The sequence below is a fragment of the Actinacidiphila sp. bgisy145 genome, from assembly GCF_057708125.1.
The window spans coordinates 115,344-171,396 of sequence record NZ_JBYIRL010000014.1; the positions used below are offsets into that span (position 1 = coordinate 115,344).

The window sequence follows — 56,053 nt, forward strand, 5'->3', positions numbered from 1 at the left end:
GTACAAAGGGACCAACCCCGCACGCGCGGGGATCACCCTTCGCGACCTGGCCCTTTACGCAGCCAGGACCGGCTTTCCCATCACTTCCAAAGTTTCGGACATTTCAGACCTCCTATGCAAGGGCTCTGCCGAACGCCCAGCAACGAGTGAACCATGTGGGCCGCTACCAACCGCTCGGAAACAAGAGCCGGTCACTGCATCTGCTGGCCAAGGCATCTTGGCACGGTACGGGCCCACCGCTACCGGCTTTCGCGAGCCACGCACCGCACCCCCAACGTCCGGTCCTGACAACCGGTGCCGCCGCGCAGGCCAGCCCCTATCGGCTGACGTCCCAAGCCCCGCGAATGGCATACCCCTACTTCCAACCCGAGTGCCCCCGCACAGCCCTCCGCACGAACGAGTCGCCATCGACCCACACCCCCACCCCAACAGAACTGGCTCCCCCACAACGCCCGCGAAGCCGCCGCCCCGCCCCAGCGGCCCCTCAATCCGCCGCTTCCGAGCAGCCCGATCGCCTCGCCGTCGGTCCACCCCGCCTCACTGGCACCCGATATCAGGTCTTCCCTGCTGACGGCGGCGCACCTATGCCACCTCAACCCGCCCCACCCAAACCCCTCCATCCACCCGACCGCCGCAACGCCTGCACGATGAAGCCGAACTCCCCCATTCCCCCGGCGGGCCTCCCCGCATGCGCGGGGAGCACGCCATAACCGCCTTCGCTGTCTCCAGGCCGTGGGGGCCAACCCCGCGTGCGCGGGGAACACGGCGCGAGGGCGCGGTCCAGGGATGTCACGGGGGGACCAGCCCCGCGTGCGCGGGGAGCACCCGAGGCCGGGAGGGCGGGTCACCGTGGCGTTCGGACCAACCCCGCGTGCGCGGGGAGCACACGCGGTAACGGTCGTGGTGGTCCTGCACTGAAGGACCAGCCCCGCGTGCGCGGGGAGCACCGGTCCCGATCGCTGCCGCCATTCCGAAGGCCGGGACCAGCCCCGCGTGCGCGGGGAGCACACTTTGTGACCTGGGCCTTTACGACGCCAGGACCGGGTTTTCCGTCACTTCCGCACATTCCGGCATTCCGGACACCCACGCGCGGCGGCTCCGCCGAATGTACCGGAGACGGGTGCACCACGGTGGCCCGGCATCAGACCGCCCGAGACCGAGAACACGCGGACCCACCCACCGGCCGGGGGCCGTGGAGACGTACGAGCAAGCGTTGTCGGTGCCCGAGCAGCCCGCACCGCACGCCACACGTACGACCCTGACGGCCGACGCGCCGTCGTACAGGCCCAGCCACCGTCACGCACCGCCGACCGCTGTCGAAGCCCCCACCGAAGCGCCCCCACTCCCACCCGGCCACGACCGCGCCCGCACTCAACTCCCGTACGGTCCGCCCCGCCCCATACGAAATGCGCGTCAGTCGTGGTCCTGCCAGGTCCCGGTGAGAGCCGAGGCGAAGAAGCCCGGGCCGAACGCGGCCACCAGACCGCGGGCGCCGTGCGGGGGCGGGGCTTCGTGGATACGGCGCAGGACATCCAGGACGGCCGGCCCGCCGGTGTTGCCGTGTTCGCGCAGGCTGTCCCAGGAGTACCGCAGGTCTACCGGGACCGGCAGGCCGTAGGCCACGGAATCGATGATCTTCGGCCCTCCGGGGTGGGCCGCGACCCACTGGGGCACCCCGGACTCCTTGAGCCAGTCGACCAGGGGCGGCATGCACTCGGCGACCGCGGTCACAGCCGCGGACGTGGAGTCGAAATGCTGGCCCACGCGGTCCCGCACCGTCATCCAGTAGTACCGGGCGCTGTCGGGCAACAGGTGCGACCAGGTGCGCTCTACCCGCAGTCCCGGCCCGCGCCATTCTGCGGTGACGACGGCCGCGGCCCCGCTGTCGCCGAACAGCGCGCGGTACATCGCCGCGACCGTGCCGGGCTCGGCGGGCCGGTACGAGGTGGTGAGCGACTCCGCGACGACGACCAGGACGCGCCGGTCGGGCTGCGCGGCGACGAGGTCCGCGGCCAGCGCCAGGCTCCACGCGCCGCCGGTGCATCCCACCTGCGTGACGGGGATGTGCAGCGCGTCCGGCCGCAGGCCCAGGGTGGCGGCGAGGTGCACCCCGAGGCCGGGCATGGCGATGCCGCTGGAGTGGACGGCGATCACGGCGTCGATCTCGTCGGCGTCCAGGCGCGCGGCGTGGAGCGCGGCGGCCGCGGCCTGCGCGCCGAGGTGGTTGACGGCGGTCACCGTCGCGGCGTTCCGGGCCTCGACGCCCTCGGGCTCGGCGAGTTCGGCGAGGGTACGACTCGTGTACCGGTGCTCGACGCCGAGGTTCCGCACGATGCGGAGTACGGCGCCGCTCGCCCCGTACCGCTCCAGATCCGCGATCACGGCGGATGTGGGGACCCGGTGCTCGGGCAGGGCCACCGCTGGGCGGCTCACATGTACAGCCATATCGGCTCCTCGGGCGCCATTCCGGGCGTTCCGTACGACGGCAGCCTCCCACCTCGAGCCGATCGATGTACGTCGGGTGCCCCCGTTTCCTCCGAAGGAGGGGCGCCCGGGTGTCCGCCTCTTTTCCCTGAGCACGTCGTGGGCGAGGCGCCACGTGTTCGCGGTGCCGTGGGGAAAGTTCGGGTGGAGGCCGGCCATCAGCACGTCCTCCACCCGGGAGGCGCCCCCACTCGTCGCCATGCCCCGAACTCGCGCACGTACCGCTGGATGCGGCAATCGCGGAGCCCGCATCGGCACGCGGGACCGGCCCGGCACACGCGGGGGTCACCGGATCTACGGGTCCGGCCAGATCGAGGCACTCGGAACAGCCCCGCACGCGCGGGGAGCACATGCCGAAGGTGAAGACCTTGTTCATGGCGTCGGGCCCAACCCCGCACACGCGGGGAGCACACCACACCCGACGTGGTGGTCCGTCGCGACCCGGGACCATCCCCGCACGCGCGGGGAGCACGTGACCAGATGGAGAGCGGGCACCACGATGTCGGGACCAACCCCGCACGCGCGGGGAGCGCTTGAGCGCGGCCGTCGAGGCGAAGTTCGCGACGGGACCAACCCCGCACACGCGGGGAGCACGTCCGCAGCGCCCACACGTCCTCGTACGGGTCGGGACCAACCCCGCACGCGCGGGGAGCACGTGCGGTAGCGCGCCTCCCAGGAGCCGAGGCAGGGACCAACCCCGCACGCGCGGGGAGCACAACTCGTGGCAGTGCTGCGAGTGCGGCTCGTGGGGACCATCCCCGCACGCGCGGGGAGCACCCGAAGTTCGGCGCGCACTCCAGAGTCTGGGAGGGACCAGCCCCGCACGCGCGGGGAGCGCTCTTCGTGGCCTGCGACTTTACGGCGGCGGGGCCTGGTTTTCCGTCACTTCTACACATTCCGGCATTCAGGAAAAACTTGGCGATACGGATCAACCGGAGCTATTTCCAGGCCAGTTAATCATGCGGACCGTTGACCGGGGCTTGCTTCGGGCGCGAGACCGGCGCAGAGGCTGGTCACCGAGCTGGTGCAGCAGAGCGAGTGGCCGGCCCGGCAGGCGGCGACGGTGAGGGCGACCGCGATATGGGTTGCGGCAGGCCCGACTTGGCGGCGGCGGTGGTGCGGATCGAGGGGACGGATGCCGGTCAGTTCGTCCGAGGAGCGGCGCGGCCTCCCCCAACCCGTGGCCGCTGAACACCCGGTTCTCTCGTAACTTGTCTTGCGGTTTCTGATCACACGGAAGAGGAGAACTGTCCGCGCACCCATGCGGGGTCGGGGTTGGTGTGCGGCTGGCCGGCCACCATGACGGTCGGCACGGTCTCGTTGCCGTCGTTGACTGCTTTCACCGCCGCGGCTCCTGCCGGGTCGCGCCAGATGTTGACCCAGTGCAACTGGCGGGCGCTGCGGCCCAGCCGGATGCGCAGCCATATGCAGTACATGCAGCCCGGCCGCCAGAAGACGATCGGTCGGCCGTCGGCCGCGCTGCGGCGTTGTGCTTCCTGCGCAGCGATCGACTTCGGGAAGATCAAGGGAGAGGTCACGCCGGCCAGCGCCAGGAACGCCAGCAGGAGTGCTGCGGCTGTGGCGGGGCTCCCTTGGAAGAGCTCCCCGGCCGCGACGGCTGAGCCGCTCAGCGCAAGCAGCATCGGCGGGACCCAGGCACGCATCATGGTGATGCAGGTTATCGGTTCACGGAGGACGGCACGTACGGTGTGCTCCACCGGGAACGGCACGTACGGCGTGCCCACGGAGACGCCGTGCCGGCGGCCTTCACCGGCAAAACCCCGCCGTCCTCGGCGAACTGCACCGCGCGCTACGGACTGCCGGCGCGGAACAAGGACCCGGGCGGAGGGCTCGTCAGTCGGGAGCCGGGCCGAGCATGCGCCGCGAGATCTCGGAGAACCGCTGGAGTTCGGGCATCGTGCGGTGCTCCATATAGGCAAGGGCGACCATGCGCGGGGCCACGCCGTCGAGCGTCAGGTACTTGACATCCGGCCGGCGGTAGAAGTCGGCCATTCCGGCCGGCATGACGTGGAAACCGGCGCCGGACGCGACCGCCTCCAGGCACTCCTCGATCGTCACCGGGAGGCTGCTGAGGTCTCTCCCCGGCGCGGCCGGGCTGGAGAAAGCACTTCCCCGCCACTCGGGAACGTCCTCGGGGGCCTGGAGCAGCGGTACGTCCCGCAGGTCGTCGATACTCACCGCCTTGCGCCGCGCAAGGGGGTGCTCGCGCGACAGGGCAGCGACGCGGGGCTCGGGAAAGAGCGGAACCACCTTGAACGTTCCCGGAGGCAGCGGCAGCCGGACGAAGCACACGTCGACCCGCCCGTCGAGCAGGTAGTCGACCTGATCGGTGATCGAGGTGTGGACGACGTCGACCCGCAGATCCGGCGCCATCCGGGAGAACTCCCGCACGATGGGCGTGACCACGACACCGGGCATGAACCCGACGGTGAACTGGTTCTCCGCACGGGCCGCGGTGCGCACCCGCTGTTCCAGCGCCACCGACGCGGCAAGCATCGGCCGGGCGTCCTCCAGCAGTTGGCGTCCCGCACGGGTCAGGACCGTCCCCTGCCGGTCACGGACGAAGAGCGCGACGTCGAGGTCGTCCTCCAGCGCTCGGATCTGACGGCTCAGGGCCGGCTGCGTCATGTACAGCCGCGCCGCAGCCCGCACGAAGCTGCTCTCTTCGGCCACGGCGACGAAGTAGCGCAGCCGCCGGATGTCGAGATCCATGGCAGGCATGGTAGCCACCCCGTCCCGCGGGCCTGCCCCCATGCCGGATCGGCATGACGCGGGCGCGGATCGGCATTGGCCGGCGGTCCGGGCGCGGGCCCACGATGTGGAACAGCGGACGGAACGCCCTGACGCAGGGTCGAACTTGAGGTGATGATGTCGAAGAACCAGTTGCCGACGTGGCTCGCGGACTACGTCGACGCGGTCAACAAGCACGCCCCGGCCGATGTCGTCGCGATGATGAGCGAGGACGTCGTCGTGGTCGACACGGCCTTCGGCGGCTCGTACACCGGCCGGGCGGCCGTGGAACAGCTGCTGTCGGGCATGGACGCCGGCCTCTCCAGCGACTACCGGTTCACGGTGCGGAAGTACCTCGTCTCCGGCAGCTCCTACGCGTTCGAGTGGGACCTCTCCGGAACGAACGACCGGGCGAACCCGGCCATGGGCCTGCCCGGAACCGGACAGGCGTTCACCGTTCCGGGTCTGACCATCGGCGAGCGACGCGACGGCCTGATCTCGGAGAACCGGGACTACTGGAACGTGGCGGCGCTCCTGACGCAGCTCGGCGTGGTGCCCGCGCCGGCCGGTGCCCCGAAGTGACCTGTCCGACGTCCCCATGCCGATCCGGGCCGTACCCCCACGGCGGGGCACGGAGAGTCAGCGCGGGCCCTCGGCGTGGGCGGCGGCCGCGTCGATCTGGGCCATGTGGCACTCGGCCCATGCGCGGAGCGCCGCGAGGGGGACCTCGAGGGACAAGCCGAGGTCGGTGAGGCGGTAGTGGACGCGGGGCGGGACGGTGGGTTCCACGCGGCGGGAGACGAGGCCGTCCTGGAGGAGGTTGCGGAGCGTGACGGAGAGCATCTTCTGCGAGACCCCCGGCATGCGGCGCTGGAGTTCGGCGAAGCGCACCTCGCCGGGGTGGGCCTCGGCGAGCACCTTGACGGCCATGGAGGTCCACTTGGTGCCGATCCGGTCGAGCAGGCGCCGGGTCGGGCAGAGCGGGTCGAACAGGTCGCCGCGGCGCGGGGGCGCCGGGGAAGCGGGGGAGGCGGTCACCTCGAGCTCACCACCTGTGGCAGAAGTACGGTCTTGGCCGGTCCAGCATAGTTTCCTACGGTGGGGTTGTCACCATTGGTAACCACCCTGGGAGGACCCCCACCATGCCCACCGACATCGCCCTGCACAGCGTCGAAGCCAACGGCGTCACCCTGAACGTGGCCACCGCCGGCGAAGGCCCCGCCGTACTGCTCCTGCACGGCTTCCCCCACACCTGGCGGCTGTGGACCGACGTGATCGGCGACCTCGCCCGCGACCACCGGGTGATCGCCCCCGACCTGCGGTGGCTGGGCGCGCGGAGCCCCGAGGGCGGACCCGGGGAAAGCCCTGAGAGCGGATACGACGTCGGCACGCTCGCCACCGACGCCGAAGCACTGCTCGCCGCCCTCGGCGAGACCTCCGCCGCCGTGGTCGGCATCGACGCGGGCACCCCGCCCGCCTTCCTGCTGGCGATGCGCCGCCCCGACCTGGTGCGCCGCCTGGTGGTGATGGAATCGCTGCTGGGTACGCTCCCGGGCGCCGAGGACTTCCTCGCCGGCGGCCCGCCGTGGTGGTTCGGCTTCCACGCCGTGCCGGGCCTCGCGGAGGAGGTGCTGACCGGCCACGAGGCGCGCTACATCGGCTGGTTCCTCGACGCGGGCACCCTCGGCCAGGGGCTGCGGGCCGAGGTGCGGGACGCGTTCACGGCCGCGTACACCGGCGGGCCGGCCCTGCGCCGCGCGTTCGGCTTCTACCGGGCGCTGCCGGACACCGCCCGGCAGATCCGGCAGGCCACCGCGCGGACCCGGCTGACCGTACCGACGCTGGCGATCGGCGCGCACCCCGTCGGCGCGGCGCTGGAACGGCAGTTGCGGCCGATCGCCGACGACCTCGCCGGCCACGTGATCGAGGACTGCGGCCACATCATCCCGCTGCACCGGCCGCAGGCGCTGCTCGCGCTGCTGCGGCCGTTCCTCGGCTGAACGCGGGCCCCGCCGCGGGGAGTTCGACGCCGCGGGGAGTTCGACGCCGCGGCGCGAGGGCGCCGCACCCCTCCCGGACGCCGCTACGCCGGTTGCGGTGTGTGGCTGTCGAGCAGTTTCGCGAGCAGGAAGTGGAGTTGCTCGCGTTCCGCGGGGTCGAGCCCGGCGAGGAGTTCGTCCTGGACCGCGTCGGCGTGCCGCTGGAGTTCCTCGAGGCGCTGCCGGCCGGCGGCGGTCAGGGTGACGACGTTGCGGCGCCGGTTGCCGGGGTCAGGGTGGCGGTCGGCCTGGTGCTGGCTTTCGAGGCGGTCGAGGACGCCGCTGACGTCATTGCGGTCGAGGCCGAGGCGGCGGCCGATATCGGCCTGGCTGAGCGGCCCGTACTCCTCCAGAGCCGCCAGTACGGCGAAGTCCGAGCGGGCCCTCAGCGGCATGCGTTGGGCGGTCAGCCGCGCGCCGAGCGTGGACGCCTTGTTCGCCTGCCAGCTGGCGAGCCCGCGGAGCCGGGCCGGGGGCCGCGGTGCGGTGTCCGTGTCCGTCATCCGGCCATCCTAACCGTTGGACTTCCCAACGCTCCCGAGCTATGTTGGCTGAACCAACGTTGGCCAGGCCAACATATCCGTACGTCGGCGCAGGGAGCAGCGGCAGGCTGTCCCGCGCCGCTCCAAGGAGCGATCTCATGAACAGCAGCACCCCAGCCGACCTCTCCGGCCGCAAGGTGGCCGTTCCAGGCGGCACCGGCGCCGTGGGGGAAGGCATCGTCCGCCGCTACCTCACCGCCGGTGCGGACGTCGTCGTCCCCACCCGCACCCAGGAGCGGGCCGAGGAGTTCCGGCGCCTGCTCGGCGACGCCGCGACCGACCGCCTGCACCTCTTCGTCCACGACTACACGACGTTCGCCGGCGCCGAGCAGCTCGCCGACGAGATGGTGAGCAGGCTCGGCGGCGTGGACGACGTGGTGGCCCCGATCGGCGGCTGGTGGGCCGGCAGGTCCCTCTGGGAGATCGACGAAGCCGACTGGCAGAGCGCCTTCGTGGGTCTCGCGACCGCGCACATGGCCGTCGCGCGGGCCTTCCTGCCCCGGCTGAGCCCCCGCGGCGCCTACACGCTGATCGTCGGGGAGTCCGCGGTCACGCCGATTCCGGGCAGCGGCCTGGTCAGCATGGAACAGGCCGCCCTGCGGATGATGCAGCAGGTCCTCACCGCCGAACTCGACGGCCGGCAGCGGGTCTTCGCCCTACAGCTCGGGCCGGTGGCGACGCGCCTGACCGGCGCCGGCGACCCGGACCAGGTGACCGCCGACCAGGTCGGTGAGGTCGCGGTCGCCGCCTCGGCGTCGAAGGAGGCGGGGCGAGAGATCCGGATGCGCAGCCGTGCCGAGGCCGAGGAGGCCCTGGACCTGCTTCGCGGCACCCGGTCCGCGGCGCCCGGCACGGTGCTCGCCGTGTCCACGATGGAGCCCAAGGATGGACGACGCGCCGACCTGCTCGAGGTCCTGGCGGAGCTCGCCGAGCAGATCCGCGCCGAACCGGGGTGCCTGCACTACTCCGTACACCGCACGCGCGGCGAGGACAGCGGTCCCCTGCTGGTGGTCCAGATGTTCGCCTCGATCCAGGCGTTCACCGAGCACAGTGCGAAGGTGGCCGGCCAGATACCGAGGCTCGGCGCACTCCTCGCCACACCCCCCAAGCCTCCCACCCTGTTCGAGCCGGTCCCGCTCGGCGACGGCACGGCCGTCGATCCCCTGCCGGCCTGACGAACCGTCATGTCAGGACGCTCCCGGCGGGCCGACCGCGGCGGTAGCCTCGATGTACGGTGCGACGCCCGCGGGCCGGCCCGCGCCGACCCGCGAGCAAGGAGGACCGCGCATGACGCCCCCGCTCCCCCACCGCGTCGCCCTCACCCCCGCCGCCGAGCAGCTGCTCGCCCGCCTCACCGCCCGCCACGGCCCGCTGATGTTCCACCAGTCCGGCGGCTGCTGCGACGGCAGCTCCCCCATGTGCTACCCGCGCGGCGAGTTCCGGGTGGGCGCCGCGGACGTGCTGCTCGGGCGGGTCGGGGACGGCGTGCCGTTCTGGATGAGCGCGAGCCAGTTCGCGTACTGGCGCCACACCCACCTCACCGTCGACGTGGTCAAGGGGCGCGGCAGCGGCTTCTCCGTGGAGGCGCCCGAGGGCGTACGGTTCCTGCTGCGCTCCCGCCTGCTCACCGACGAGGAGTCCGACCTCCTCGCGGCCGCCCCGGCCCCGCTCACCGGGGCCGAGGTGGCGGAGTAGCCCGCCGGGCGGGCGAGCCGGCGCGTCAGACGGCGGGCGTGCTCCAGGCGCGCACCTGCTCGACCACGGCGCTGACGTGCGCGATGGGCGTGGTCTTCGCGATGCCGTGTCCCAGGTTGAACACGAACGGCCCCCCGCTCAGGCCGCGCAGGATGCGCTCGGTCCCGGCGGCCAGCGCGGGGCCGCCGGCGATCAGGAGCTGGGGATCTAGGTTGCCCTGCACACAGCGGCCCAGCCCGCGTTGGAGCTTGTCCGCCGCCCATGCCAGCGGGACCGTGGAGTCCAGGCCGATACAGTCCGCGCCGGTCGCCTCGGCGAAGCCGTCGTAGGACAGGCCGGCGCCCCGGGGGAAGGCGATGACGGGCACCTCCGGGTACCGGGCCTTCAGCGCGCTGACGACGGCGGCGACCGGCTTGACGCACCAGCGGTCGAAGAGGGCGTCCGGGAGCACCCCGGCCCAGGTGTCGAACAACTGGACCGCCTCCGCGCCCGCCTCGATCTGGCGGCTGAGGAACTGGATGACGGCCGTCGTCAGCAGGTCGATCAGCGGCTGGAACCCGTCGGGGTCGCCCAGCGCCCACTGCTTGACGACGGAGTGCTCCGACGCGGCGCCGCCGCGCCCTTCGACCATGTAGGTCGCGATGGTCCACGGCGCGCCGGCGTAGCCGATCAGGGCCACGTCGGCGGGCAGGGCGCGGGTCAGCCGGCGCACCGTCTCGTAGACCGGGGCCAGTTCCTCGTGCAGGCGGGAGGCACTGAGGAACTCGGCGATGTCCGCCGACGAGCGGACCGGCGGCGTCAGGACCGGCCCCTCGCCGGCCCGGTAGTCCAGGGTCTGGCCCAGCGCGGCGGCGACCTGCGGAAGGTCCGCGAACACGATGGCGGCGTCGAGCGGGAAGCGGCGCAGAGGTTGCAGGGTGACCTCGACGGCGTGCTCCGGCGTGGTGCAGAGCCCCACCATGCCGCCCGCCGCGTCACGGACCTTGTGGTACTCCGGCAGGTAGCGCCCGGCCTGCCGCATCAGCCAGACCGGCGGCCGTTCGGTCCGCTCGCCCGCGAGTGCGCGCAGAAGCAGCTTCTTGGCGGGGGCGGTGCCGGACACCGGCTTCGGATCGACTGCGTCCTGAGTACCGATGTCCACGCCCGTCCGTCCTGTTGACTTGGCCCCGGCCGGTATCCACGGGACACGAGGAGCGGACTCCTGATCCCCTTCCGGGGGCTGTCATCGTAGCAGCGCCCGGTCCGTCCGCCCGCTGCCACGGCGGGCGGACGCTGGGCCGGGCGTCGCACCCCCGTGCGTCAGCGGCGGGGCTCGATCCTCAGGTCGCCCGAGGTCACCCGGCGGATGTGCTCGCCGGCCAACATCGTGTGCGGGTAGCCGGGTTCGACGGCGCTCGCGGCCTCCAGCCGGGCCAGCTGGCCGGCGGTGAAGTCCACGTCGAGGGCGCCGAGGTTGTCCGCCAGCTGCGCGGGGGTGCGGGCCCCGACGGTCGACGCCGTCACGCCCGGGTTCTGCAACGTCCAGGCCAGTCCGACCTGCGCGGGCGTACGGCCCAGCTCGGCGGCGACCTCCCGCACGGCGTCGGCGACGGACAGGTTCCGCTCGGTGACGGTGCCCAGGGCCCGGTTGAACTCCTTGCGGTTGCTGTCCTCGCCGTCGGCAGCCGGGGAGGGGGCAGCCGCCCCCTCCTCCAGGTCCTCCCGCCCGTACTTGCCCGTGAGCACCCCGCCCGCCAGCGGCGAGTACGGCACCACGCCGAGCCCCATCTCCCGTGCCATCGGGATCAGGTCGCGCTCACCGGTCCGCTCGATCAGGTTGTACTCGATCTGGAGCGCGACCAGCGGCGCCCACCCGCGCAGGTCGGCGACCGCCTGCATCCACGAGACCTGCCACGCGGGGGCGTTGCTGATCCCGACATAGAGGACCTTGCCCTGCTGGACCAGGTCGGTGAGGCCGCGCAGCACCTCGTCCGCGGAGGTCGTGGAGTCCCAGACGTGCAGGTAGAGCAGGTCGAGGTAGTCCGTGCCGAGCCGGCGCAGGCTCTCCTCCACCGACGCGAACAGGTTCTTGCGGTGGCTGCCGCCGGAGTTCGGGTCGCCCGGGCGGCGCAGCGTGGAGTACTTCGTCGCCAGCACCAGGCTGTCGCGGCGGCCGCGGGCGAACTCGCCGAGCAGCCGCTCGGAGCTGCCTTCGGTGTAGGTGCCGGCGGTGTCGAGGAAGTTGCCGCCGTGGTCCACGTAGTGGTCGAACAGCGCGCGGGACTGGTCCGGCCCGGCGCCCCAGCCCCACTCGGTGCCGAAGGTGGCCGTGCCCAGTGCCAGCGGTGAGACCCGAAGCCCCGAGCGGCCCAGCAGCCGGTAGGTGTCGAGGGTGAGCGGCATGGTGTCCTCCGTAAGGTGTCAGGTGGCCCGGAAGACCGGGACCCTCCAAGGCTGCGACGGCCGCTCACCGGGAGTAAGGGAAGCCGCTTCCTGGGAAGGTCCGTCCCACCCTCGGTGTTGCACCGGCATGACGACCCACACCGTGGACACCGCGCAGGAGCTGGCCGCCTTCCTGCGCGCCCGGCGCGAGCGGCTGGACCCGCGCGACTTCGGCCTGGCCGCGCGCCGCCAGGCCCGGCGCACCCCGGGGCTGCGCCGGGAGGAGGTCGCCGAGCTGGCCGGGGTCAGCGTCGACTACGTCGTACGGCTGGAGCAGGGCCGGGGGCTGCGGCCGTCGTCGGAGGTGGTGGAGGCGCTGGCCCGGGCGCTGCGGCTGCCGGCGGCCGAGCGCGCCTACCTCTTCGACCTGACCCGGCAGCGCCCGCGCGACCCCGGTCCGCCCGCCACCGCCGCGCCGGCCCCGCTGGCGGGCCTGGTCACCGACCTGTCACCGCTCCCGGCGCTGCTGCTGAACCACCGCTTCGACATCCTCGCCTGGAACCGCGAGGCGACCCGGCTGCTGCTGGACTTCGCCACCCTGCCCCCGGCCCGGCGCAACGCGATGTGGCTGTGCCTGCGCCATCCGCGGGTCCGCGAGCTGTACGTGGACCGGGACCGGGTACTGCGGGAGGGCGTCGCCCACCTGCGCACCGCGTGGGCGGCGCACCCGCAGGACCGGGCGCTGACCGGCCTGGTCGACGAACTGCTCGCCGCCGACCCGGAGTTCGCGCGGCTGTGGGCCGAGCGGGACGTGAAGGTGACCGGCCGCGGCAGCAAGGTGGTCCGGCACCCGGACGCGGGGCGGATCGCGCTGGACTTCGAGGTCCTCGTGCCGCTCCAGGACCCCGACCAGCGGCTGCTGCTCTTCCGCCCGGCGGACGCCGACAGCCGCGCGGGCCTGGAGCGGCTGTGCGGGGGGTGACCCGCGTCATGCCGTCGCGTACGGCGGGGGTGGGTGCGGCGCGGCGAGGTGCGGCGCCATAGTCCGTCGCCCGCGGAACGCGCCCTTCCCCCCGGGGGCGTCGGGTAGGTTGGCGCGCCATGACGTCTGTGCACCCTGCCGCCTGGCCGCCCGCCCCGCTCCGTACCGACCGCCTCGTGCTGCGCGCGGCCGAGGCCCGGGACCGTCCGGCGTTCGTGGAGTTGTTCTCCTCCGAGGAGGTGGGCACCTACGTCGGCGGGGCCCAACCGCGCGCGGAGCTGGAGCGGGCGATGCCCGAGGTGCCCGGGCAGCGGCCGGGGGTCTTCGTGGTGGAGCTGGACGGCGCGATGATCGGCCTGGTCACGCTCGACCCGCGCGACGCCGAACGGCCCGGCCACGTACGGCCGGAGGGCGGCGAGCCCGAACTCGGCTACATGTTCCTGCCGCGGGCGTGGGGGCACGGTTACGCACCCGAGGCGTGCCGGGCCGCGCTCGGCTGGTGCGCCGCCGCGCATCCGGGCGAGCAGGTGGTCCTCACCACCCAGACCGCCAACTCCCGTGCGGTGCGCGTCGCGACGAAGCTGGGGTTCACCGCGGCGGGGCGGTTCGAGGAGTACGGCGCCGAGCAGTGGTTCGGCATCTGGTCCCCGCCCGCGCCGGGGCCGGTCACCGCCGACGACGTGGCGCTGGCCGTACGCCTGTCGGTGCACACCCTGGGCAAGGTGCCGGCCGACGGCTGGGAGCGGCCGGCGGGCGAGCTGACCTGGTCCTGCTGGGAGACCGTGGAGCACCTGGCCGACGACCTGTTCGCGTACGCCCTCCAACTCGGCCCGGTGACACCGCCGTTGACGACACATGTGCCGGTCTCCTGGCGGCAGGAGCGGCCGGACGGGCCGACCAGCACCGTCTTCGTGGCGCGCACGGAGGGCCCGGCCGGGCTGCTCCAGGCGCTGGAGGCGTGCGGCGCGCTGCTGGTGGCGATGGTGCGGGTGACCGCGCCGGAGGTGCGCGCGCACCACGTGTTCGGCGCCGCGGACCCCGAGGGGTTCGGGGCGATGGGTGTCGTGGAGGCGCTGGTCCACACCCATGACGTGGCGGCCGCGTTCGGGCTGCCGTGGCAGCCGCCGGCCGACCTGTGCGCGCGGACGCTGCACCGGCTGTTCCCTGACGCCCCCGCGGACGCCGAGCCGTGGGCGGCGCTGCTGTGGTCGACCGGCCGCATCGAACTGCCCGGCCGGGCGCGGCTGGAGAAGTGGCGCTGGCAGGGGGAGCCGCGCGGCTGACCCGCCCCACCAGGACGTACCGACAATTCGGACATAGGGTTCCTCACGTCGTGCACGCCACGCCCCGAGGAGGCTCCGATGTCCGAACTCATCGTGATCGGTTACGACGACCACGCCACCGCCGAGCGCGCCTACGAGCAGGTCCAGCAGCTCCAGCAGGACTACGTGGTGAACCTCAACGGGCTCGCCGTGGTCTCGGTGGACGCGGAGGGCCGGACCCATGTCGACACCCCCAGCAAGATCGTCGGGGTGTCGGCGGCCTCGGGCGCCGTGTGGGGCATGGTCTTCGGCCTGCTCTTCCTGGTGCCCGGCCTCGGCCTGCTGGCGGGGGCGGCCATGGGCGGGCTGCTCGGCAAGCTGGGCAAGTCCGGGATCGACGACCAGTTCCGCGGCCAGGTGCAGGAGATGCTCAAGCCGGGCACGTCGGCGGTGGTGGTGATGGCGTCGAAGATCACCGAGGACAAGTTCGCGGACGCGATGGGCTCCTACGGCGGGACCGTGCTGAAGACGTCGCTCAACGACGAGGACGAGAAGGAGCTGGCGGAGCACCTGGCGGGCGCCCAGCAGTAGGCGGGCCGGCCCCCGGCCCTCACCCCGGCAGCTCGCCCGCGCCGCCCCCCTCGCCCTCGTCGAGCAGCGCGGCGAGCGCGTCGCCGACCTCCGCCAGCCGGTCGGGCATGTCGCCGATCGTGAGGGCGAGGCGGTCGGGCGCGGAGGCGTCGGCGACCGCTTCGGCCACTTCGTCCCAGGTCAGCGGCGCGGAGACGGTCGGCCGGTCGCGGGCGCGGACCGTGTACGGCACGGCGGTGGTCTTGCTCGCCGAGTTCTGGGACCAGTCGATGAAGACCCGCCCGGCGCGGTCCGCCTTCGCCATCCGCGACACCACCCGGCGCGGGTCCGCCGCCTCCAGCTCGCGGGCGACCGTCCTGGCGTAGGCCCGCGCCCGGTCGGGCGTGGCGCCGCGCAGCGCGGCCAGCAGGTGCAGCCCCTTGGCGCCGCTGGTCTTGGCCCAGGCGGCGATGCCGTCGGCGGCCAGCCGCTCGCGCAGGTCCAGAGCGACCCGGCAGCAGTCGGCGACGGTGCAGCCCGGGCCCGGGTCGAGGTCGAGCACCAGCCGGTCGGCGGTGTCCGGGTCGGCGGCGCGCCACTGCGGGGTGTGGATCTCCACGCAGGAGAGGTTGCCGGACCAGACGAGGGTGGCGAGGTCGTTCACCTCGACCTGGTCCATCAGCTCGCCGCTGCTGCGGACGCGCGCGGTGGTCGTCACCCACTCGGGCGTACCCGCGGGCGGGCGTTTCTGGAAGAAGCGCTGGCCGTCGACGCCGTCGGGGGTGCGCACGAAACTGGCCAGCCGCCCGCTGGTGTGCGGCAGCAGGAGGTCGGCGACGGCGGCGTAGTACGCAAGCAGCTCCGCCTTGGTGGTGCCGGTCGCCGGCCACAGCACGCGGTCGAGGTGGGTGAGCCTGATCCGGTGGCCCTCGACCTCGGTGATCGGCATACCATAAACATCCCACAACCTGACATAAAGGACACGCCATGCGCAGCGTCTGGTCGGGCAACCTCGCCTTCGGTCTGGTCTCGATACCGGTGAAGCTCGGCTCCGCCGTCTCCAGCCACAAGGTCAGCTTCCGGCAGATCCACCTGGCCGACCAGGGCCGGGTCCGCTACCAGAAGACCTGCGAGCTGGACGAGGAGGTGCTGACCGCCTCGGACATCGGGCGCGCCTACGAGACGCCCGACGACCAGCTCGTCCAGGTCACCGACTCCGACCTCCAGGCGCTGCCGCTGCCGACCGCGAAGACCATCGAGGTCAGCGGCTTCGTGGACCTGGCGTCGGTGGACTCGATGCAGCTCGACACGCCGTACTTCCTGGCGCCCGCCTCGGCCGGGGCGAACAAGCCCTACGTCCTGATGCGCGAGGCGCTGGAGCGTTCCGGGAAGGCGGCGGTGGGCAAGTTCGCGATGCGCAACTCCGAGCACCTGGCGCTCGTCACCCCGCGCGACGACGTGCTGCTGCTCCAGACGCTGCGCTGGCCGGACGAGCTGAACAACCCCGCGGAGGCGGCGCCCAAGGGCAGCGTCAAGATCAGCGACTCCGAGCTGAAGCTCGCCGACACCCTGATCGAAGCGCTCGGCGAGGCCGACCTGACCGCCTACCACGACGAGTACGCGCAGGCCGTGGAGGCCATGGTGACCGCCAAGTTGGAGGGCGCGGAGCCGCCGACCGTGTCCGAGGAGGGCGGCGGCGGCAAGGTCGTGGACCTGATGGCGGCGCTGCGCGCCTCCGTGGAGCAGGCCAAGCCGTCCGGCGAGCAGGCCGGGGGGCCTCCCCGCGGGCCTGCCCGCGGCGCGAAGAAGGCGGCGTCGTCCAAGCGCGCGGGCGCGAAGAAGACCGCGGCCAAGAAGAGCGCCGCCAAGTCCGGCGCCGGCAAGAAGACCGCCGCGAAGAAGACCGCGTCCTCCGGGCGCAAGGCGAGTTGACGGTCCGTTCGACCCGAAGGCCCTCGTCAAAATGAGAGACGACAACTTTTTGGGAGTGTACTGTCTTTTTATAGACGACTCCCAGGAGGCTGCCCCATGTCGACTCACGAGACCGTCACCACACCCCCTCTCGCCGACTCGCCACGCCGCTGGCTGGCCCTGGCCGCCCTGACGCTGAGCGTGCTGGTCATCGGGCTCGACGGCACCGTCATCAACGTCGCCCTGCCCACGCTCGCCGGTGAACTCGGCGCCGACAGAGCCCAGTTGCAGTGGATAGGCGGCGGCTACCTGCTGGCTCTGTCCGTGGTGATGCTGCCGGTCGGGCTGCTCGGCGACCGCTACGGCCACAAGCGCCTGCTCGTCGGCGGGATCACGCTCTTCGGCCTTGCCTCGCTCGCCGGGACGAGGGCCGCGACGCCGGGCGAACTGATCGCGGTGCGCACCGTACTCGGCGCGGGCGCCGCGATGATCATGCCGCTGTCGATGGCGATCCTGCCGCGGATCTTCTCCCGCCAGGAGCTGCCGAAGGCGATCGCCATCTGGACCGCCGCCACCGCGCTGGGCATGCCGGCCGGCCCGCTGGTCGGCGGCTGGCTGCTCAACCACTACTGGTGGGGTGCGGTGTTCGTCTTCAACGTGCCGGTCGCCGCGGTCGCGCTGGTGGCCGCGGTGTGGCTGCTCCCCGGCGACCGCGACCGGGCGCCCGCGGCCGGTGCTGCCCCGTTCGACGCCGCTGGCACCGTACTGAGCACCGTCGGCATCACCGCCCTGGTCTACGGCACGATCCTGGTGCCGGACGACGGCTGGGGCAGCCCGCGGGTGCTCGCCGGGATCGTCGGCGGCGCCGCGGTGCTGGCCGGCTTCCTCGTACGGCAGCGGCGGACCGCGCACCCGCTGGTCGACCTGGGCCTGTTCGCCGACCGCGCTTTCCGCTGGGGAACCCTGCTCGCGGTGTTCGTCAACTTCGCGGTGATGGGCATCCTGTTCGTCGTGCCGCAGTACCTCCAGTCGGTGCTCGGACACGACGCGTTCGGCACCGGTCTCCGCATCCTTCCGCTGATCGCCGGGCTGATGGTCGCCGCCGCCGCGAGCGAGCCGGTCGCGAACCGCTTCGGGCCGCGCCTGGTGATCCCCGCCGGGCTGCTGCTGCTCGCCACCGGCACCCTGCTCGGCGCGACCACCACGGCGGGTGACGGCTACGGCACCGCCGCACTGTGGCTGGCCCTGATCGGCGTCGGCTTCGGCACCGCGATGGTGCCCGCGACCGGGCTGGTCATGGGATCGCTGCCCGCCGAGCGCTCGGGGCAGGGCACCAGCCTCCTGGAGACCGTCCAGCAGGTCGGCGGCGTCCTCGGGGTGGCCGCCCTGGGCAGCGTGCTCAGTTCCGGCTACCTCGGCCGGCTCGACACCGACCGGCTGGACCCCGCCGCCGCGCGTGCCGCCCGCGACTCGGTCACCGGCGCGGACGCGGTCGCCGCCCGGCTGCACGACGGCCGCCTGCTCGGCTCCGCGCACGCCGCGTTCACGCACGGCATGGACCTGGTGCTGCTGACCTGCGGCGCCTGCGCGGCACTCGCGGCCGTACTCGGGCTGCTGCTGCTCCCCCGGAAGGCGCCGGCCGCGCCCGCCGCCGACCTCGCCGGCTCCCCCGCCCGGCCCGTCCTCCCGGCGCCCGCCGCGGCCGACACGGCGGACGGGGTGGCCGCGGGCGGCGCCTGACCCGGACAATCGACGGCATGAGCAGCGCAGAGGAGACCCCGGCCGTGGCGGCGCCGAGCCTGCGGGAGCGCAAGAAACAGCGCACCCGCGAGGCGATCCGGCGGGAGGCGTACCGGCTCTTCGCCGAGCAGGGGTACGAAGCCACCACCGTCGACCAGATCGCCGAGGCGGCCGAGGTCTCCCCGAGCACCTTCTTCCGGTACTACCCGACCAAGGAGGACGTGGTCCTCGTCGACGACTACGACTCGGTGCTCGCCGACGCGCTGCTGGCCCGCCCGGCCGGCGAGCCGATCATGGACTCCCTGCTGGCCGCGCTCACCGGCTCCTTCGGCCCGGTCATCAAGTCCGACCTGGACGAGCTGCTGCTGCGCACCCGGCTCGGCTTCAACGACCCGGCGATCAGGGCCCGTTCGTGGGACGAGTTGCAGCGCAGCCAGGACCGGCTGGCCGAGGTGATCATGGCGCGCACCGGCCGCGGCCCCGACGACCTCCACGTCCACGCCGCGGCCGCCGCGATCATGGCCGTGTCCACCGCCGTGGTGCGCTACTGGGTCGAACGCGACGGCGCGCCGGACCTGCCGTCCCTGTACGAGGCGCCCTTCCGCATGCTTGCCGAGGGCCTGCGGCTCTGACCGGCCCGCCGGGCGGGTTTTTGAACGGGGCGTGAAACCCGGCGGGGGAAAACCGTACAGACGGGGGTGTAACGGCGGGGGCGTCGTTGACACGTGTCGGGGCGCTGCCTACGGTGACGGCCGGGTCGAGGCGATGCCGCCCGGCCGTGGTGGAGTGACGCGAGGCCCGCGACGACGGGCGGGCGAGGTGGGCGGGATGGACGCGGCGAACGGCTCGGAGCGGTGTCGCTGCCGCTATCCGCACCGCCCGGTCCTGGCCCGGCACATCGACCTGCTGCGCGTCAGCAGCGCACTCTGTCGGCGCTGAACCCGCCCGGGCCGCAGGCCCGTTGAGGTACCAGCACCAGCCGCCCGCACGTTCCCCACCTCCCCCGCCGCCGTCCGCCGCCGCGTGTGCCGCCCTCCCGGGTGGACGACGCTCGGTGCGCCGCGGCCGCCCCTCCCCGCGCCGGAGTCGCCAGATGACCGACCTGCCCCGCGCCGCCGCCCAGCCCGCCGAGGCCCCATCCTCCGACGGCCCGCTCCCTGACGACGCGCCCTCCGACGACACGCCCGGTGGCCGCGAACACGCCGACGCAGAGCGGGTGGTGCCGCTGCGCCACCCCCTGCGGTGGGTGCTGACCGCGGCCGTGCTGGTGGTCGTCGCGCAGATCGGCCACGGCCTGGTCACCAACCCCTTCTTCCAGTGGAGCAGGTTCCGCTACTGGTTCCTGCGGCCGGTGATCCTCGACGGCCTCGGCATCACGCTCCAAGTCACCGCCTGGAGCGCGGTGTTCGGGCTGCTCGCCGGGATCGTGCTGGCGCTCGCCCGGATGTCGCGCAGCCCGGTGCTGCGGATCGCCAGTTGGGTGTACGTGTGGCTCTTCCGCTCGGTGCCGCTGATCGTGGTGCTGCTCTTCCTGGCCAACTTCCAGGCGCTGTACGCCACTTTGAGCCTCGGGGTGCCGTTCGGGCCGCACTTCGTGGACTTCGACGAGTCCAGGGCGGCGACCAGCATGGTGGTCGCGGTGGTCGGCGTCAGCCTCAACGAGGCCGCGTACGCCGCCGAGGTGGTGCGCGGCGGGCTGCTCTCGGTGGACCAGGGCCAGCACGAGGCGGCGGCCGCACTCGGGCTGCCGCGCCGCTACCAGTTCACCCGGATCATCTTCCCGCAGGCGCTGCGGGCGATCGTGCCGGCCTACGTCAACCAGCTCATCGGGCTGGTCAAGAGCACCTCGCTGGTCTTCTACGTCTCGCTGCTCGACGTCTTCGGCCGGGTCGAGACGCTGGGCAGCACCTACCCGAGCGACATCGTGCCGCTGCTGCTGGTCGCGACGGTCTGGTACGTGGTGCTGACGAGCGTGGTGTCGGTGGCGCAGTTCTACGTCGAGCGGTACTTCTCCCGCGGCGCGCTGCGGACCCTGCCGCCGACGCCGCTGCAACGGGTGCGCGCCGCGCTCCTGGACGTACGGGCGCGGGCCCGGTTCGCGGCGGGAGCGGCCCGATGAGCGCGGCGGAGCAGACGGGCGGGACCGCGGCCGAACAGGCCGAACAGGCCGAACGGGCCGAACGGACCCCTGCCGACGCGGCCCGGCCGGTCGCGGTGACCGTGCGGGGCGCGTACAAGCGGTTCGGCGCGCAGCAGGTGCTCGCCGGGGTGGACCTGACGGTGCCGGCCGGCGAGGTCACAGTGATCCTCGGGCCGTCCGGCTCGGGCAAGTCCACGCTGCTGCGGGCGATCAACCACCTGGAGAAGCTGGACGCCGGACACGTCGAGGTCGGCGGCGAGCCGATCGGGGTGCGGCGCCACCGCGGCCGGTTCAAGGAGCTGGGCGAGCGGGCGATCCTGGCGCAGCGCGCCCGGATCGGCTTCGTCTTCCAGAACTTCAACCTCTTCCCGCACCTGACCGTGCTGGAGAACGTGGCCGCCGCGCCCGTGGCGACCGGCCGCAGCACCCGGACCAAGGCCCGCGCGGCCGCCCGGGAGCTGCTGGAGCGGGTCGGACTTAGCGACCGGGCCGAGGCGTATCCGCGGCAGCTGTCCGGCGGGCAGCAGCAGCGGGTGGCGATCGCGCGGGCGCTGGCCCTGGAGCCCGGCGTGATCCTCTTCGACGAGCCGACCTCCGCGCTCGACCCCGAGCTGGTCGGCGAGGTGCTGGCGGTGATCAAGGGCCTGGCCACGGGCGGCACCACGCTGATCGTGGTCACCCACGAGATCGGCTTCGCCCGGGAGGTCGCCGACAGCGCCGTCTTCCTGGACGGGGGCCGGGTGGTGGAGCACGGGCCGCCCGCGCAGGTGCTGTCGGCGCCGCGCCACCCCAGGACCCGGGAGTTCCTCAGCCGTGTCCTGTGAGCCGCCGCCCGGGCCGTACCGGCCGTATTCGCCGGGCCCGCCGCACCCGTAGGCCGTACGCAGGCCCGTCAGTCCGGGTCCCGACACCGACACCGGTACGCCCGTATGCCCCGTAACTCCGTACGCCCGTATGCCTGTTGCCCCTGCCAAGGAAGGCCGCCATGCCCCGTACCGCTTCCCGCCTCGCCCTGAGCGCCGCCGCCGCGGCCACCCTCCTGCTGGGCCTGACCGGCTGCGGCAGCAGCGGTTCGTCCGCCGCGGCCGCGGCGGACGCCAAGGGCACGGTGACGGTCGGCGCGCTGTCCAACGGCGCCGCCCACCAGACCACCCTGAAGGTGCCCGAGGTGGCCGCGATCCGCGCCGAACTGCCCGCGGCCGTGCGCAAGCGCGGCCAGTTGGTAGTGGGCCTGGGCTTCCTGCCGGCCGGCTCCCCGCCGATCGGCTACACCGGCACCGACCAGAAGACCCTCACCGGCTCCGAGCCCGACCTCGGCCGGCTGGTCGCGGCGGTCTTCGGGCTCAAGCCGGTGCTCACCAACGCCACCTGGGACAACCTCTTCATCGGCATCGACAGCGGCAAGACCGATGTCGGCTTCTCCAACATCACCGACACCGAGCAGCGCAAGCAGAAGTACGACTTCGCCAGCTACCGGCAGGACAACCTCGGCTTCGAGGTCCGCAAGGACGACTCCTGGACGTTCACCGGCGACTACCGCCAGCTGGCGGGCAAGACGGTCGCGGTCGGCTCCGGCACCAACCAGGAGAAGATCCTGCTGGAGTGGCAGGCCCGGCTCAAGGCAGCCGGCAAGAAGCTCACCATCAAGTACTACCAGGAGGCGAACAGCACCTACCTGGCGCTCAACTCCCACCGGATCGACGCCTACTTCGCGCCGAACCCCAGCGTCGCCTACCACGTCGCCAAGACCGCGGGCAGCCCGCAGGCCACCCGCAGCGCGGGCACCTACTCCGGTGCCGGGGCGAGCCTGCAAGGGCTGATCTGCGCCACCACCAAGAAGGACGACGGCCTGGCGAAACCGCTGGCCGACGCCATCAACTACCTGGTCACCAATGGCCAGTACGCGAAGTGGCTGGCCGCGTGGAACCTCAGCGACGAGGCGGTGGACCGCTCGCTCGTCAACCCGCCCGGGCTGCCGCTGAGCAACTCCTGACCGCGGGGCCCGGGACTTTCCGCGGCCCGGGCCGGCGTTGTCCCGCGAGAGCACGCTCCGGCCGGCGCCCGCCGGCGCCGGCCGCACCGCACCGCACCAGGAACGGAGAGGCACCGCCCCCATGTCGACCAGCCCGCACACCACGCCCCCGCCGCCGCACGCACCCCGCCCGCAGCACCCGGCGCCCGGCGCGCACGTCCTGGACAACCCCGCCTGGGCCTCGCTGAGCGGCCCGCACCGCCACCTGGCGGAGCTCGCCGGCCGTGCGGGCCGCTACCGCACCGACGTGTCGCCCTTCGTCGCGCTCGCCGACGCGGCCGACCCGCGCGCGTGGGCCGACCTGGCCGCACTGGTCGGACCGGGCAACTCCTTCACCGCCGCCGGGCTCGCCGACCTGCCCGCCGGGTGGAGCGGCAGCGACCCGATCCCGGGCGTGCAACTGGTGGCGACCACGCTGCGCGGGGTGCCGGACCCGGAGGCGGTACGGCTCGGGCCGGCCGACGTGCCCGAGATGCTCGACCTGGTCGCGCGCACCCAGCCGGGCCCCTTCCTGCCCCGCACCGTCGAGATGGGCGCGTACTACGGCATCCGCCGCGCGGGCGCGCTCGTGGCGATGGCCGGGGAGCGGCTGCGCCCGCCGGGCTGGACCGAGATCAGCGCGGTGTGCACCGACCCGGCCCACCGCGGGCAGGGCCTGGCCGGGCGGCTGGTCCGCCACACCGCGGCCGGGATCGGCGCCCGCGGCGACACCCCGTTCCTGCACGCCGCCGCCTCGAACACCCCCGCCATCGCCCTGTACGAGGCGCTCGGCTTCACCCTGCGCCGCACCACCGTCTTCCGCCAGGTCACCGTGCCCGGCCCGACCGCCACCCCATGACCCGCCCGAGCCGGAGGAGCGCGCGCCCATGAGCACGCAGCCGAAGCAGATCCATCTCGCCGCCCACTTCCCGGGCGTCAACAACACCACCGTGTGGAGCGACCCCGAGGCCGGCAGCCACATCGCGTTCGACTCCTTCGCCCGCTTCGCCCGCACCGCCGAGCGGGCGAAGTTCGACTTCCTCTTCCTCGCCGAGGGCCTGCGGCTGCGCGAACAGGGCGGCCGGATCTACGACCTGGACGTGGTCGGCCGCCCCGACACCTTCACGGTGCTCGCCGCGCTGGCCGCCGTCACCGAGCGGATCGGGCTGGCCGGCACCATCAACTCCACCTTCAACGAACCCTACGAGGTGGCCCGGCAGTTCGCGTCGCTGGACCACCTGTCGGCCGGGCGCGCGGCCTGGAACGTGGTCACCTCCTGGGACGCCTTCACCGGTGAGAACTTCCGGCGCGGCGGCTTCCTCGAACAGGCCGACCGCTACACGCGCGCCGAGCAGTTCCTGCGCACCGCACAGGAGTTGTTCGACTCCTGGCACGGTGGCGAGATCGCCGCCGACCGCTCGTCCGGCCGCTTCCTGACCGACCCCGCCGCGGGCTCCTTCCGGCACAAGGACGAGCACTTCGCCATCGAGGGCCGCTTCAACGTGCCGCGCAGCCCGCAGGGCCGCCCGGTCGTCTTCCAGGCCGGGGACTCCGACGAGGGGCGGGAGTTCGCGGCCCGCTCGGCCGACGCGATCTTCAGCCGGCACGCCGAACTCGAGGCCGGCCAGGCGTTCTACCGCGACGTGAAGGGCCGGCTCGCGAAGTACGGCCGCAACCCTGAGGAGTTGCTGATCCTGCCCGCGGCGACCTTCGTGCTCGGCGACACCGACGCGCAGGCGCAGGACGCCGCCCAAGAGGTGCGCCGGGCCCAGGTCAGCGGCCAAACCGCGATCAAGCTGCTCGAACAGGTCTGGAACCGCGACCTGTCGGCCTACGACCCGGACGGCCCGCTGCCGGACGTCGACCCCGACCCGGGCGAGCACACCCTCGCCCGCGGCCGGGCCAGCGTCCGGATGGTCCGCGACCCGCTGGCCGTCGCCCGCGAGTACCGCGAACTGGCCGCGGCCGAAGACCTGTCGATCCGGGACCTGGTGATCAGGACCAGCGCGCGCCAGACCTTCATCGGCTCGCCGCAGACGGTGGCCGCGGCGATCGACGCGTACGTCCAGGCCGACGCGAGCGACGGGTTCATCCTGGTGCCCCACGTCACCCCCGGCGGCCTGGACGCCTTCGCCGACACGGTGGTGCCGCTGCTCCAGGAGCGCGGGGTCTTCCGCACCGACTACGCCGGCACGACGCTCCGCAATCACCTCGGGCTCGCCCCGCGCCCCTGAGGCCGCCGGGTCAGCCGCCCCCGGCGGCGAGCTGGTCGACGGTCGCGGCGGCGCCGTGCTGCCGGAAGGCGTCCCACAGCTTCCGGTACACCCCGTCCGCCGCGAGCAGCATCGCGTGGGTGCCGGTCTCCACGACGGTGCCGCGGTCCAGCACCACCACCCGGTCGGCCCGGGCGGCCGTGGTGAGCCGGTGCGCGACCACCAGCGTGGTGCGCTTTCGCGTCAGCGCCTCGGTGGCGGCCGCCACCCGGCTCTCGGTGGCCAGGTCCAGCGACGCGGTGGCCTCGTCGAGCAGCAGCACGTCGGGGTCGACGAGTTCGGCCCGGGCCAGCGCGAGCAGCTGCCGCTGCCCGGCGGACAGGTTGCGGCCGCGCTCGCCGACCGGCTGGAGGTAGCCGGCCGGGAGCCCGGCCACCATGTCGTGCGCACCGACCGCGCGCGCCGCGGCCTCCACCTCGGCGTCGGTGGCGCCGGGCCGGCCGTAGGCGATGGCGTCGCGCACGGTGCCGCTGAACAGGTGGGCCTCCTGCGGGACCACGCCGAGCCTGGCGCGGTAGCCGGCCAGGTCCAGCGCGCGCAGGTCGTGGCCGTCGACCCGGACCGCGCCGCTGGTGGGGTCGTAGAACCGGGCGATCAGCTTCATCACGGTGGACTTGCCGGCGCCGGTCGCGCCGACGAGCGCGACCGTCTCGCCGGGCGCGATCCGCAGCCGGACGCCGTGCAGCACCTCCTGCCCGCCGCCCCCGGCGTATCCGAAGGACACGTCGTCGAAGACCACCTCGCCCCGCAACTGCCGCACTTCACGCGGGTGTTCGGGTACGGGGGTGGCGGTGGGGGTGCGCATCAGGGTGCGCAGCCGGCCCAGGCCCACGACGGCCTGCTGGTAGCCGTCGAAGACCTGCGAGAACTGCTGGATCGGGGAGAAGAACAGGTCGACGTAGAGGAGGAAGGCGATCAGCGTCCCGGCGGTCAGGGTGCCGGAGTGCACCTGCCCGGCGCCGACCGCGAGCACCGCCGCGGTGGACAGGGTGCCCAGGAACTCCACGAACGGGAAGAACGTCGCCATGTAGCGCTGGGCGCGCAGCCGCGAGTCGCGGAAGGCCCAGGCGAGTTCGGCGAAGTCGGTGGCGTTGCGGCGCTCGCGGCGGAACGCCTGGGTGACGCGGATCGCGGTGACGTTCTCCTGGAGGGCGGCGTTGACCGCGCTGACCCGCTCGCGCGCCTCGTGGTAGGCGGGTACCGAGTGGTGCCGGAAGACCGCGGTGCCCACCACCAGCAGCGGCAGTGCGCCGAGCAGCACCACCGCGAGCCCGGCGTCGATGACCAGCAGGGTGATCAGCACGCCGAACACGGTGAGCAGGCTGACCACGGCGGTGATCAGCCCGGTCTGGAGGAAGTTCGACAGCGCGTCCACGTCGGTGGTCATCCGGGTCATGATCCGGCCGCCCAACTCGCGCTCGTAGTAGTCCAGTCCGAGCCGCTGGAGCTGGGCGAACGTCTTGACCCGGAGCGTGTAGAGCAGCCGCTCGCCGGTGCGTCCGGTGGTGCGGATCTGGCCGACGCCGATCAGCCAGTCCGCGGCGACCACCACCGCCGCGGCCGCGGCCGCCTCCAGCAGCACCCGGCCCGAGTGGTGCGCCACGCCGTCGTCGACGCCCCGGCGGACCAGCACCGGCACGATGATCTGCGCCAGCGCGTCGAGGGCGACCAGCGCCAGCCCCAGCAGCAGCGCCAGCCGGAACGGCCGCACCAGCGGGCGCAGCCCGAAGTGCGGGTCGGCGGCCCGGGTGCGGTCGGCCGGCACGTCCGGGTCGGCCGCGGGCAGCGGCATCTTCGCCAGCCCGGCCAGGAGTTCGGGGGTGGGCGGCGCCGTGCCGAGCACCCCGCCGCCCGGCCCCCGGCCGCGCCCGGCCGTCGCCGAGGAGAGCGAGATCGCCTGCGCGGCGCGCAGCGCGGCGCCCTCACCGCCCGCCGGGCCGTCCTCGCCGTCCGGGCGGCGCCACAGGTGCGCGGTGACGGCGGGGGCCGGGTGCGCCGGGGGCGCGGCCGTCGGGTCGGGCCCGTCGTCGCTCGCGGCCGACAGTTCGGCGCCCGCGGGCGTCCCCAACTCCCCCGATCCGGAGGCATGTTCGGCGGCCATCGCGTTGCCGGTCCGATGCTCCCCGGCCGGTTCGGGCGCGTCCACGGCCGACAGCAGGGAGCGGAACAGCGCGGAGCGGGACCGCAGTTCGTCCATCGTGCCGGTGTCGACCACCCGGCCGCCGTCCAGCACCGCGATGCGGTCGGCGAGTTCGAGGGTGGAGCGGCGGTGCGCGATGATCAGCGTGGTGGGGCGGCGGACCGCCTCGTGCAGGGCCGCGTGGATCTCCGCCTCCACCCGGGCGTCGATCGCGGAGGTCGCGTCGTCGAGCACCAGCACCGCCGGGTCGCACAGCAGCGCCCGGGCGAGCGCGACGCGCTGCCGCTGGCCGCCGGACAGCGTCAGGCCCTGCTCGCCGACGACCGTGTCGTACCCCTGCGGCAGGCGCTCGACGAACTCGTCGGCGCGGGCGATCCGGGCGGCGGCCTTGACCCGCTCCTGGCTCGCGCCGGGCTCGCCGTAGGCGATGTTGTTGCGGACCGTGTCCGACAGCAGCAGGCTCTCCTCGAAGACGAACCCGATCCGGCCGCGCAGCGAGTCGAGCGTCAACTCCCGTACGTCGGTGCCACCGACGCGGACCGACCCGGCGGGGACGTCGTAGAAGCGCGGCAGCAGCGCCGCCGCGGTGGACTTGCCGGAGCCGGCCGGGCCGATCAGGGCGACGGTCTCGCCGGGCGCGATGTCGAGGCTGAAGCCGCGCAGCAGCGGCTGCCCGTCGCCGTAGCCGAAGGTGACGTCCTGCCAGGACAGCGCGGGCGGCTCGTCGGGCAGTTCGCGGGCGCCGGGCGCGTCGGTGATCACCGGTGCCTCGTCGACGACCTCCAGGACGCGTTCGGCGCCGGCCCGGGCCTGCTGCCAGACGGTCAGCAGCGTGGCGACCTGGCGGACCGGGGTGACGAAGGAGCCGAGGTAGCTGGTGAAGGCCAGGAAGGTGCCGAGCGAGATCCGGCCGTGCAGCGCCAGGTAGCCGCCGAAGGCGAGCACCGCGACCTGGCCGAGCGCGGGCACCGCCTGGAGCGCGGGGTTGTAGCGGCTGTTGTAGCGCACGACCCGCAGCCGGGAGGCGAACAGCCGCTTGGCGCGCTGCTCCAGGCCGGCCAGTTCGCGTTCCTCCTGCCCGAAGCCCTTGACCACACGCACCCCGGTCACCGTCGCCTCGACACCGGAGGCGACCTCGGCGGCCTCCTGCTGGGCGTGCCAGTTGGCGGGGAACAGGTCACGGCGGCTGCGCAGCGCGATCAGCCACAGCAGCGGGCCGACGACCAGCGCGACCAGGGTCAGCAGCGGGGACAGCCACGCCATGAAGACCAGCGAGACCACGAACATCAGCGCGTTTCCTGTCATGTTCGGCAGGAACTGCAGCAGGGTCTGGATCAGGGTGATGTCGGATATGGAGCGGCTGACGATCTGGCCGGTGCGCAGGCTGTCCTGCTGGGCGCCGCCCAGCCGCAGCAGCGCGGCGAACGCGTCGTTGCGCAGGTCGTACTGGACGCCGAGCGACAGCCGGCCGGCGGTGTAGCGGCGGGTGAAGCCGCCGGCGAAGCGGACCGCGCCCAGCCCCGCGAGCACCACGGTCCACGCGGTGAGCGACCCGGTACGCCCGGAGGCGACGCGGTCCACGACGTGCCGCAGCACCAGCGGGAGCGTCGCCGTGGCGATCGCGACGGCGACGGCGGCGCCGAACGCCATCAGCACGTCCCGGCGGTGCCGCAGGCAGTACGCGCCGATCCGGCGCACCCAGCCGGCCGCGGGCTGCGCCGTACCGGCGCCCGCGTCGTCCGCCCGGTGCGGCCCTTGGTCCTGCGCTGGGCGGCCCGTCACCGGGCGCCCGCCGACGCGCCGGGCACGGGGGTCCGGCGCACCGGTCGCGGGCGGGCGGGGGCGTGCGGCGGCGGGCAGTCGACCGTGCGGCTCATGGGACTTCGTCTCCTCGGTCACGGATGCGGGTGCGAGTGCGGGTGCGGGTGCGGATACAGCGACCATGCCCGGCGACAGTCGCGTCCGGCTGGACTCGCGCCACCGGGCCAGGCACATCATCATCTATCCCCAACCTTTGAGCGCCTTGACCCGGCGCCCTGAACCACAAACGGCTCACCCCGCCCTTCCACGGCCGTGCCCCGCCGTTGCTGTGCGCCCCCTGCGCGGTCCGCGTCGGCGTGCCGGGGGCCGGGCGCGCGTCCGTCCGCGCACCCGGCCCCGGGCCCTGCTGCTCCTGCTCGGTCCGCCGGCTCAGCGACGGGCGGGGTGCACCGCCGCGGGCCGCGGCTGGGCCTTCTGCGGCCCGGCACCGTAGCCCTGCTGCCCGCCGTCGTCCGGGCAGCAGGTCACGGTGTTGGTGACGACGAGGTGCTGGTGGTGCGCGGTGAGCGTCGCGTCGTACGGCAGCGGCAGGTGCGTGCCGGCGCCGTCGACGCTGGTGACCTCCGAACCGCCGAGCGTGCAGCCGGGCGCGGTCAGGTGGACGCTCTCGGCCACGGTGACGCGGTCGCCGATGGTGTAGCCGGTGCGGGGGTCGCCCCACGGCTGCGGGGTGGCCCCGGCGCCGCCGGGACCGGTCAGGGTGAGCTGGGCGCTGAGCCCGTCGGGCTGGGTGCCCTCGGCGTACAGGTGGCCGTCGACGTTCCACTCCTTGTCGACGGTGATGTCCGCGGAGTCGTCGGTGCTGCCGACGGGCCGGTTGTAGACGGTGCAGCTGATGGCGGCCTGGCGGGGCGCGTCCACGGTGAAGCCGGGGATCTCGTCGGTGCCGGTGTTCTCCACCGGTACGCGCTGCCCGGTGTCGAGGTCGGTGCACACGGCGTTGCCGCCGTCCTGGGTGACGAGTGCGTAGCCGGGGTGCTGGATCTCGCCCACGGTGACGTCCGCCGAGGGGTTCACGCCGAAGCCGGGCTGGAAGGTGACGGCGCCGGTGCCGTCGGAGGTGGTGGTCTGCGTGGCGGGCAGGCCGGTGACGCCGGGTGTGGTCGTGGAGGCGTCGAAGGTCCAGCCGGGACCGGCCGGTTCGGCGCCCGTGACGTCCTCGCCGGTGGTGTCCTCGGGCGCGATCTGCTTGACGACGGTGAGGCTGCCGGTGCAGTGCTCGAGTGCCAGGGCGCGCAACTGGTCGGCGGCCTGTCCGTAGTCGGTGGTCTGGAAGTAGTCCGCGGCGGTGGTGTTGCCGCCGTCGAAGGCCGTCGGGCCGGAGATGGCGCGCAGGTTGAGCCCGGACAGCCCCGCCACGCCGCTGCCGACGCCGAGGGCGATCACCCTGGTGTCCTGGGCCTTGACGGAGTTGGCGGAGAAGATGCCGTTCTCCACGTCGATGAAGTGGGTGTTGGCGCCGTCGCCGTGCAGGCTGCCGAAGCGGGTCGGGTTGCCGTCGGTGAGGACCACGGTGGCGTCGTAGTGCTCCGGTGCCTGGGCGACGGCGTGCAGCGCGCGGTCCCAGTTGGTGCCCTTGCCGAGCGTCCAGTCCGCGTAGAGGCTCTTGAAGGCGGCGGCACCGGCCGGGGTCGAGACCGACCGGAGCTCGGGGTGGTTGGCGTCCACGCTGGTGGCGGGCGACGCCTGGTCGAAGGAGAACAGCGCCAGCCGCGAGGGCGTGCCGGTCAGGGCGTCGGTGAACGCGTCGGTGGCCGCCTTCAGCGCGGGCAGCTGGCTGCCGACGGACGCGGACAGGTCGAGGACCACCGCGACGTCCAGCCCGCACGACTGCGGCAGCGGCGGGTTGTCCCGCGAGGACTGCCAGATGCCGCCCGAGCGGGTGGGCAGCGAGTTGCTGGAGCTGTACATGAACTCGCGGGTGGAGCGGTAGGTCGCCCCGCCCTCCAGCGCCGGCGTCTGGAACTCGTACGGCGAGGCGACCGAGTTCGAGCCGCTGCCCGGGCCGGTGCGCAGCACCGGGTTGGTGTACCAGCCGGCGGGGGCGGCGAGTTGGCGGACCGTCAGCACGCTGCCGTTCTCGGCCTCGCCCGCGCCGGTCTGCGGCACGACGAAGTTGCAGTCCCCGTCGGCGTCGGAGGTGCACTGGGCCCAGGGGGCGTCGATCGGGTCCGCGGCGTCGGCGTCGCGGAAGAGCGCGAGCCGGACCCCGGCCAGCGGCAGGACCGTGTCGGTCGCGGGGTCGCGGTCGCCACCGGTACGCACCGTCACCACGGAGCTGTCGGGGCCGGGCGCGGGCACGGCGCGGGGCTGGACTGCCGGGCCGCCCGGCGCGCCGACGGCACCCGCGGCCGGCGCGCCGCCCAGGGCGAGCAGCAGGGCGGCCGCCGCGGCGAGATGGGATCTGTACGTCATCATGACCTTTCGCCAGAAGCGTGCGCGATGACCGTTATGGAACGGTTCGCACGCCGCACCCTAGCTACTCAGCGTCACATCTCCTGGGGGCTCGCCATGCCGCGCACGGACCACGGCGCGGAATCGATGCGTATGGCGGACACGCGCCGATCACACCTGCCGATCCCGCGGGCACCTGCCGGTCACCCGGGCCGCGCGGGCCGTCAGCCGCGGTAGGTCTCCAGCAGGCGCAGCCACACCTCGCTGATGGTGGGGTAGGAGGGGACCGCGTGCCACAGCCGGGAGATCGGCACCTCGCCCACGACCGCGATCGTGGCGGAGTGCACCAGTTCGCTCACCCCGGGCCCGACGAAGGTCACCCCGAGCAGCACCTCGCGGTCGAGGTCCACCACCATCCGGGCCCGGCCGGTGTAGCCGTCGGCGTACAGGCTCGCACCCGCGACCTGCCCGAGGTCGTAGTCCACCGCCCGCACCCGCCGCCCGGAGCGCTCGGCCTCCTGGAGGGTCAGGCCGACCGAGCCCGCCTCCGGGTCGGTGAAGACGACCTGCGGCACGGCGGCGTGGTCGGCGGTGGCGACGGCCGCGCCCCAGGGCGCGTTGTCCACCGGCTGCCCCGTGGCGCGCGCGGCGATCGCGGTGCCGGCCATCCGCCCCTGGTACTTGCCCTGGTGGGTCAGCAGCGCCCGGTGGTTGACGTCGCCGGCCGCGTAGAGCCACCCGTCGGGCACCGCCGTGACCTGGCAGGTGTCGTCGACGGTGAGCCAGTCGCCGGGCGTGAGTCCGACCGTGTCGAGCCCGAGGTCGCCGGTGTGCGGCTCGCGGCCGACCGCGAAGAGGATCTCGTCCGCGGTCAGTTCGCCGCCGTCGTCGAGCCCGACCCGCACCTCGCGGCCCTCGCGCACCACCGACGCCACGGACACCCCGAACCGTACGTCGACGCCCGCCTCCCGCAGCCCGTCGGCGACCATCTCCCCGACGAACGGCTCCATCCGGCCGAGCAGTTCGCCGCCGCGGACCAGCACCGTCACGCGCGCGCCGAGCGCCTGCCAGGCCGTCGCCATCTCCACGGCGACCACGCCGCCGCCGACCACCACCAGGCTCTCGGGCACCTGCTTGGCGCTGGTCGCCTCGCGGCTGGTCCACGGCCGGACGTCGGCCAGCCCCGCCAGGTCGGGCAGCGCCGCGGTGGTGCCGGTGCACACCGCGACCGCGTGCCGGGCCGCCAGCCGCACCACACCGCCGTCCGGGGTGTCGACCACGACCTGGCGCGGCCCGTCGAGCCGGCCGCGGCCGCGCACCAGGTCGATGTGGACCGAGTCCAGCCACCCCACCTGGCCCGCGTCCTTCCAGTGCGAGGTGAACTCGTCCCGGCGGGCCAGCACCTCCGCGGAGTCCAGCGGCCCGGCCACGGCGGCGGCCAGCCCCGGCAGCCGGCGCGCGTCGGCCCGGGCGGCCACCGGCCGCAGCAGCGCCTTGCTCGGCATGCACGCCCAGTAGGAGCACTCACCGCCGACGAGTTCGCTCTCCACGACAACCGTGCTGAGCCCGGCCGCCCGGGTCCGCTCGGCCAGGTTCTCCCCGACCGGGCCCGCTCCGATGACGACCACGTCGTATGTGCGGGGTGCGTCGTTCATTCCGGCTCCTGTTGCTGGTCGCTGCCGCTTGCTGGTCACTTGGCCGCCGCACGGGCGGAACGCTCCGCCCTGCCGCCGCCTCGGCCGCCCCGTGTGCCGCGCGGACCCGCGGGTGTCCCCCGTACGCTGCTTCGATCCGACCGAGAACACGCCGCCGCCGCAACCGGAGCGACCCGCGCGCCATCGTAACGACGCCGCGGGCGGGAAGTCTTTCGGCCGGTCCGCGGTTGTGCCGACGGGTCGGCCCGACGGCCGCGCGGTGGTCGCGGCGGGCGGTCGGCATATGATCACAAACGGGCGCCGCGGGGCGCCACGGGAGGTGTCCGATGGGTGAGCTCGTTCTGATCCGGCACGGCGAGACCGAGTGGTCGCAGTCCGGTCAGCACACCAGCTACACCGACCTGCCGCTCACCGAGCACGGCGAGGAGCAGGCGCGGTCGCTGGTGCCGCTGCTGGCCAGCCGGCACATCGGGTGCGTGATCAGCAGCCCGCTCCAGCGCGCGCAGCAGACCGCGAAGCTCGCCGGCCTGGACCACGTACGCATCGACCCCGACCTGCACGAGTGGGACTACGGCGGCTACGAGGGCGTCACCACCCGCGACATCCACCGCACCCGCCCGGGCTGGGAGATCTGGACCGACGGCGTCGTGCCCGGGCCCGAGGGGCATCCCGGCGAGAGCCCCGAGCAGGTCGGCGACCGTGCCGACCGGGTGCTCGCCCGGGTCGAGGCGGCCTTCGCCAACGGCGAGGGCGGCGACGTCGTCCTCGTCGCGCACGCGCACTTCCTGCGGGTGCTCACCGCCCGGCGGCTCGGCCTGCCCCCCGCCGACGGCGCGCTCTTCCAGCTCGCCACCGGTACGGTCAGCCGGCTCGGCATCGAACACGGCCGCCATGTGCTGACCTCCTGGAACCGCCTGCCGTAGCCGCCCGGCGCGGCGCCCCCCCCGTTCGCCCGGACAGACCGCCTGGCGCGGCGCGATGCCCGCCGGGCCGCACACACTGGCCGGGTGGGCCCTTCGACGACCGGGCCCGGGCGAACGAAAGGACGCGGTCATGGGAACGGCGTACCGCAAGGACATCGGACTGCTGGCGCTGCGTCTGGGCGCGGGGTCGGCGCTCTTCGCGCACGGCGCGCAGAAACTGTTCGGATGGTTCGGCGGAGGCGGGCTCGACGCCACCGCCGGGGCCATGGAGCACATGGGTTTCCGGCCCGGCAAGCCCGCGGCCGTCGCGGCGGGGCTCGGCGAGGCGGGCGGCGGCGCCCTCCTCGCGCTCGGCCTGGCCACCCCCGCGGCCGGTGCGGCCGCCGCCGGGGCCATGGCCGGGGCCGTCGCGGTGCACGCCCCGGCCGGCTTCTTCGCGATGTCCGGGGGCTTCGAACACCCGGCGCTGCTCGGCTGGACCGCCGCGTCCCTCGGGCTGTCCGGGCCCGGACGGCTCTCCCTCGACCACGCCACCGGCCACTGCCTGGACCGGCCCTGGGTGATCGCCGCGGCGTTCGGCGCCGCCGCACTCGCCGCGGCCGCCGTCGTCACCACCCGCGCCCGCGCAGTGTCCGAAGACGCCTCAGCGGACGCCTCGGCCTGACCCACCCGGCGGACCCGTCCCGGGAGTGCCGGGACCTTGCGGTCCGCCGTGGCTGCTCGCGCCGTTCCCCGCGCCCCTTGGGGCGCGAGCTTCTTTCGCGGGAAGGCCCGAGCAAACCAGGGGCGCGGGGAACTGCGCGACCAGCCCCCACCGGCAGGTGGTCCCGGAACCGACAGCACCACCCCACCCGGAGGGAGCCGCGGATGAGCCCGACAGGCACCCTGCTCCCGGGTACGCGAGGGTGGAGCCGCGGAGTGGCCTCCGCAGTGGCGGGCGCGGTGCCGGCGCTGACCTTCCCGGCACCGTCCCTGTGGTGGCTCGCCTACTTCGCCCTGGTCCCCTGGCTCCTGCTGATCCGCTCGGCGCCGAGCGCCCGGCGCGCGGCGCTGGACGGGTGGTTCGGCGGCGCCGGCTTCATGCTCGCGGTCCACAACTGGCTGCTGCCGAGCATGACCGTCTTCCTCCCGGTGCTCGCCCTGCTGCTGGGTGCGCTGTGGGCGCCCTGGGGCTGGCTGGTCCGCCGCCTGCTCGGCGGCGCCCCCGCGGTGGGCGCCGCCCTGGTGCTCCTGCCCAGCGGCTGGCTGCTGATCGAACTGGTCCGCTCCTGGCAGTACCTCGGCGGCCCCTGGGGCCTGCTCGGCGCGAGCCAGTGGCAGGTCGGCCCGGCCCTGCGGCTCGCCTCCCTCGGCGGGGTGTGGCTGGTCAGCGCGGCGCTGGTGCTGGTCAACACGGCCGTCGCCGTCCTGTGCGTGCTGCCGTCCGCGCGCCGTACCGCCGCCGCGACACTGCTCGCCGCCTCGGTGGCGACCGGCGCCGTATGGCTGTGGGCGCCGCGCCCGCACGCCACCGCGCCGGTCCGGGTCGCGGTCGTGCAGCCCGGGGTGGTCGAAGGGCCGGCTGCCCGGTTCGCCCGCGAGGTCCGCCTCACCCGGCAACTCGCCGGCCGCCGCCCCGACCTGGTGGTGTGGGGCGAGAGCAGCGTCGGCGTCGACCTGTCGGACCACCCGGGCACCACCGCGACGCTCGCCGCGCTCTCCCGCCTGGTCGGCGCCGACCTGCTGGTCAACGTGGACGCCGAACGCGCCGACGGCACCGGCATCTCCAAGACCTCCACACTCGTCGGCCCGCACGGCGTGACCGGCCCGACGTACGACAAGATGCGGCTGGTGCCCTTCGGCGAGTACATCCCGATGCGGTCGCTGCTGGGCTGGGCCACGTCCGTGGGGAAGGCCGCCGGGCAGGACCGCAGGCCGGGCCGCCGGCAGGTGGTGATGGACACCGGGGCGCTGCGCTTCGGGCCGCTGGTCTGCTTCGAGTCGGCGTTCCCCGACATGAGCCGCCACCTGGCCGCGGACGGCGCGCGGCTGCTGGTCGCCCAGTCCTCCACCGCGTCGTTCCAGGGCAGTTGGGCCCCGGCGCAGCACGCCTCGCTCGCGGCGCTGCGGGCCGCGGAGACCTGGCGGCCGATGGTGCACGCCACCCTCACCGGGATCAGCGCGGTCTACGGTCCCGGCGGCGCGCCCGTCGGGCACCGGATCGGCACCAGCGGCGGCGCCGCCGCGGTGTACGAGGTGCCGACCGCCACCGGGACGAGCCCGTATGTGCGGTTCGGCGACTGGGTGCCGCGGCTGGCGCTGCTGCTGATGCTCGCCGCAGGGGCCGTTGAAGGGGTCCGCGCGCTACGCCGCCGGGCTGCCGGGGCCGGGCCGGTGGGCGGCGAAGGGGTCCCCGCGGACGTGGCCGCGCTCAGGCGGTCGCCGGACCCGGCACGGGACTCCCGGTGATCTCGGCGACGATCCGCTCGCACAACTCGTGGGTGCGCAGGGCGTCCCGCGCGTCGAGGGGGGTGCCGGCGCGCACCGCGTCGAGGAAGGCGAGCGCCACCTGCTCGATGCCGCGCTGCCGCGCCACCGGCACCCAGTCGCCGCGGCGCCGCACGGTCGGCTGGCCCTTGTGGTCGATCACCTCGGCGAGGTTGAGCACCTGGCGGCGGGCGTCGGCGCCGCTGACGTCGAGGGTCTCCTCGGTGGAGCCGCTCATCCGGTTCATCGACCCGATCGCGGTGAAGCCGTCGCCGGACAGGTGCACCACCACGTGGTGCAGCAGCCCGTCGCGGACCCGGGCGGAGACGCGGACCTGCTCGATCGGGCCCGGCGCCAGGAACCGCAGCGTGTCGGCCACGTGCACGAAGTCGTCGAAGACGGCCGTCCGGACCTCCTCGGCGAGCCCGACCCGGTTCTTCTGCATCAGGATCAGGTCGCGCGGGTGGTCCAGGCACTGCGCGTACCCCGGCGCGAAGCGGCGGTTGAAGCCGACCGCCAGCGGCACACCGCGGGTGCCCGCGAGGTCCACCAGACCGCGCGCGCCGTCCAGGTCGTAGGCGAGCGGCTTGTCGACATAGGTGGGGACGCCCGCCTCGATCAGGCGGGTGCCGATCTCCACATGGTGGGCGGTGGGGGCGTGGACGAAGGCCGCGTCGAGGCCCTGGTCGAGCAGCGCGTCCAGGGTGGGGTGGCGGTGCGGCAGCCGGTAGGCGTCGCCGACGGCGGCCAGGGTGGCGGCGGTCCGGGTGTGCAGGTGCAGTTCGAGGCCCGGCTGCGCGGCGAGCACCGGGAGGTACGCCTTCTGCGCGATGTCACCGAGCCCGATGACGCCGATCTTCAGGGGGGCGCTGCCGTCGCGCGCTGCCATCCGTGCTCCTGGTGCCGTGCGGTGCCGTCGTCAGTCCTACCCGGCCGGGCGGTGCCGGGCCGGTGCCGTGCTGTGTGGTGCCGTGCCGTGTGGTGCCGTGTCCGGGCAGCATACGGGGGCGCCGCATGTTCACCCCTGCGGGGAATACCCGGACGGTCGCGGGTACGGCACAGTGGCGCGGGTGCGTGGCCTCTCCCCGTTCCTGCCCCCGGTGTTCGCGCTGTGCGCGGTGCTCGCGTCCGCCGGGTGCACCACTGTCTCGCCGCAGCCCGGAGCCCCCGCTCCCGCTCCCTCGGCGTCCGCCCCGCCCGCCCGGACCGCGCGGCCCGACGACGCGCGGGTGGCGTCGACGCCCGCTCACCGGGTGCTGGCCACCGCGCGCCCGGACCCCCCGGCACCGGATGCGCGGCCCACCGCCAGGGCCGTACCGGCGCCGGCTCCCCCGCGCCCGGCGCTGCGGCCCGCCGTCCCCCGCCTCAAGGGGCCGGCCCGCCCGCTGCTCCCGACCGCGCCGGACGTGTGCGGGCTCGGCGAGACGTACGGCGGGTGGGCACGGGGCGGGCGGGCGTCCTCGATCTGCCACGAGGTCTACCGCCGCTGACCGCCCGCGCCCGCCGCCGGTGCCCGCTTTCCCGCTCAGCGCCGCCCGTACACCACTGCCCCCGTTTACGCCGACGCGAGGTCGGGGATGCGCCAGTCGATCGGCTCGTGGCCCTGGGACTTCACCGCTTCGTCGATCTGCGTGAAGGGGTGGCTGCCCAGGAAGAGCTTCGCCGACAGCGGCGAGGGGTGCGCGCCCTCTATGACGGTGTGGCGGCCGGTGTCGATGAGCGGCTTCTTCTTCTTCGCGTAGTTCCCCCACAGGACGAACACCGCCGGGTCGGGGCGGTCGGAGACGGCGCGGATCACCGCGTCGGTGAACTTCTCCCAGCCCTTGCCCTTGTGCGAGTTGGCCTCGCCCTCACGCACCGTCAGCACCGCGTTGAGCAGCAGGACGCCCTGCTCGGCCCACGGCATCAGATACCCGTTGTCCGGCACGGGGTACCCGAACTCGTCCTTGAGCTCCTTGAAGATGTTCCGCAGCGAGGGAGGGGTGCGCACCCCGGGACGCACCGAGAAGCACAGCCCGTGGCCCTGACCCGCGCCGTGGTACGGGTCCTGACCGAGCACCAGCACCTTCACCTTGTCGAACGGTGTGGCCTCCAGAGCGGCGAACACCTCGTCCTCGGGCGGGAAGACGTGGTGTTCGCGCCGCTCGGCCGCGACGAAGTCGGTGAGCTGCTGGAAGTAGGGCTTGTCCAACTCCTCGCCGAGAACGGCCTGCCAGGAGTCGGGCAGCATGCTGGGCACGTCGGGAACCTCCGGTACGCGATCGGTTTCACTGCCCCGAAACTACCGCGCCCCTCTGACAATCCGGTCCCGTCGGCATTCCGCCCGGTCAGACGCCCGCTTTCAGGAACAGGCCGCCGTCGATCACCAGGTTCTGCCCGGTGATCCACGCGGCCTGGTCCGACAGCAGGAACGCCGCCGCGCCGCCGATGTCCTCGGGCACGCCCAGCCGCTGCATGGGGTAGCCGGCCGCCGTCTCCTCCTCGTGGCCCTCGTACAGGGCCGCGGCGAACTTCGTCTTCACCACCGCGGGGGCGATCGAGTTGACCCGCACCTTGGGCGCCATCTCGGAGGCGAGCTGCACAGTGAGGTTGACCATCGCGGCCTTGCTCATGCCGTAGGCGGCGATGAACGGCGAGGGGGCGATCCCGGCGATCGAGGCGATGTTGACGATCGAGCCGCCGTTCTCCTTCTGCCAGGCCCGCCAGGTCTGCTGCGCGAAGCCGAGCGCGGAGAGCACGTTGGTCTCGTAGACCTTGCGGGCGACCCCGAGGTCGAGGTCGGTGAGCAGGCCGAAGACCGGGTTGGTGCCCGCGTTGTTGACGAGGTGGTCGATCCGGCCGAACGCCTCCATCACGCGGGCGACGGCCGCCTCCTGGTGCGCCTGGTCGTGGGCCTTTCCGGCCACGCCGATCACCCGGTCGCCGCCGCCCAGCCGCTCGACGGCCTCCTTGAGGGCGTCCTCGTTGCGGCCGGTGATGCAGACGCGGTCGCCGCGGGCGACGAGCGCCTCGGCTATCCCGTACCCGATGCCGCGGCTGGCACCGGTGACGATCGCGGCGCGGCCGCTGTCCGGGGGGAGTTCAGTCATGTCCTGGTACGCCTTCGCTGCTGGTGGAGGGTGACGCGGTCAGTCGAGCGGGCCGCCGGCCACGTACAGCACCTGGCCGGAGACGAAGCCGGCCGCGTCGCCGGTGAAGAACGCGATCGCGCCCGCCACGTCCTCGGGACGGCCGACCCGCTGCACGGGGATCTGGGTGGCCGCCGCGGCCTGGAACTCCTCGAAGCCCATGCCCACGCGGGCGGCGGTCGCCGCGGTCATGTCGGTGACGATGAAGCCGGGGGCGACCGCGTTCGCCGTGACGCCGAACTTGCCGAGCTCGATCGCGAGGGTCTTGGTGAAGCCCTGCATGCCCGCCTTCGCGGCGGCGTAGTTGGCCTGGCCGCGGTTGCCCAGCGCCGAGGAGGAGGAGAGGTTCACCACGCGGCCGAACTTGGCGTCCACCATGTGCTTCTGCACCGCGCGGGTCATCAGGAACGCGCCGCGCAGATGGACGCCCAGCACCGTGTCCCAGTCCGCCACGGACATCTTGAAGATCAGGTTGTCGCGGAGCACGCCCGCGTTGTTCACCAGGATGGTGGGCGCGCCGAGCTCTTCGGCCACCCGGGCGACGGCCGCCTGGACCTGGGCCTCGTCCGACACGTCGGCGCCCACGGCGATCGCGCGGCCGCCCGCGCCCGTGATCGACTCCACGGTCCCCTTGCAGGCGTCCTCGTCCAGGTCGATCACGGCGACGGCCCGGCCCTCCGCGGCCAGCCGCACCGCGGTCGCCGCGCCGATTCCGCGGGCGCCGCCCGTGACGATCGCGACGCGCTGCTCGGTGGTGGACATCTTCGTCTCCTCAACCTCGGCCGGTTGGCGCGCCCGCCCTCACATGAGCGACCGCTTAGTAGGTCACGCCCCGAACCGTAAGAGGGGGCGCTGACGCTGTCAACAGGACCCCCGGTCCTGCCCCGTCCTGTCGGTTCCGGGACCTTGCGGTCCGCTGTGGCTGGTCGCGCAGTTCCCCGCGCCCCTTCGGGGCGCGAGCTTCTTCCGCGGGAAGACCCGAGCGAAAACAAGGGGCGCGGGGAACTGCGCGAACAACCACCGCGGACCGCGAGGTCCCGGCACCCACAGGACCGGGCAGCCCGGGGGGAGGGGCGGAAGAGCCGCTCAGCGGACGAGGAGGGCGAGGAGGCGGTCGGCCTCCTTACGGGCGTCCTGGGTGAGGCCGGTGTGGATCGGCCCGGGCTGCACGATCGTGCTGCGCGGAGCCGTGAGCCAGCGGAACCGCCGCCCGGGGTCGTCCTCCCCCGCCTGCCCAGCGGCAGCGCCCCCCGCACAGATGCCCTCGTAGCCGCGCAGCGCCGCCTCGACGCCTTCGACGTCGACGTCCGGGTCGAGGCAGCGCAGACGGGCGACGTCGAGGTGGACGCGGGCACCGACGTACGCCTGGGCGCGGCAGTACACCAGCACGCCCGCGTTGATCAGTTCGCCGCGCTCGATCCGCGGCATGACGCGCACGAGCGCGTACTCGAAGACGTCCCGCCCGCTCATTTCGCGTTCTTCCCCTCGACCCAGGTCCGCAGCCACTCGGGTGGCGGTTGCTTCGCCTTCTGGCGGGCCGTGGTAATGCGCTCGTGGATGTCCAGCGCCCGGGCACCGAGGAGTTCGCGGTAGGCGGCGCGCACGTCGTCGGGCGCGTCGAACCCGGGCTCGTCGACCAGCCACTCGTCGGGCACCTGGGCGGTCACCTCGGTGAGCAGCGGCTCCGTCACCTGTGCGGCCAACTCCGCCGCCACCGCCGCGGGTTCGGGTGAGAAGCGGGACAGCGCGTGGTCGGTCGCGTCGTACGGCTTGGCGGACGCGGCCTGCGCCGACTTCCAGTTGTGGTGCCAGATGAGCGAGGCGCCGTGGTCGATCAGCCACACGTTCCGGTGCCAGACCAGCATGTTAGGATTGCGCCACGACCTGTCCACGTTGCCGATGAGCGCGTCGAACCAGACGATGCGGCTGGCCTCCTCGGGTTCCATGGTGAACACCAGAGGGTCGAAGCCGAGCGAGCCGGGCAGGAAGTCCATCCCGAGGTTGAGTCCGCCGCTCGCCTTGAGCAGGTCCTGGATCTCCTGGTCGGGCTCCCCGAGTCCGATCACCGGGTCGAAGTCGAACCGCACCAGCTCGGGCACCCGCAGCCCCAGTCGGCGGCCGAGTTCGCCCGCGATCACCTCGGCGACCAGCGCCTTGCGCCCCTGGGCCGCGCCGCTGAACTTCACGACGTAGGTACCGAGGTCGTCGGCCTCGACCACACCGGGCACCGAACCGCCCTCACGCAGCGGCGTGACATAGCGGATGCCGGTCACTTCTCTCAACATCCCCCCAGGTTAGCGGGGTGAAGACTGCCCTTATGGACACGATCGACGATCACCGCGACTTCCCCCGCCAGTTCGCCCGCACCCAGCGCTTCTCGCTGGGCGTCCCGCAGGCCCTCACCCTCTCCCCCGACGGTTCGTCGGTTCTTTATGTGCGCACCCGCGGCCCCGAGGACCGCGCCGGCTGCCTGTGGCGGCTGGACGCCGACGGCGAGCGCCTGCTCGCCGACCCGGCCGCGCTCGCGGACCCGGGCGGCGAGGTGCCGCCGGAGGAGCTGGTCCGGCGCGAGCGGGCCCGGCAGCGCACCACCGGCATCGTCGGCTACGCGGCCGACCGGGCGGTGCGCCTGGTGGCGTTCGCCCTGGACGGCGCGCTGTGGACCGCCGACCCCGCGGGCCTCAGGCCGCCGCGCCGGCACCCCACCGCCGGGCCCGTGATCGACCCGCGGCCCGACCCGACCGGCCGCCGCGTCGCCTATGTGACCGGCGGCGCGCTGCACGTGCGGGACCTGGCGACCGGCGCGGACCGGGTGCTCGCCGCGCCGGAGAGCGGCGAGGTGGCGTACGGCCTGGCCGAGCACGTGGCGGCCGAGTCGATGCACCGCCACCGCGGCTACTGGTGGGCGCCGGACGGCGAACGGCTGCTGGCCGCCCGGGTGGACACCGCGCCGGTGGCGCGCTGGTGGATCGCCGACCCGGCGGACCCGGCGCACCCGCCGCGCGAGACGGCCTATCCGGCGGCGGGCACCGCGAACGCCGAGGTGTCGCTGCACCTCCTGGACGCGGACGGGTCGGGCCGCCGTACCGAGGTCGTCTGGGACCGGGCCGGCTTCGAGTACCTGGCGGCCGCCTCCTGGGACGCGCACGGCCCGCTGCTGAGCGTGCAGAGCCGCGACCAGGGCACCGTACGGGTGCTGGCCGCCGACCCGGCGACGGGGGCGACACGGCTGCTGCACGAGCAGCGCGACCCGAAGTGGGTGGAGTTGGTGCCCGGCACTCCCGCGCGGACCGCGTCCGGCGCCCTGGTGCACACCGAGGACGCGGGCGGCACCCGCTTCCTTGCGGTCGGCGGCGCGCCCGTCACGCCCGAGGGCCTCCAGGTGTGCGAAGTGCTGTCCGTGGACGGCGAGTCGGTGCTGTTCACGGCGTGCGACGAGCCGACCGAGGAGCACCTGTGGTCGTACGGGCCCGAGGGCGGCGCGGTCCGGCTGAGCGAGGGGCCGGGCCTGCACACCGGGCAGCGGGCCGGCGGCGCGCTGCTGCTGTCGTCGCTGACCGAGGGCGGCCGCGACATCCGGGTGCTGCCGCCCGCCGGGGCGGCGGGGTCCGGTGGTGAGCTGCGGGTGCCGTGCCTGGCGGCCCGGCCGGTGGTGACGCCGCGGGTGACCTGGCTGCGGGCGGGCGAGCACGCCGTCCGCACCGCGCTGCTGCTGCCGTCCTGGCACCGGCCCGGCTCGGGCCCACTGCCGGTGCTGCTCGCGCCGTACGGCGGCCCTGCCATGCGGCTGGTGGTGCGGGCGGCGACCTGGCCGCTGGCCGAGGCGCAGTGGTTCGCCGAGGAGGGCTTCGCGGTGGTCGTCGCGGACGGCCGCGGCACCCCGGGGCGAGGTCCGCGGTGGGACAAGAGCGTGTACAAGGACACGCTGGAGGTGCCGCTCGCCGACCAGGTGACCGCGCTGCACGCGGCGGCCGCGCACTGCCCCGACCTGGACCTGGGGCGGGTGGCGATCCGCGGCTGGAGCTTCGGCGGCTCGCTGGCGGCAATGGCGGTGCTGCGCCGCCCGGACGTCTTCCACGCGGCGATCAGCGGCGCCGCCCCCAGCGACCAGCGGCTGTACGACACGCACTGGCGCGAGCGGTTCCTCGGCCACCCCGACGAGGACCCGGAGGCGTACGACCGGTGCTCGCCGATCACCTCGGCGGCCGCGCTGGAGCGGCCGCTGCTGCTGGTGCACGGCCTCGCCGACGACAACGTGGTGGCCGCGCACACGCTGCGCCTGTCGGAGGCGCTGCTCGCCGCGGGCCGCTACCACCAGGTGCTTCCGCTGTCGCACGCCACGCACGGGCCGAGCGATCCGGTGGTGGTGGAGGGGCTGCTGCGACACCAGGTGAAATTTCTTCGGGACGCGTTGAACACCGCGCCGCGGGCGGCCGTATGAACGGGTACGCGTGACAGCACGCTGCCGGGCGGCGAGGGCCCCGCCGTCCGGTCCGACCCATGAACAGGATGCAACCCCATGGCAGAAAGCTCCGGAATCCCCGAGTCACCGACCCGCCGCGGCGTTGTCGCGGCGGCCGGTGGCGTGGGCCTCGCCGCCGTCCTGACCGCCTGCGGTTCCGGCTCCTCCCACTCCTCCGACGACGCCGGCGGTTCCTCGGCCGCGCAGGGCTCGACCGGGGCCGCGGGCTCCGGCACCCCGTCGGCCGGGAGCGGCGCGGGCGGCACGTCGCTGGGCAAGACCTCGGACATCCCGGTCGGCGGCGGCAAGGTCTTCGCCGACCAGAAGGTCGTGGTGACCCAGCCGAGCAGCGGCCAGTTCAAGGGCTTCTCGGCGGTGTGCACGCACCAGGGCTGCACGGTCGCGAAGGTCGCCGACGGGGTGATCGTCTGCCCGTGCCACAACAGCACCTTCAAGGTGGCCGACGGCTCCGTGGCCAGCGGCCCGGCCACCTCGGCGCTGCCCGCGAAGAACGTCACCGTGTCCGGCGGCGAGATCACGCTCGCCTGACTCCCGAACGCCGGTCCGGGTTCGCGGGGCGGGCCCCGAACCCGGACCGGCCCACCGGCCGGTCCTGCGGATGGCCGGCCGGCGGCCGCCCGCGCGCTCAGGCCGCGGGCGGCCGGTAACCGCCCGCGGACGCCCGCAGCGCGTCCACGGCGACGCGGATCGCCGGGCGGCGGTCGGCGTCCTCGCGCCAGACCGCGTACACATGGCGCCGCATGGTGTGGCGGACGGGGATGATGTGCACCCCCGGCGGCACCGGGTCGCGGCCCAGCCGCGGCATGACGGCGACCCCGAGTCCGGCGGCGACCAGCGCGAGCACGGTGGCGTGCTCCTCGGCGTGGTGGGCGACGCGCGGCTCGATGCCTTTGCCGCGCAGCGTGAACAGCAGCCACTCGTGGCAGAAGCCGCCGTCCGGCCAGGCGATCCACTCGTCGCCGGCCAGTTCGTCCAACGCGATCTCGGCGCGGTCCCCCAGCGGGTGCCCCAGCGGCAGCGCGACGTCCACGATGTCGTCGAAGAGCGGCGCCTTGGCGAGGCCGCCGGGCAGGGACAGCGGTTTGTTGTACCAGTCGAGCACCACGGCGAGGTCGATGTCGCCGCGGCCGAGCCGCGCCAGTGCGTCGTGCGGCTCCATCTCGTGGACGACGGTGCGCAGTTGGGGGTGGGCGGCGCGCAGTTCGCCGAGCGCGGCGGGGAACAGCCCGCGCACCGCGGTCGGGAAGGCGGCGGCGCGCAGTTCGCCGACCGCGGCGCCGCGGTGCGCCTCCAGGTCGGCGTGGGCGAGTTCGACCAGCGACAGTATCCGTTCGGCGTGCCCGGACAGCAGCCGCCCGGCGTCGGTGAGCCGCACCCCGCGCCCGTTCTTCCCGAGCAGCGCCTGCCCGGTCTCCCGCTCCAGCTTGGACATCTGCTGCGAGACCGCGGACGTGGTCACGCTCAGCGCGTCGGCGGCGGCGCTCACCGAGCCGTAGGTGTCGATGGCGTGCAGGATACGGAGCCGTTCGAGGGACAACATGTAAGTGATTCTACGGTGTTCGTGCAGAAAAACTCGCTTGTTCTACGACGTCGGAGCGGTCATCGTGGAGCCATGACGACTTCCGCCCGTCCCGGCGCGGCCGCCGGCCTGTCCGCCGCGCCGTCCGCCGGGTCTTCCGCCGCGCCGTCCGCCGCACCACTCGTCCCGGTGCCCGCCGCGGACCTTCCCGAGCCGGTCCCCGCCGCGCGCCTGCCGCGGCTGGGGCGGCTGCTGGACTGGCGGGTGCGCTTCACCGCGCTGGGCCTGGTCTGGGGCTTCAGCTTCCTGTTCATGAAGGTGGGGAACGAAGCGTTCGCGCCGCTCCAGGTCACCCTGGGCCGCCTGGTGTTCGGCGCCGCGGTGCTGGCCGTCGCGGTCGCGGTGAAGCGGGAGCGGCTGCCGCGCGGGGCCCGCACCTGGCTGCATCTGTTCGTCGCCGCCATCCTGCTCAACTCCCTGCCGTTCACGCTCTTCGCCACCGCCGAGCAGAGCATCCCGTCGATGCTGGCGGGGATATGCAACGCGGCCACCCCGCTGTTCTCGATGCTGGTCTCGCTGGTGGCGCTGTCGGAGGACCGGCCGTCGCGGCAGCGCTTCGCCGGGGTGGGCCTGGGCTTCGCGGGCGTGCTGACGGTGCTCGGCGCCTGGCAGGGCTTCTCCGGCCAGGACCCGAAGGGCACGCTGATGGCGCTGACCGCGGCGCTTTGCTATGCGGTGGGCTGGGCGTATGTGCGGCGCACGCTGAGCACCAGCGGCAACTCCCACCTGGCGATGTCGGCGAGCCAGTTGGCACTGGCCGCGCTGCAACTCCTCGTCATCACCCCGCTGTTCACCTCGATGCCGTCGTCGTTCCCGGTGAGGCCGGTGCTCGCGGTGCTGGCGCTGGGCGCGCTGGGCACCGGAGCGGCCTTCCTGGTCCAGTACGGACTGGTGGCGGAGAAGGGCCCCACGATCGGGTCGATGGTCACCTACCTCATACCGATCGTCGCCACCGCCGCCGGCGTGCTGCTCCTCGGCGAGTCGCTGAGCTGGAACGAACCGGTGGGGGCCGTGGTGATCCTGGTGGGTGCGGCGCTGACCCAGCGGCGGCCCAGGGACGGCCGGGCGTAGCGTGTCGGTGCGGCGCGCCTCCACCCGCGACCGGCCGCCGCCCGCCCTCACCGACCCCTATCGCTACGGAGCCCAGGTGCACGAGATCAGTTACGGAGACGTCAAGGCCGCCGCGGACCGGGTGGCCGGCCGGGTCCGGCCGGTGACGGTCGTCCCGCCCGCGGGCGGCGCGCGGGACCCGCAGGAGCCGCAGGTGTGGCTCGCGCTGGAGTACATGCAGCACACCGGCTCCTTCAAGGCGCGCGGCGCGCAGAACTTCCTCGCCGCCCACCGCGAGGCGGGCACCCTTCCCGAGGCCGGCGTCTGTATCGCCAGCGGTGGCAACGCGGGGCTGGCGTGCGCCTGGGCGGCCCGCCAGCAGGGCCTGACCGCCACGGTGTTCCTGCCGGAGAACGCCCCGGCGCTGAAGGTGGCCAGGCTGCGCGGCTACGGCGCGCAGGTCCGGCTGGCCGGCACGCAGTACGCGGAGGCGCTGGAAGCGTGCGAGCACTTCGCCGCGGAGTCCGGGGCGCTCGCCGCGCACGCGTACGCCGACCCGTACGTCAGCGCCGGGGCGGGCACCTTGATGGAGGAGATCCACGCGCTGGTGCCGGACCTGGACACGGTGGTGGTCTCGGTGGGCGGCGGCGGGCTGTTCGCCGGGGTCGCGGCGTCCGCGCGGCAGCACGGGGTGCGGGCGGTCGCGGTCGAGCCGGAGCACTGCCGGGCGCTCAACGCGGCGCTGGCGGCGGGCGAGTTGGTCGACGTGGAGGTGGCGTCCGTGGCCGCCGACGCGCTCGGCGCGCGCCGCGCCTGGCAGGGGGCGCTGGCCGCGGTGCGGCAGCAGGACGCGCGGTCGGTGCTGGTCGGTGAGGAGCAGATCATCGCGGCCCGCCGACTGCTGTGGGAGGAGCGCCGGATCGTGGTCGAGCACGCCGCCGCCACCGCGCTGGCCGCGCTGCTGCCGCCGGGCAACCCCTCCCACGGGTACCGGGCCGCGCCCGGGGAGAAGGTCGCCGTGGTGCTGTGCGGGGCGAACACCGACCCGACGGACCTGCTGGCCCCGGCCGCCGCGCACTGACCGCGGCGGCCCGGCGCCCGCCGCGTGCGGGAAAGTCGGCGTGCAGGAAGGTCGGCGTGCAGGGAAGCCGCCGCGTGCACGGGAGTCGGCGCGCCCCCGAGCCGGCCGGCTCAGCCGAAGCGGCTCGCCCCCGGCGAGTGCAGCACCTCGGCCACGGCGTCGGCGAGCGGCTCGATGTCGGCCGGGCCCAGCGGGGAGACGGTGATCCGGATGCCGGGTGAGGAGTCGAGCCGGAAGCGGGCGCCGGGTGCGACGGCCCAGCCGCGCTGGAGCAGCCCGGCGACGGCACCGGTCTCGTCGGCCACCGGCGCCCAGACGTTGAGGCCGCACCGCCCGTGGGCGGCGATCCCGCGCGCGCCGAGCGCCCCGATCAGCGCGTCGCGGCGTACGGCGTAGGAGCGGGCGGTACGCACCGGGTCCACGGCGTGCTGCTCCCACAGGTGCACCACCGCGCGTTGCAGCAGGTGGCTGACCCAGCCGGCGCCGAGCCGGTGCCGGCCCCGCACCCGGGCGACGGTGACCTCGTCGCCGGTGAAGACCGCCAGCCGCAGGTCGGGGCCGTACGCCTTGGCGGTGGAGCGGATCAGCGCCCAGTGGTCGGTGGCGCCGGACAGGCAGTGCAGGGGCAGGTCCACCATGCCGTGCAGGTGGTCGTCGTCGACGACCAGGACATGCGGGTGGGCGGCCAGCAGGGCGCGCAGTTCGGCCGCGCGGGGCGCGGACAGGGCCGCGCCGGTGGGGTTCTGGCCGCGGTCGGTGACCAGCAGGGCCCGTACCCCGGCGGACAGCGCGCGCTCGACGTCGGCGGTGCGCGGCCCTTCGTCGTCGACGGCGACGGGCACCGCGCGCAGCCCCATCGCGGGTACCAGGTCGAGCACGCTGCCCCAGCCCGGGTCCTCCACGGCGACCGCGTCGCCGGGCCGCAGGTGGGCGGTGAGGACGCGTTCGATCGCGTCGAGCGAGCCGGAGGCGAGGCCGATCGGCCCGGCGGGCACCCCGTCGGCGTCGAGGGCGGCGCGGGCGAGGTCGGCGAGGTCCGGGTCGACGGCGGTGCTCCCGTACAGGCCGGGGGCGATGGCGTGGTGGGCGGCGGCCGCGGCCAGGGCGTCGGCGAGCGGCGGGAGCAGCGCGAGGTCGGGGTTGCCGGTCGACAGGTCGCGGGTGCCGGCGGGGACCTCGATCCGGATGGCCGCGCGCGGCGCGACGGCCGGGCGCTCCCGCACCCGGCTGCCGCGGCGCCCGGCGGTCTCGATCACACCGCGGTCGCGCAGCAGCCGGTAGGCGGCGGCCACCGTGTTGGGGTTCACCGCCAGTTCGCGGGCGAGTTCGCGCAGCGGCGGCAGCAGGGCACCGGGCCCCAACGCGCCCGCGCCGACCGCGCGTTCGATGTCGGCGGCAATTGCCGATGCGCCGCGCCCGGTGATTGAGTATTCTCCTAGCACAAACGACAGTATGCACTAGTTCAAAGGATCGCACCATGTCCACCGCGCCTACCTCCCCTGACGGGCCCTCCCCCGCCGAACCCGCACCCCCTGCCGAACCCGCCGCCTCCACCGCGTCCACCCCGGGCCCCTACCCCGCCACCGACCGCACCGTCCCCACCCGCTCCGCCGACCGGGCCTCCTACGACCGCGACGTCGTGCACGCCATCCTCGACGCGGGCTACCTCTGCCACCTCGGCTTCGTCCGCGACGGCGCCCCAGTGGTGCTGCCCACCCTCTACGCGCGGCACGGCGAGCGGCTGTACGTGCACGGGTCGACCGGTTCGCGGCCGCTGCGGGGCGCGCGCGGCGCCGAGGGCCTGGCGGTGTGCCTGACGGTGACGCACATCGACGGGCTGGTGCTGGCGAAGTCGGCGTTCCACCACTCGATCAACTACCGCTCCGTGGTGGTGCACGGCACCGCCCACCAGGTCACCGACCCGCAGGAGCGGGCCCTCGCGCTGGACGCCATCGTGGACCAGGCCGTACCGGGCCGGGCCGCCGACTCCCGCCCGGCCAACGCCAAGGAGCTGGCCGCCACCGCCGTGATCCGGCTGGACCTGCACGAGGTGTCGGCGAAGATCCGCACCGGCGGGCCCAACGACGAGCCCGAGGACCTCGACCTGCCGCACTGGGCCGGGGTGGTCCCGGTCGCGCCCGCCTACGCCGCCCCCGTCCCGGCCGCCCACCAGGCCCCGGCCGCGCCGCTGCCCGGCTACCTCGCGCCCGCCGGCCCGCGCGGCACCGCCCGGACGGAGGGCGCGGCATGCTGATCCACCCCTGGGACGCGGCCGCCGACGACGCCGAGTGGCAGCAGTGGCTGGCCGCCCACGACTTCGGCCAGCTCGCGGTGAACGGCCTCGGCGGCGAGCCCCCGTTCGTCCAACCCACCCACTTCCTCTACGACCCGGCGCCCGGCCCGCACGGCGAGGTCCTGCTGCACCTGGCCCGGCCGAACCCGATGTGGCCGGCGCTGGCGGCCGCGCCGCAGGTCACCCTCAGCGTCGTGGACGACCACACCTTCATCCCCGGCCCCTGGCACGCCGCGCCCGGCACCCCGCCCGAGCACGGCACCCCCACCAGCTACTACGCCGCGGTGCAACTCACCGGCACCGCCCACGTCCTGGACGACCCGCGGGCCAAGGCCGACCTGCTGGAGCGCCAACTCGCCCACTTCCAGCCCGATGGCGGCATCGCCCCGGTCGCCCCCGGCCAGGAGCCCTTCGGCCGCAAACTCGCCGGCATCCGCGGGGTGCGGATCGAAGTCACCCGGGTCCGGGCGAAGTTCAAGTACGGCGGCAACAAGCCCGAGGAGGTGCAGCGCCGCGTCACCGGCCTGCTCGCCGACCGCGCCGCACCCGGCGACGCGGCCGCGCGAGCCCACCAGCTGCGCCGCCGGTCAGCCGGCTGACGAAGCGGCCGCCTCGGCGCCTCCCGGCTGCTGCCTGGCCTCCTCCCAGGCCAGCGCTCCGACCGCCACCAGCAGCACCAGCGTCCCGGCCAGGGTGGCCGCGGTGAGCCGCTCACCGAGCAGGGTGACCGCCAGCACGGCCGCCGACACCGGTTCGATCAGCGCCACCACCGACACCGTGGCCGCGCGCAGCACCGCCGCGCCCGCGAAGTACAGCGCGTAGGCGAGCGCGGTCGGCACCGAGGCGAGGAAGCACAGCAGCGCCAGGGTGCGGCCTAGGTGTTCGGCGTGCGGCAACAGGCCCTCCGCCCACGCGGCGGGCAGCAGGACGACCGCGCAGATCCCGAACGACCACAGCGAGGTGGTCAGCGGGTCGCCGGCGTCGCCGCGGCTGCCGTGCCAGCGGGTCAGCAGCGTCATCCCGGCGTACCCGGCCGCCGACAGCACCGCCAGCAGCACCCCGGCCGGGCGCACCTGGGCGTGACCGCCGCCGAGCACCAGCACCGCCAGGCCCACCAGTGCGCCGCCCACCGCGACCGCGCCGCCCCGGCCGAGCCGCTCGCCCATCACCGCCCGGGCGACCAGCGCGATCAGCACCGGCCCCGAGCCGAGCGTGACCACCGTGGCCACCGCGAGCCCGGTCGACCGCACCGCGCAGAAGTACGCGACCTGGAAGAGGGTGAGCCCGGCGCCGGTGACCGCGATCCGCACCAGCCGCGCCCGCAGCGGCACGGCCGGAACCGGTCGTACGGTCGACGGCCGCAGCCCGCCCGCGCCGGCGTCGTCGTACGCGCCCTCATAGGCGCCCTCGTACGGGTCGGGCGCCGCCCCCGCGGTGCCGCCGGCCGGTACGGCGACCGGCGCCGGTGCGACGGCCCCGGGCGCGGCCACCCGCGGCGCGGGCAGCGCATCCGGGGCCGCGCCCCGCGCCGGGCGCAGCGCACGGGCGGCGAGCAGCAGGGCGAAGCCGCCCGCCGCCCGCCAGAAGGTCAGCGCGAGCGGGCCGAGGCCGCTCCCGCGGTAGAGGAGTGCGGCGACGGCGCCCGCCGTGCCCCACGCGGTCGCCGCGAACACCACATACAGCAGCCCTCGCCCGGACGTGACCCGGGCAGCCGAAACCTGTGGACGTGACAAGGGAAGTCTCCCGCCGGAAAGGTGAGTTGAGGAGCGAACATCACCGTCTGCGGGCAGCACACATCGCCGTGGGGCACCGAAAGGCGCCACGGCGGGCCGTTACCTGGACCCGGACCGGCCTGCGGCCCGGTTCACGCCGCCCGCGTCAGGCGGCGGGCGGGGGAAGCACAGCGAAAGAGCGCATGCGACCACCCTAGCGGTCGCGCGGCCGACGGACGGACGCGATCACACAAGCCGGCGGCGGCGGCGACGCGCAGACCGGCCGACCCGCCGACCGCCGACCCACAGATCCGCCGGCCCGCGCCCGCAGGGCCCCGCGCTACCGCGGCGGCGCGAGGTCCGGTTCGGCGGGCTGCTCGGGAAGCGCCGGCGGTGCGGCCGGGCCGGGCTCCGGCACCGCGCCGGGCAGGGCCGTCTGCGCCACGAACGCCCCGGCCAGCACCAGCGCTCCGCCCAGCACCGGCGGAAGCCCGAGGTGCTCGCCGAGCAGGAACCAGGCGAGCACCGCGCCGACCACGGCCTCGATGCAGGCGACGACCGCGGCGACCGGCGGGCTCAGCTGCCGTACGGCCATCACACCGGTCAGGTAGGCGACGACCGTGCAGACCAGCACGATCCAGCCGACCAGCAGGATGCCGGGGACGTCCGCGTCGCCCAGCGGCACCTGGTGCGCGAGGGAGGTCCAGGCGATGTCCCACGGGCGCGCGACGAGGGTGAGCGCCGCGGTGGCGACCAGCAGCGCGTGGGCGATGACCGCGACCGGGTCCGGCCCGCCCTCCTCGTCACCGCCGCCGTCCAGCAGGCCGTCCGCCCGCTCGCGGCCGGTGTCGGCGGCCGCGCCGTCGCGCCCCCGGTGGCCGGCCAGCAGGAAGTACGCGACCTGGCAGCAGGCCGCGCCGAACGCGCAGGCCAGGCCGACCGGCGCGAAGGCGAGCCCGGACCAGATCCGGACCACGAAGCACATGCCGCCGACGGCGAGCACCACACCGGCCACCGCCGAGCGGCTGACCCGGCGCCGCTGCACGAACCGCACCCAGCCGAGCAGCAGCGCCGGGCCGAGGTACTCCACGAGGATCGCAATGCCGACGGGTATTCGGGAGATCGCCAGGTAGTACAGCGCCTGGACGCCTGCGATGCCGAGCAGCCCGAAGCCGATCACCAGCCCGGGCTGCCGGAACGGCAGCCGCCGGTGCCGCAGCGCGACGGGCAGCAGCACCAGCGCCGCGCCCGCCACCCGCATCCACACCACGTGCAGCGGCTCGAAGCCCGCCTCGATGAGCGGCTTCGCCGCCACCCCGGAACCGCCGAAGGCCGCGGCCGACAGCAGGGCGAGCCCGACACCGTTGCTCCGCACCTGAGTTGACCGCATCAGGACATGATGGCAGTCCACGACAGCAGCGTCACGCCGGGTGCCGCCCGCCCACCTGCGGCGATCCGGAAGCCGATCATCCGGAAGACCCTGGTCACGGCCACAGCAGCGTCCGCGACCACCCCTCCCCCGCGGCCGCCCGCCCGTACCGGACCCGTACGTGGAAACGCGCCGGGTCGGCCTGCCAGAACTCGGCCTCGGCCGCGTGCAGCCGGTACAGGGTGTGCGTGGCCGGCACCCGCTCCGGCTCGGCGGCGACGAGGTCGCGGGCCGCGCGCAGCGCCGCGTCGTACTGTCCGGCGGACTCCAGCGGCGCGCTCACCGGGCCGGCGAAGGCGGCGGCGCGGGCGGACTCGCCGCGGCCGCGGAAGTCGCGCGCGGCGGCGTCGCGGCCGAGCACCTCGACCGGTCCGGCCATCCGGATCTGCCGGCCCTGCGAGGGCCAGTACCAGGTCAGGGCCGCCCGGGGGTTGGCGGCCAGGTCGCGGCTCTTGCGGCTGCGGGAGTCGGACGCGAAGTCGTAGGCGCAGCCGGCGGTGTCGATGCCGCGCAGGATCAGGACGCGGGCGCTGGGGGCGCCGTCGGGGGCGGCCGTGCTGAGCGTCATGACCTGCGGCTCGGGCACTCCGGCGTCGATCGCCTCGGCCAGCCAGCGGGCGAAGAACGGCCCGGGGGCGTCCGGTACCCGCTCCGGATCGAGGTGCGGCAGCGCTCCGGCGAGTACGGGCACGGCGCGGGTACGGGCGAGGAGTTCCTCGTCCGCGCGCCGCGCCGGGTCCGAACCGGGGCCCTCGCCCGGGCTGTTGCCGCCGTCCGCCTGCTCGTCCATGCCGTGCCCCTTCTGCCGTACCGCCTGCGCCGTCCCGCTTGGGTCGGCCCGCTTGCGCCGTCCCGCCACCTTGTCGCAGCGGGCACCGTCCATCACACACCGCGACCGGGGGAAGCGCGGGTTGCCCCGCCCGGCGGCCCGAGCAGGCCGCCGGAGCCGTAAACGCTTCCGGCCCCTCGGACGCCCCCGCCGGTATTCGCCGGCGGCCGGGACTGTACGCAGGCCGTTGTCGTGCCGCACCCTTACGGGAGCGCTTTCCTGTCCGAACTCGCGCAGAACGGGTACCTCGTGAACATCCGTGAACTCGCCCGCCGCAGCGGGGTGTCGACCGCCACCGTCTCGCGGGCGCTCAACGACCGCGCGGAGGTGAGCGAGGCCACCCGCGCGCGGATACGCCAACTGGCCACGGAGTTGGGGTACGCGCCCAATGAGCCGGCCCGCACCCTGGTCCGGCGCCGCTCGGACACGATCGGGCTGATCTGGGACAGCGGGCAGGAGGCGCAGGGCCTGCACAACCCGTTCCTGCTCGGGCTGCTCAGCGCGGTGCGCACCGCGCTGTCCGAGGCCGACTACCACCTCATGCTGCTCACCACCGCGGGCGCCGACGAGCCCGACGGCGCCTATCTCCAAGCGGTGCGGCGGCACAACCTGGAGGGCGTGATCGTGCTGACCACGCCGCCGGACGACCGCTGCCTGCGCGCGCTCGCCGCCTCCACGGTGCCCTGCGCGGGCATCGACACCGCGTTCACCGGCCCGCGTACGGTGCGGGTCAGCTCCGACAACGCGGCGGGCGCGGCGGCGGCCGTCCAGCACCTGTACGAGCTGGGGCACCGCCGGATCGCCACCGTCACCGGCCCGCTGCACCTGCCGCCCGCGGCCGAGCGCCTGACCGGATACCGGCGGGCGTGCGAACGGCTGCGGCTGCCGGTGCCGGACTCCTACGTGGTCGAGGGGGACTTCTTCCTGGCCAGCGGCGAGGCGGCGGCGCGGGGGCTGCTGGACCTGCCCGAGCCGCCGACCGCGATCTTCGCGGCGGGCGACCAGATGGCGATCGGGGCGATGCACGCGGCGGCGGACGCGGGGCTGTCGGTGCCGCGGGACCTGGCGGTCGTCGGCTTCGACGACATCGACGCGGCGGCGCTGGTCCGCCCGGCGCTCACCACGGTCGCGCAGGACCAGCGCGCGCTGGGCGAGGCCGCGGTCGCGGCGCTGCGCGGGCTGCTGGACACCGAGGCCGGGCGCCCGGCGGACCTCGTGCACTCCTACATCGTGCCGACCCGGCTGCTGGTGCGCGGCTCCAGCGGCGGGTAGGGCCTGCCACGCACGAGCGGTCCGCCGCCGGGCGCGATGCCCGGCGGCGGACCGCTCGGATACGTCGGACACGGCGCCGGTCCGTCCGGCGCCGCCACGGGTCCTACTTCCCGATGTCCTCGTCCGCGAGGATGAGGTACAGCTTCTTGCGCGCGTCGTTCACCACGGTCAGCGCCCTGTCGCGCTGTTCCGGTGTGCCCGTCGCCCAGACCTGGCGGAACGCCTCGATCAGCCCGCCGCCGGCCTTCCTGACCTCATGGAGCGCGTCCCAGTCGACGCCGCGACCGGCGTCCTCCCAGGGCGCGTCGGGGCCGGCCTCGGCCTCGGTCCGGCCCGCGTCGGTGAGCGTGAACAGCTTCTTGCCGCCCTCGGTCTCGCTGCCGATCAGGCCCTCGTCCTCCAGCAGTTGCAGCGTCGGGTACACCGAGCCGGGGCTCGGCCGCCACGCGCCGCCGCTGCGGTCGGCGATCTCCTGGATCATCTCGTAGCCGTGCATCGGGCGGTCGGTGAGCAGCGCCAGGATCGACGCCCGCACGTCACCGCGCCGGGCGCGTCCGCGCGGTCCGCCGCGCCCCCGCCCGCCGGGCCCGAACGGCCCGCCGCCGAAGGGCGGCCCGAACGGCCCGAACGCCGCCCGCGACCCCTCGTACTCGCCCCACCCGTGATGTCCGGGTCCGCGCTTTCCGTGTCCATGTGCATGTCCTTGGGAACGCATGATGTCGCTCCTTCCATCGTTGATCGTTAGCGACAGCTCAACGATATATCGGAATACATCGAAGAGCAACCCCCGGGTGGAAGCCGCCGACCCGGCCCCCCGAGGGGAGCAGTCCTCTAGGCTGGCGCGGTGACGGATGAGCGGGAGCCGGTGCGGCCATCGGGGGTGTGGGCCACGGCCGTGGAGGTGGCCCGGGTGCGGGCGCTGGAGAGCGAGCGGCACGACGCGCTGTTCCACGACCCGCTGGCCCGGGCGTTCGCCGCCGCGGGCGGACGGTGGCCCGCTTCCGCGCCGCCGGCCGACGTCGCTGATGACGCGGGCG

The 56,053-nt window shown here is 74.3% G+C and carries 49 protein-coding genes, 1 pseudogene and 2 CRISPR repeat arrays (2 of these 52 only partly in view); of the genes and pseudogenes, 27 read left to right on the forward strand and 23 right to left on the reverse strand.

The genetic code is table 11. The features are described from left to right. Positions 1 to 37: direct repeats of the CRISPR family, unit length 29 nt; it begins 605 nt to the left of the window's first position. A gap of 698 nt (positions 38 to 735) precedes the next feature. Beyond that, positions 736 to 1,008: direct repeats of the CRISPR family, unit length 29 nt. A 405-nt stretch (positions 1,009 to 1,413) separates the two neighbouring features. From AC3ERT_RS15170 to AC3ERT_RS15180, 3 genes are all read right to left on the reverse strand, one after another. After that, complete coding sequence (locus AC3ERT_RS15170; RefSeq protein WP_435174607.1) at positions 1,414 to 2,445, reverse strand: PhlD; 1,032 nt, start codon at positions 2,443 to 2,445, stop codon at positions 1,414 to 1,416. 1,268 nt (positions 2,446 to 3,713) lie between these two features. Beyond that, on the reverse strand, positions 3,714 to 4,151 hold the full coding sequence (locus AC3ERT_RS15175; protein ID WP_435174679.1) for a glutaredoxin domain-containing protein: 438 nt from the start codon (positions 4,149 to 4,151) through the stop codon (positions 3,714 to 3,716). Between the two features lie 187 nt (positions 4,152 to 4,338). Continuing rightward, positions 4,339 to 5,217: a LysR family transcriptional regulator gene (locus AC3ERT_RS15180; RefSeq protein WP_435174610.1), complete on the reverse strand. Its 879-nt coding sequence runs from the start codon at positions 5,215 to 5,217 to the stop codon at positions 4,339 to 4,341. 153 nt (positions 5,218 to 5,370) lie between these two features. On the opposite strand from AC3ERT_RS15180, the gene AC3ERT_RS15185 reads away from it, so the two are divergent. Then, positions 5,371 to 5,817, forward strand: coding sequence for an ester cyclase (locus tag AC3ERT_RS15185; protein ID WP_435174612.1), 447 nt, complete (start codon positions 5,371 to 5,373; stop codon positions 5,815 to 5,817). Positions 5,818 to 5,874: 57 nt separating this feature from the next. Here the strand turns inward: AC3ERT_RS15185 and AC3ERT_RS15190 are convergent, their stop codons facing one another. Beyond that, positions 5,875 to 6,273, reverse strand: a complete 399-nt coding sequence (locus AC3ERT_RS15190) for a winged helix-turn-helix transcriptional regulator (RefSeq protein WP_435174614.1) — start codon at positions 6,271 to 6,273, stop codon at positions 5,875 to 5,877. Positions 6,274 to 6,377: 104 nt separating this feature from the next. On the opposite strand from AC3ERT_RS15190, the gene AC3ERT_RS15195 reads away from it, so the two are divergent. Then, positions 6,378 to 7,235, forward strand: coding sequence for an alpha/beta fold hydrolase (locus tag AC3ERT_RS15195; RefSeq protein ID WP_435174616.1), 858 nt, complete (start codon positions 6,378 to 6,380; stop codon positions 7,233 to 7,235). An 83-nt stretch (positions 7,236 to 7,318) separates the two neighbouring features. On the opposite strand, the gene AC3ERT_RS15200 is transcribed toward AC3ERT_RS15195, so the two are convergent. Beyond that, the gene (locus AC3ERT_RS15200; protein ID WP_435134763.1) at positions 7,319 to 7,777 is read right to left on the reverse strand and encodes a MarR family winged helix-turn-helix transcriptional regulator; all 459 of its coding nucleotides are present in this window, start codon (positions 7,775 to 7,777) and stop codon (positions 7,319 to 7,321) included. 137 nt (positions 7,778 to 7,914) lie between these two features. On the opposite strand from AC3ERT_RS15200, the gene AC3ERT_RS15205 reads away from it, so the two are divergent. Then, a complete protein-coding gene (locus tag AC3ERT_RS15205; RefSeq protein ID WP_435174618.1) occupies positions 7,915 to 8,991 on the forward strand; it encodes an SDR family oxidoreductase in 1,077 nt (358 codons plus the stop codon). A 112-nt stretch (positions 8,992 to 9,103) separates the two neighbouring features. Beyond that, positions 9,104 to 9,511, forward strand: a complete 408-nt coding sequence (locus AC3ERT_RS15210) for a DUF779 domain-containing protein (protein WP_335981947.1) — start codon at positions 9,104 to 9,106, stop codon at positions 9,509 to 9,511. A gap of 25 nt (positions 9,512 to 9,536) precedes the next feature. Here AC3ERT_RS15210 and hemE read toward each other — a convergent pair whose 3' ends face one another. Continuing rightward, positions 9,537 to 10,652, reverse strand: coding sequence for a uroporphyrinogen decarboxylase (hemE, locus tag AC3ERT_RS15215; RefSeq protein WP_435174620.1), 1,116 nt, complete (start codon positions 10,650 to 10,652; stop codon positions 9,537 to 9,539). Between the two features lie 158 nt (positions 10,653 to 10,810). Next, positions 10,811 to 11,893 (reverse strand): aldo/keto reductase, encoded by a 1,083-nt coding sequence (locus tag AC3ERT_RS15220; RefSeq protein ID WP_435174623.1) that lies wholly within the window; start codon positions 11,891 to 11,893, stop codon positions 10,811 to 10,813. A 127-nt stretch (positions 11,894 to 12,020) separates the two neighbouring features. Here AC3ERT_RS15220 and AC3ERT_RS15225 point away from each other — a divergent pair, with 127 nt between their 5' ends. From AC3ERT_RS15225 to AC3ERT_RS15235, 3 genes and pseudogenes are all read left to right on the forward strand, one after another. Next, complete coding sequence (locus tag AC3ERT_RS15225; RefSeq protein WP_335981954.1) at positions 12,021 to 12,854, forward strand: helix-turn-helix domain-containing protein; 834 nt, start codon at positions 12,021 to 12,023, stop codon at positions 12,852 to 12,854. Positions 12,855 to 12,973: 119 nt separating this feature from the next. Continuing rightward, a pseudogene (locus AC3ERT_RS15230) lies at positions 12,974 to 13,513 on the forward strand (GNAT family N-acetyltransferase); the annotation flags it as partial. Positions 13,514 to 14,215: 702 nt separating this feature from the next. Continuing rightward, positions 14,216 to 14,707, forward strand: a complete 492-nt coding sequence (locus tag AC3ERT_RS15235) for a DUF1269 domain-containing protein (RefSeq protein ID WP_335981955.1) — start codon at positions 14,216 to 14,218, stop codon at positions 14,705 to 14,707. 19 nt (positions 14,708 to 14,726) lie between these two features. Here the strand turns inward: AC3ERT_RS15235 and ligD are convergent, their stop codons facing one another. Further along, positions 14,727 to 15,635 (reverse strand): non-homologous end-joining DNA ligase, encoded by a 909-nt coding sequence (gene ligD / locus AC3ERT_RS15240; protein ID WP_435134747.1) that lies wholly within the window; start codon positions 15,633 to 15,635, stop codon positions 14,727 to 14,729. A gap of 38 nt (positions 15,636 to 15,673) precedes the next feature. Between ligD and ku the strand changes: the two genes are divergently transcribed. From ku to AC3ERT_RS15280, 8 genes are all read left to right on the forward strand, one after another. Then, on the forward strand, positions 15,674 to 16,618 hold the full coding sequence (ku, locus tag AC3ERT_RS15245) for a non-homologous end joining protein Ku (protein ID WP_435174627.1): 945 nt from the start codon (positions 15,674 to 15,676) through the stop codon (positions 16,616 to 16,618). 96 nt (positions 16,619 to 16,714) lie between these two features. Beyond that, entirely contained in the window at positions 16,715 to 18,337 is a 1,623-nt protein-coding gene (locus AC3ERT_RS15250) for an MFS transporter (RefSeq protein ID WP_435174630.1), read from the forward strand. 17 nt (positions 18,338 to 18,354) lie between these two features. Next, positions 18,355 to 18,969, forward strand: coding sequence for an acyl-CoA-like ligand-binding transcription factor (locus AC3ERT_RS15255; RefSeq protein ID WP_335981962.1), 615 nt, complete (start codon positions 18,355 to 18,357; stop codon positions 18,967 to 18,969). 461 nt (positions 18,970 to 19,430) lie between these two features. Continuing rightward, the gene (locus tag AC3ERT_RS15260) at positions 19,431 to 20,456 is read left to right on the forward strand and encodes an amino acid ABC transporter permease (protein WP_435134741.1); all 1,026 of its coding nucleotides are present in this window, start codon (positions 19,431 to 19,433) and stop codon (positions 20,454 to 20,456) included. After that, positions 20,453 to 21,301 (forward strand): amino acid ABC transporter ATP-binding protein, encoded by an 849-nt coding sequence (locus AC3ERT_RS15265; RefSeq protein ID WP_435174632.1) that lies wholly within the window; start codon positions 20,453 to 20,455, stop codon positions 21,299 to 21,301. The genes AC3ERT_RS15260 and AC3ERT_RS15265 overlap by 4 nt, the downstream gene beginning before the upstream one ends. A gap of 161 nt (positions 21,302 to 21,462) precedes the next feature. Then, positions 21,463 to 22,470, forward strand: a complete 1,008-nt coding sequence (locus tag AC3ERT_RS15270; RefSeq protein WP_435174635.1) for a transporter substrate-binding domain-containing protein — start codon at positions 21,463 to 21,465, stop codon at positions 22,468 to 22,470. Positions 22,471 to 22,591: 121 nt separating this feature from the next. Further along, positions 22,592 to 23,347, forward strand: a complete 756-nt coding sequence (locus tag AC3ERT_RS15275) for a GNAT family N-acetyltransferase (RefSeq protein WP_335981970.1) — start codon at positions 22,592 to 22,594, stop codon at positions 23,345 to 23,347. 28 nt (positions 23,348 to 23,375) lie between these two features. Then, on the forward strand, positions 23,376 to 24,722 hold the full coding sequence (locus AC3ERT_RS15280) for an NtaA/DmoA family FMN-dependent monooxygenase (RefSeq protein WP_435174637.1): 1,347 nt from the start codon (positions 23,376 to 23,378) through the stop codon (positions 24,720 to 24,722). Positions 24,723 to 24,732: 10 nt separating this feature from the next. Here AC3ERT_RS15280 and AC3ERT_RS15285 read toward each other — a convergent pair whose 3' ends face one another. The 3 genes from AC3ERT_RS15285 to AC3ERT_RS15295 form a co-directional block, all read right to left on the reverse strand. Continuing rightward, positions 24,733 to 28,599 carry an ABC transporter ATP-binding protein gene (locus tag AC3ERT_RS15285; RefSeq protein ID WP_435174682.1) on the reverse strand — a complete coding sequence of 1,289 codons (3,867 nt, stop codon included), beginning with the start codon at positions 28,597 to 28,599 and terminating at the stop codon, positions 24,733 to 24,735. Between the two features lie 492 nt (positions 28,600 to 29,091). Further along, the gene (locus AC3ERT_RS15290) at positions 29,092 to 31,140 is read right to left on the reverse strand and encodes a vWA domain-containing protein (protein ID WP_435134731.1); all 2,049 of its coding nucleotides are present in this window, start codon (positions 31,138 to 31,140) and stop codon (positions 29,092 to 29,094) included. Between the two features lie 200 nt (positions 31,141 to 31,340). After that, complete coding sequence (locus AC3ERT_RS15295) at positions 31,341 to 32,771, reverse strand: dihydrolipoyl dehydrogenase family protein (RefSeq protein ID WP_435134728.1); 1,431 nt, start codon at positions 32,769 to 32,771, stop codon at positions 31,341 to 31,343. 326 nt (positions 32,772 to 33,097) lie between these two features. On the opposite strand from AC3ERT_RS15295, the gene AC3ERT_RS15300 reads away from it, so the two are divergent. From AC3ERT_RS15300 to lnt, 3 genes are all read left to right on the forward strand, one after another. Next, a complete protein-coding gene (locus AC3ERT_RS15300) occupies positions 33,098 to 33,694 on the forward strand; it encodes a histidine phosphatase family protein (RefSeq protein WP_435174639.1) in 597 nt (198 codons plus the stop codon). A gap of 130 nt (positions 33,695 to 33,824) precedes the next feature. Further along, on the forward strand, positions 33,825 to 34,358 hold the full coding sequence (locus AC3ERT_RS15305) for a DoxX family membrane protein (RefSeq protein ID WP_335981978.1): 534 nt from the start codon (positions 33,825 to 33,827) through the stop codon (positions 34,356 to 34,358). Between the two features lie 203 nt (positions 34,359 to 34,561). Next, entirely contained in the window at positions 34,562 to 36,142 is a 1,581-nt protein-coding gene (gene lnt, locus AC3ERT_RS15310; RefSeq protein ID WP_435174641.1) for an apolipoprotein N-acyltransferase, read from the forward strand. On the opposite strand, the gene AC3ERT_RS15315 is transcribed toward lnt, so the two are convergent. Continuing rightward, positions 36,105 to 37,022, reverse strand: coding sequence for a Gfo/Idh/MocA family protein (locus AC3ERT_RS15315; protein ID WP_435174685.1), 918 nt, complete (start codon positions 37,020 to 37,022; stop codon positions 36,105 to 36,107). The two genes, lnt and AC3ERT_RS15315, sit on opposite strands and share 38 nt — an antisense overlap. 208 nt (positions 37,023 to 37,230) lie before the next feature. Between AC3ERT_RS15315 and AC3ERT_RS15320 the strand changes: the two genes are divergently transcribed. Beyond that, complete coding sequence (locus AC3ERT_RS15320; RefSeq protein WP_435174643.1) at positions 37,231 to 37,650, forward strand: hypothetical protein; 420 nt, start codon at positions 37,231 to 37,233, stop codon at positions 37,648 to 37,650. Positions 37,651 to 37,715: 65 nt separating this feature from the next. Here the strand turns inward: AC3ERT_RS15320 and ung are convergent, their stop codons facing one another. The 5 genes from ung to AC3ERT_RS15345 form a co-directional block, all read right to left on the reverse strand. Next, positions 37,716 to 38,399 (reverse strand): uracil-DNA glycosylase, encoded by a 684-nt coding sequence (ung, locus tag AC3ERT_RS15325; RefSeq protein WP_335981984.1) that lies wholly within the window; start codon positions 38,397 to 38,399, stop codon positions 37,716 to 37,718. A gap of 88 nt (positions 38,400 to 38,487) precedes the next feature. Next, a complete protein-coding gene (locus AC3ERT_RS15330) occupies positions 38,488 to 39,249 on the reverse strand; it encodes an SDR family oxidoreductase (RefSeq protein ID WP_335981985.1) in 762 nt (253 codons plus the stop codon). A gap of 39 nt (positions 39,250 to 39,288) precedes the next feature. Further along, positions 39,289 to 40,050, reverse strand: coding sequence for a 3-oxoacyl-ACP reductase FabG (gene fabG / locus AC3ERT_RS15335; protein WP_435134721.1), 762 nt, complete (start codon positions 40,048 to 40,050; stop codon positions 39,289 to 39,291). 324 nt (positions 40,051 to 40,374) lie between these two features. Next, positions 40,375 to 40,758: a DUF3037 domain-containing protein gene (locus tag AC3ERT_RS15340; protein WP_335981990.1), complete on the reverse strand. Its 384-nt coding sequence runs from the start codon at positions 40,756 to 40,758 to the stop codon at positions 40,375 to 40,377. After that, entirely contained in the window at positions 40,755 to 41,573 is an 819-nt protein-coding gene (locus AC3ERT_RS15345; RefSeq protein WP_335981992.1) for a HipA family kinase, read from the reverse strand. Before AC3ERT_RS15345 ends, AC3ERT_RS15340 begins: the two co-directional genes overlap by 4 nt. Before the next feature lie 32 nt (positions 41,574 to 41,605). Here AC3ERT_RS15345 and AC3ERT_RS15350 point away from each other — a divergent pair, with 32 nt between their 5' ends. Both AC3ERT_RS15350 and AC3ERT_RS15355 read left to right on the forward strand, forming a co-directional pair. Further along, complete coding sequence (locus AC3ERT_RS15350) at positions 41,606 to 43,729, forward strand: S9 family peptidase (protein ID WP_435174645.1); 2,124 nt, start codon at positions 41,606 to 41,608, stop codon at positions 43,727 to 43,729. Positions 43,730 to 43,807: 78 nt separating this feature from the next. Continuing rightward, entirely contained in the window at positions 43,808 to 44,299 is a 492-nt protein-coding gene (locus AC3ERT_RS15355; protein ID WP_335981996.1) for a Rieske (2Fe-2S) protein, read from the forward strand. Positions 44,300 to 44,396: 97 nt separating this feature from the next. Here the strand turns inward: AC3ERT_RS15355 and AC3ERT_RS15360 are convergent, their stop codons facing one another. After that, positions 44,397 to 45,311, reverse strand: a complete 915-nt coding sequence (locus tag AC3ERT_RS15360) for a LysR family transcriptional regulator (RefSeq protein WP_435134714.1) — start codon at positions 45,309 to 45,311, stop codon at positions 44,397 to 44,399. A 72-nt stretch (positions 45,312 to 45,383) separates the two neighbouring features. Here AC3ERT_RS15360 and AC3ERT_RS15365 point away from each other — a divergent pair, with 72 nt between their 5' ends. Continuing rightward, the gene (locus AC3ERT_RS15365) at positions 45,384 to 46,421 is read left to right on the forward strand and encodes a DMT family transporter (RefSeq protein WP_435134712.1); all 1,038 of its coding nucleotides are present in this window, start codon (positions 45,384 to 45,386) and stop codon (positions 46,419 to 46,421) included. Between the two features lie 76 nt (positions 46,422 to 46,497). Then, entirely contained in the window at positions 46,498 to 47,481 is a 984-nt protein-coding gene (locus tag AC3ERT_RS15370; protein ID WP_435174688.1) for a serine/threonine dehydratase, read from the forward strand. A 110-nt stretch (positions 47,482 to 47,591) separates the two neighbouring features. On the opposite strand, the gene AC3ERT_RS15375 is transcribed toward AC3ERT_RS15370, so the two are convergent. Next, complete coding sequence (locus AC3ERT_RS15375) at positions 47,592 to 48,923, reverse strand: aminotransferase class I/II-fold pyridoxal phosphate-dependent enzyme (RefSeq protein ID WP_435174647.1); 1,332 nt, start codon at positions 48,921 to 48,923, stop codon at positions 47,592 to 47,594. A 35-nt stretch (positions 48,924 to 48,958) separates the two neighbouring features. Between AC3ERT_RS15375 and AC3ERT_RS15380 the strand changes: the two genes are divergently transcribed. Beyond that, positions 48,959 to 49,735, forward strand: coding sequence for a pyridoxamine 5'-phosphate oxidase family protein (locus AC3ERT_RS15380; RefSeq protein WP_435174650.1), 777 nt, complete (start codon positions 48,959 to 48,961; stop codon positions 49,733 to 49,735). Next, complete coding sequence (locus AC3ERT_RS15385; RefSeq protein WP_435174653.1) at positions 49,729 to 50,373, forward strand: FMN-binding negative transcriptional regulator; 645 nt, start codon at positions 49,729 to 49,731, stop codon at positions 50,371 to 50,373. The genes AC3ERT_RS15380 and AC3ERT_RS15385 overlap by 7 nt, the downstream gene beginning before the upstream one ends. On the opposite strand, the gene AC3ERT_RS15390 is transcribed toward AC3ERT_RS15385, so the two are convergent. The 3 genes from AC3ERT_RS15390 to AC3ERT_RS15400 form a co-directional block, all read right to left on the reverse strand. Beyond that, positions 50,362 to 51,507, reverse strand: coding sequence for a DMT family transporter (locus AC3ERT_RS15390; protein WP_435174655.1), 1,146 nt, complete (start codon positions 51,505 to 51,507; stop codon positions 50,362 to 50,364). The genes AC3ERT_RS15385 and AC3ERT_RS15390 overlap by 12 nt on opposite strands. Positions 51,508 to 51,826: 319 nt before the next feature. After that, positions 51,827 to 52,876 carry an EamA family transporter gene (locus AC3ERT_RS15395; RefSeq protein ID WP_435174657.1) on the reverse strand — a complete coding sequence of 350 codons (1,050 nt, stop codon included), beginning with the start codon at positions 52,874 to 52,876 and terminating at the stop codon, positions 51,827 to 51,829. 94 nt (positions 52,877 to 52,970) lie between these two features. Further along, a complete protein-coding gene (locus tag AC3ERT_RS15400; RefSeq protein ID WP_435134696.1) occupies positions 52,971 to 53,705 on the reverse strand; it encodes a pyridoxine/pyridoxamine 5'-phosphate oxidase in 735 nt (244 codons plus the stop codon). A gap of 231 nt (positions 53,706 to 53,936) precedes the next feature. Here AC3ERT_RS15400 and AC3ERT_RS15405 point away from each other — a divergent pair, with 231 nt between their 5' ends. After that, positions 53,937 to 55,016, forward strand: a complete 1,080-nt coding sequence (locus AC3ERT_RS15405) for a LacI family DNA-binding transcriptional regulator (protein ID WP_335982017.1) — start codon at positions 53,937 to 53,939, stop codon at positions 55,014 to 55,016. Positions 55,017 to 55,119: 103 nt separating this feature from the next. Here AC3ERT_RS15405 and AC3ERT_RS15410 read toward each other — a convergent pair whose 3' ends face one another. Continuing rightward, on the reverse strand, positions 55,120 to 55,731 hold the full coding sequence (locus AC3ERT_RS15410) for a PadR family transcriptional regulator (protein ID WP_335982019.1): 612 nt from the start codon (positions 55,729 to 55,731) through the stop codon (positions 55,120 to 55,122). Positions 55,732 to 55,896: 165 nt separating this feature from the next. Here AC3ERT_RS15410 and AC3ERT_RS15415 point away from each other — a divergent pair, with 165 nt between their 5' ends. Further along, a protein-coding gene (locus AC3ERT_RS15415; protein ID WP_435134867.1) for an SAM-dependent methyltransferase crosses the window boundary here: on the forward strand, positions 55,897 to 56,053 show its 5' portion. It continues 668 nt past the right edge of the window; the window shows 157 of its 825 coding nt (coding positions 1–157); the start codon lies at positions 55,897 to 55,899; its stop codon lies beyond the right edge, outside the window.

Coding starts and splice junctions, on each gene's coding strand:
- AC3ERT_RS15170 (WP_435174607.1), bottom strand. CDS start 2,445: ATGGCTGTACATGTGAGCCGCCCAGCGGTGGCCCTGCCCGAGCACCGG.
- AC3ERT_RS15175 (WP_435174679.1), bottom strand. CDS start 4,151: ATGATGCGTGCCTGGGTCCCGCCGATGCTGCTTGCGCTGAGCGGCTCA.
- AC3ERT_RS15180 (WP_435174610.1), bottom strand. CDS start 5,217: ATGGATCTCGACATCCGGCGGCTGCGCTACTTCGTCGCCGTGGCCGAA.
- AC3ERT_RS15185 (WP_435174612.1), top strand. CDS start 5,371: ATGATGTCGAAGAACCAGTTGCCGACGTGGCTCGCGGACTACGTCGAC.
- AC3ERT_RS15195 (WP_435174616.1), top strand. CDS start 6,378: ATGCCCACCGACATCGCCCTGCACAGCGTCGAAGCCAACGGCGTCACC.
- AC3ERT_RS15200 (WP_435134763.1), bottom strand. CDS start 7,777: ATGACGGACACGGACACCGCACCGCGGCCCCCGGCCCGGCTCCGCGGG.
- AC3ERT_RS15205 (WP_435174618.1), top strand. CDS start 7,915: ATGAACAGCAGCACCCCAGCCGACCTCTCCGGCCGCAAGGTGGCCGTT.
- AC3ERT_RS15210 (WP_335981947.1), top strand. CDS start 9,104: ATGACGCCCCCGCTCCCCCACCGCGTCGCCCTCACCCCCGCCGCCGAG.
- AC3ERT_RS15220 (WP_435174623.1), bottom strand. CDS start 11,893: ATGCCGCTCACCCTCGACACCTACCGGCTGCTGGGCCGCTCGGGGCTT.
- AC3ERT_RS15225 (WP_335981954.1), top strand. CDS start 12,021: ATGACGACCCACACCGTGGACACCGCGCAGGAGCTGGCCGCCTTCCTG.
- AC3ERT_RS15235 (WP_335981955.1), top strand. CDS start 14,216: ATGTCCGAACTCATCGTGATCGGTTACGACGACCACGCCACCGCCGAG.
- ligD (WP_435134747.1), bottom strand. CDS start 15,635: ATGCCGATCACCGAGGTCGAGGGCCACCGGATCAGGCTCACCCACCTC.
- ku (WP_435174627.1), top strand. CDS start 15,674: ATGCGCAGCGTCTGGTCGGGCAACCTCGCCTTCGGTCTGGTCTCGATA.
- AC3ERT_RS15250 (WP_435174630.1), top strand. CDS start 16,715: ATGTCGACTCACGAGACCGTCACCACACCCCCTCTCGCCGACTCGCCA.
- AC3ERT_RS15255 (WP_335981962.1), top strand. CDS start 18,355: ATGAGCAGCGCAGAGGAGACCCCGGCCGTGGCGGCGCCGAGCCTGCGG.
- AC3ERT_RS15260 (WP_435134741.1), top strand. CDS start 19,431: ATGACCGACCTGCCCCGCGCCGCCGCCCAGCCCGCCGAGGCCCCATCC.
- AC3ERT_RS15265 (WP_435174632.1), top strand. CDS start 20,453: ATGAGCGCGGCGGAGCAGACGGGCGGGACCGCGGCCGAACAGGCCGAA.
- AC3ERT_RS15270 (WP_435174635.1), top strand. CDS start 21,463: ATGCCCCGTACCGCTTCCCGCCTCGCCCTGAGCGCCGCCGCCGCGGCC.
- AC3ERT_RS15275 (WP_335981970.1), top strand. CDS start 22,592: ATGTCGACCAGCCCGCACACCACGCCCCCGCCGCCGCACGCACCCCGC.
- AC3ERT_RS15280 (WP_435174637.1), top strand. CDS start 23,376: ATGAGCACGCAGCCGAAGCAGATCCATCTCGCCGCCCACTTCCCGGGC.
- AC3ERT_RS15290 (WP_435134731.1), bottom strand. CDS start 31,140: ATGATGACGTACAGATCCCATCTCGCCGCGGCGGCCGCCCTGCTGCTC.
- AC3ERT_RS15295 (WP_435134728.1), bottom strand. CDS start 32,771: ATGAACGACGCACCCCGCACATACGACGTGGTCGTCATCGGAGCGGGC.
- AC3ERT_RS15300 (WP_435174639.1), top strand. CDS start 33,098: ATGGGTGAGCTCGTTCTGATCCGGCACGGCGAGACCGAGTGGTCGCAG.
- AC3ERT_RS15305 (WP_335981978.1), top strand. CDS start 33,825: ATGGGAACGGCGTACCGCAAGGACATCGGACTGCTGGCGCTGCGTCTG.
- lnt (WP_435174641.1), top strand. CDS start 34,562: ATGAGCCCGACAGGCACCCTGCTCCCGGGTACGCGAGGGTGGAGCCGC.
- AC3ERT_RS15330 (WP_335981985.1), bottom strand. CDS start 39,249: ATGACTGAACTCCCCCCGGACAGCGGCCGCGCCGCGATCGTCACCGGT.
- fabG (WP_435134721.1), bottom strand. CDS start 40,050: ATGTCCACCACCGAGCAGCGCGTCGCGATCGTCACGGGCGGCGCCCGC.
- AC3ERT_RS15340 (WP_335981990.1), bottom strand. CDS start 40,758: ATGAGCGGGCGGGACGTCTTCGAGTACGCGCTCGTGCGCGTCATGCCG.
- AC3ERT_RS15345 (WP_335981992.1), bottom strand. CDS start 41,573: ATGTTGAGAGAAGTGACCGGCATCCGCTATGTCACGCCGCTGCGTGAG.
- AC3ERT_RS15350 (WP_435174645.1), top strand. CDS start 41,606: ATGGACACGATCGACGATCACCGCGACTTCCCCCGCCAGTTCGCCCGC.
- AC3ERT_RS15355 (WP_335981996.1), top strand. CDS start 43,808: ATGGCAGAAAGCTCCGGAATCCCCGAGTCACCGACCCGCCGCGGCGTT.
- AC3ERT_RS15360 (WP_435134714.1), bottom strand. CDS start 45,311: ATGTTGTCCCTCGAACGGCTCCGTATCCTGCACGCCATCGACACCTAC.
- AC3ERT_RS15365 (WP_435134712.1), top strand. CDS start 45,384: ATGACGACTTCCGCCCGTCCCGGCGCGGCCGCCGGCCTGTCCGCCGCG.
- AC3ERT_RS15380 (WP_435174650.1), top strand. CDS start 48,959: ATGTCCACCGCGCCTACCTCCCCTGACGGGCCCTCCCCCGCCGAACCC.
- AC3ERT_RS15385 (WP_435174653.1), top strand. CDS start 49,729: ATGCTGATCCACCCCTGGGACGCGGCCGCCGACGACGCCGAGTGGCAG.
- AC3ERT_RS15395 (WP_435174657.1), bottom strand. CDS start 52,876: ATGCGGTCAACTCAGGTGCGGAGCAACGGTGTCGGGCTCGCCCTGCTG.
- AC3ERT_RS15400 (WP_435134696.1), bottom strand. CDS start 53,705: ATGGACGAGCAGGCGGACGGCGGCAACAGCCCGGGCGAGGGCCCCGGT.
- AC3ERT_RS15410 (WP_335982019.1), bottom strand. CDS start 55,731: ATGCGTTCCCAAGGACATGCACATGGACACGGAAAGCGCGGACCCGGA.